Annotated in this window: 53 protein-coding genes (2 of these 53 cut by a window edge); 28 read left to right on the top strand and 25 right to left on the bottom strand. The window is 63.4% G+C overall.

The window, feature by feature from the left end; genetic code table 11:
* On the top strand, window positions 1-760 hold the 3' portion of the coding sequence (locus tag EB231_RS07700; protein WP_172348288.1) for a metallophosphoesterase family protein. The gene continues 86 nt to the left of window position 1, outside the view; only the last 760 of its 846 coding nucleotides appear in the window; its start codon lies beyond the left edge, outside the window; the stop codon is at window positions 758-760.
* 96 nt (window positions 761-856) lie between these two features.
* Here EB231_RS07700 and EB231_RS07695 read toward each other — a convergent pair whose 3' ends face one another.
* Window positions 857-1,624: a 5'/3'-nucleotidase SurE gene (locus EB231_RS07695; protein WP_172348287.1), complete on the bottom strand. Its 768-nt coding sequence runs from the start codon at window positions 1,622-1,624 to the stop codon at window positions 857-859.
* A gap of 204 nt (window positions 1,625-1,828) precedes the next feature.
* Here EB231_RS07695 and EB231_RS07690 point away from each other — a divergent pair, with 204 nt between their 5' ends.
* On the top strand, window positions 1,829-2,824 hold the full coding sequence (locus EB231_RS07690; RefSeq protein ID WP_172348286.1) for a sugar-binding transcriptional regulator: 996 nt from the start codon (window positions 1,829-1,831) through the stop codon (window positions 2,822-2,824).
* Window positions 2,825-2,934: 110 nt separating this feature from the next.
* Here EB231_RS07690 and EB231_RS07685 read toward each other — a convergent pair whose 3' ends face one another.
* Window positions 2,935-3,723 carry a 3-hydroxybutyrate dehydrogenase gene (locus tag EB231_RS07685; RefSeq protein ID WP_172348285.1) on the bottom strand — a complete coding sequence of 263 codons (789 nt, stop codon included), beginning with the start codon at window positions 3,721-3,723 and terminating at the stop codon, window positions 2,935-2,937.
* A gap of 261 nt (window positions 3,724-3,984) precedes the next feature.
* Between EB231_RS07685 and EB231_RS07680 the strand changes: the two genes are divergently transcribed.
* A complete protein-coding gene (locus EB231_RS07680) occupies window positions 3,985-4,773 on the top strand; it encodes an acetoacetate decarboxylase (RefSeq protein WP_172348284.1) in 789 nt (262 codons plus the stop codon).
* Complete coding sequence (locus tag EB231_RS07675) at window positions 4,766-5,926, top strand: patatin-like phospholipase family protein (protein ID WP_172348283.1); 1,161 nt, start codon at window positions 4,766-4,768, stop codon at window positions 5,924-5,926. The genes EB231_RS07680 and EB231_RS07675 overlap by 8 nt, the downstream gene beginning before the upstream one ends.
* A 345-nt stretch (window positions 5,927-6,271) precedes the next feature.
* Here the strand turns inward: EB231_RS07675 and EB231_RS07670 are convergent, their stop codons facing one another.
* A complete protein-coding gene (locus tag EB231_RS07670; protein ID WP_172348282.1) occupies window positions 6,272-7,873 on the bottom strand; it encodes an inorganic phosphate transporter in 1,602 nt (533 codons plus the stop codon).
* A 107-nt stretch (window positions 7,874-7,980) separates the two neighbouring features.
* Window positions 7,981-9,195 (bottom strand): ROK family transcriptional regulator, encoded by a 1,215-nt coding sequence (locus tag EB231_RS07665; protein ID WP_172348281.1) that lies wholly within the window; start codon window positions 9,193-9,195, stop codon window positions 7,981-7,983.
* A 219-nt stretch (window positions 9,196-9,414) separates the two neighbouring features.
* Here EB231_RS07665 and EB231_RS07660 point away from each other — a divergent pair, with 219 nt between their 5' ends.
* The 6 genes from EB231_RS07660 (at window position 9,415) to EB231_RS07635 (ending at window position 15,587) form a co-directional block, all read left to right on the top strand.
* Complete coding sequence (locus EB231_RS07660; protein WP_172348280.1) at window positions 9,415-10,653, top strand: extracellular solute-binding protein; 1,239 nt, start codon at window positions 9,415-9,417, stop codon at window positions 10,651-10,653.
* Between the two features lie 187 nt (window positions 10,654-10,840).
* Window positions 10,841-11,725 carry a carbohydrate ABC transporter permease gene (locus EB231_RS07655; RefSeq protein WP_172348279.1) on the top strand — a complete coding sequence of 295 codons (885 nt, stop codon included), beginning with the start codon at window positions 10,841-10,843 and terminating at the stop codon, window positions 11,723-11,725.
* Window positions 11,725-12,570, top strand: a complete 846-nt coding sequence (locus EB231_RS07650; RefSeq protein WP_172348278.1) for a carbohydrate ABC transporter permease — start codon at window positions 11,725-11,727, stop codon at window positions 12,568-12,570. The genes EB231_RS07655 and EB231_RS07650 overlap by 1 nt, the downstream gene beginning before the upstream one ends.
* Window positions 12,567-13,589, top strand: coding sequence for an SIS domain-containing protein (locus EB231_RS07645; protein WP_172348277.1), 1,023 nt, complete (start codon window positions 12,567-12,569; stop codon window positions 13,587-13,589). The genes EB231_RS07650 and EB231_RS07645 overlap by 4 nt, the downstream gene beginning before the upstream one ends.
* Complete coding sequence (locus EB231_RS07640) at window positions 13,589-14,527, top strand: PfkB family carbohydrate kinase (protein WP_172348276.1); 939 nt, start codon at window positions 13,589-13,591, stop codon at window positions 14,525-14,527. The genes EB231_RS07645 and EB231_RS07640 overlap by 1 nt, the downstream gene beginning before the upstream one ends.
* A complete protein-coding gene (locus EB231_RS07635) occupies window positions 14,514-15,587 on the top strand; it encodes an ABC transporter ATP-binding protein (protein WP_172348275.1) in 1,074 nt (357 codons plus the stop codon). The genes EB231_RS07640 and EB231_RS07635 overlap by 14 nt, the downstream gene beginning before the upstream one ends.
* A gap of 43 nt (window positions 15,588-15,630) precedes the next feature.
* On the opposite strand, the gene EB231_RS07630 is transcribed toward EB231_RS07635, so the two are convergent.
* Complete coding sequence (locus EB231_RS07630) at window positions 15,631-16,200, bottom strand: TetR/AcrR family transcriptional regulator (protein WP_172348274.1); 570 nt, start codon at window positions 16,198-16,200, stop codon at window positions 15,631-15,633.
* 145 nt (window positions 16,201-16,345) lie between these two features.
* Between EB231_RS07630 and EB231_RS07625 the strand changes: the two genes are divergently transcribed.
* Together EB231_RS07625 and EB231_RS07620 are read left to right on the top strand one after the other, a co-directional pair.
* Entirely contained in the window at window positions 16,346-17,677 is a 1,332-nt protein-coding gene (locus tag EB231_RS07625; protein WP_172348273.1) for an efflux RND transporter periplasmic adaptor subunit, read from the top strand.
* Complete coding sequence (locus tag EB231_RS07620; RefSeq protein WP_172348272.1) at window positions 17,674-20,757, top strand: efflux RND transporter permease subunit; 3,084 nt, start codon at window positions 17,674-17,676, stop codon at window positions 20,755-20,757. Before EB231_RS07625 ends, EB231_RS07620 begins: the two co-directional genes overlap by 4 nt.
* A 132-nt stretch (window positions 20,758-20,889) precedes the next feature.
* On the opposite strand, the gene EB231_RS07615 is transcribed toward EB231_RS07620, so the two are convergent.
* Together EB231_RS07615 and EB231_RS07610 are read right to left on the bottom strand one after the other, a co-directional pair.
* Window positions 20,890-21,345 carry a L,D-transpeptidase gene (locus EB231_RS07615; RefSeq protein ID WP_172348271.1) on the bottom strand — a complete coding sequence of 152 codons (456 nt, stop codon included), beginning with the start codon at window positions 21,343-21,345 and terminating at the stop codon, window positions 20,890-20,892.
* A 238-nt stretch (window positions 21,346-21,583) separates the two neighbouring features.
* Window positions 21,584-22,000 carry a hypothetical protein gene (locus tag EB231_RS07610; RefSeq protein ID WP_172348270.1) on the bottom strand — a complete coding sequence of 139 codons (417 nt, stop codon included), beginning with the start codon at window positions 21,998-22,000 and terminating at the stop codon, window positions 21,584-21,586.
* Between the two features lie 72 nt (window positions 22,001-22,072).
* Here EB231_RS07610 and EB231_RS07605 point away from each other — a divergent pair, with 72 nt between their 5' ends.
* Window positions 22,073-22,240 carry a hypothetical protein gene (locus tag EB231_RS07605; protein WP_140772640.1) on the top strand — a complete coding sequence of 56 codons (168 nt, stop codon included), beginning with the start codon at window positions 22,073-22,075 and terminating at the stop codon, window positions 22,238-22,240.
* A 71-nt stretch (window positions 22,241-22,311) separates the two neighbouring features.
* Here the strand turns inward: EB231_RS07605 and EB231_RS07600 are convergent, their stop codons facing one another.
* Window positions 22,312-23,013 carry a response regulator transcription factor gene (locus tag EB231_RS07600; protein WP_172348269.1) on the bottom strand — a complete coding sequence of 234 codons (702 nt, stop codon included), beginning with the start codon at window positions 23,011-23,013 and terminating at the stop codon, window positions 22,312-22,314.
* 45 nt (window positions 23,014-23,058) lie between these two features.
* Between EB231_RS07600 and EB231_RS07595 the strand changes: the two genes are divergently transcribed.
* Together EB231_RS07595 and EB231_RS07590 are read left to right on the top strand one after the other, a co-directional pair.
* Window positions 23,059-23,832, top strand: coding sequence for a response regulator (locus tag EB231_RS07595; protein ID WP_171883347.1), 774 nt, complete (start codon window positions 23,059-23,061; stop codon window positions 23,830-23,832).
* A gap of 94 nt (window positions 23,833-23,926) precedes the next feature.
* Entirely contained in the window at window positions 23,927-26,014 is a 2,088-nt protein-coding gene (locus tag EB231_RS07590; RefSeq protein ID WP_172348268.1) for an ATP-binding protein, read from the top strand.
* Between the two features lie 122 nt (window positions 26,015-26,136).
* Here the strand turns inward: EB231_RS07590 and EB231_RS07585 are convergent, their stop codons facing one another.
* On the bottom strand, window positions 26,137-26,547 hold the full coding sequence (locus EB231_RS07585; protein WP_172352835.1) for a hypothetical protein: 411 nt from the start codon (window positions 26,545-26,547) through the stop codon (window positions 26,137-26,139).
* 490 nt (window positions 26,548-27,037) lie between these two features.
* On the opposite strand from EB231_RS07585, the gene EB231_RS07580 reads away from it, so the two are divergent.
* Window positions 27,038-28,240 carry an aromatic ring-hydroxylating oxygenase subunit alpha gene (locus tag EB231_RS07580; RefSeq protein ID WP_056575872.1) on the top strand — a complete coding sequence of 401 codons (1,203 nt, stop codon included), beginning with the start codon at window positions 27,038-27,040 and terminating at the stop codon, window positions 28,238-28,240.
* Between the two features lie 21 nt (window positions 28,241-28,261).
* Here the strand turns inward: EB231_RS07580 and EB231_RS07575 are convergent, their stop codons facing one another.
* Window positions 28,262-28,906 (bottom strand): TetR/AcrR family transcriptional regulator, encoded by a 645-nt coding sequence (locus tag EB231_RS07575; RefSeq protein ID WP_172348267.1) that lies wholly within the window; start codon window positions 28,904-28,906, stop codon window positions 28,262-28,264.
* 89 nt (window positions 28,907-28,995) lie between these two features.
* On the opposite strand from EB231_RS07575, the gene EB231_RS07570 reads away from it, so the two are divergent.
* A complete protein-coding gene (locus EB231_RS07570) occupies window positions 28,996-30,027 on the top strand; it encodes an aldo/keto reductase (protein WP_172348266.1) in 1,032 nt (343 codons plus the stop codon).
* A 218-nt stretch (window positions 30,028-30,245) separates the two neighbouring features.
* Here EB231_RS07570 and EB231_RS07565 read toward each other — a convergent pair whose 3' ends face one another.
* Entirely contained in the window at window positions 30,246-31,664 is a 1,419-nt protein-coding gene (locus EB231_RS07565; RefSeq protein ID WP_172348265.1) for an aminotransferase, read from the bottom strand.
* Window positions 31,665-31,938: 274 nt separating this feature from the next.
* Between EB231_RS07565 and EB231_RS07560 the strand changes: the two genes are divergently transcribed.
* Genes EB231_RS07560 through EB231_RS07550 form a run of 3 tightly spaced genes read left to right on the top strand, consistent with a single transcriptional unit; the run spans window position 31,939 to window position 34,800 of the window.
* Window positions 31,939-32,856 carry an ABC transporter permease gene (locus EB231_RS07560; RefSeq protein ID WP_172348264.1) on the top strand — a complete coding sequence of 306 codons (918 nt, stop codon included), beginning with the start codon at window positions 31,939-31,941 and terminating at the stop codon, window positions 32,854-32,856.
* Complete coding sequence (locus EB231_RS07555; protein ID WP_140772657.1) at window positions 32,853-33,674, top strand: ABC transporter permease; 822 nt, start codon at window positions 32,853-32,855, stop codon at window positions 33,672-33,674. Before EB231_RS07560 ends, EB231_RS07555 begins: the two co-directional genes overlap by 4 nt.
* A gap of 52 nt (window positions 33,675-33,726) precedes the next feature.
* Window positions 33,727-34,800 (top strand): ABC transporter ATP-binding protein, encoded by a 1,074-nt coding sequence (locus EB231_RS07550; RefSeq protein ID WP_172352834.1) that lies wholly within the window; start codon window positions 33,727-33,729, stop codon window positions 34,798-34,800.
* A gap of 32 nt (window positions 34,801-34,832) precedes the next feature.
* Here EB231_RS07550 and EB231_RS07545 read toward each other — a convergent pair whose 3' ends face one another.
* The 5 genes from EB231_RS07545 to EB231_RS07525 form a co-directional block, all read right to left on the bottom strand.
* On the bottom strand, window positions 34,833-36,116 hold the full coding sequence (locus EB231_RS07545; RefSeq protein WP_172348263.1) for a flavin monoamine oxidase family protein: 1,284 nt from the start codon (window positions 36,114-36,116) through the stop codon (window positions 34,833-34,835).
* Window positions 36,113-37,189 (bottom strand): extracellular solute-binding protein, encoded by a 1,077-nt coding sequence (locus EB231_RS07540; protein WP_172348262.1) that lies wholly within the window; start codon window positions 37,187-37,189, stop codon window positions 36,113-36,115. Before EB231_RS07540 ends, EB231_RS07545 begins: the two co-directional genes overlap by 4 nt.
* 110 nt (window positions 37,190-37,299) lie before the next feature.
* Complete coding sequence (locus EB231_RS07535) at window positions 37,300-38,382, bottom strand: ABC transporter substrate-binding protein (protein ID WP_172348261.1); 1,083 nt, start codon at window positions 38,380-38,382, stop codon at window positions 37,300-37,302.
* Window positions 38,383-38,430: 48 nt separating this feature from the next.
* A complete protein-coding gene (betI, locus tag EB231_RS07530) occupies window positions 38,431-39,117 on the bottom strand; it encodes a transcriptional regulator BetI (protein ID WP_056575858.1) in 687 nt (228 codons plus the stop codon).
* 6 nt (window positions 39,118-39,123) lie between these two features.
* Window positions 39,124-39,918: a class I SAM-dependent methyltransferase gene (locus EB231_RS07525; RefSeq protein WP_172348260.1), complete on the bottom strand. Its 795-nt coding sequence runs from the start codon at window positions 39,916-39,918 to the stop codon at window positions 39,124-39,126.
* A 274-nt stretch (window positions 39,919-40,192) separates the two neighbouring features.
* Between EB231_RS07525 and EB231_RS07520 the strand changes: the two genes are divergently transcribed.
* From EB231_RS07520 to EB231_RS07505, 4 genes are read left to right on the top strand one after another with little or no spacing between them, the layout of a single operon-like run.
* Window positions 40,193-41,812, top strand: a complete 1,620-nt coding sequence (locus EB231_RS07520) for a phytoene desaturase family protein (protein ID WP_172348259.1) — start codon at window positions 40,193-40,195, stop codon at window positions 41,810-41,812.
* A complete protein-coding gene (locus EB231_RS07515) occupies window positions 41,799-43,379 on the top strand; it encodes a phytoene desaturase family protein (protein WP_172348258.1) in 1,581 nt (526 codons plus the stop codon). Before EB231_RS07520 ends, EB231_RS07515 begins: the two co-directional genes overlap by 14 nt.
* Window positions 43,380-43,382: 3 nt before the next feature.
* Window positions 43,383-44,642: an aminomethyltransferase family protein gene (locus EB231_RS07510; protein WP_172348257.1), complete on the top strand. Its 1,260-nt coding sequence runs from the start codon at window positions 43,383-43,385 to the stop codon at window positions 44,640-44,642.
* A 2-nt stretch (window positions 44,643-44,644) separates the two neighbouring features.
* Complete coding sequence (locus tag EB231_RS07505) at window positions 44,645-44,908, top strand: hypothetical protein (protein WP_172348256.1); 264 nt, start codon at window positions 44,645-44,647, stop codon at window positions 44,906-44,908.
* Here the strand turns inward: EB231_RS07505 and EB231_RS07500 are convergent.
* The 4 genes from EB231_RS07500 to EB231_RS07485 all read right to left on the bottom strand — a co-directional run bounded on the left by EB231_RS07500 (window position 44,905) and on the right by EB231_RS07485 (window position 47,969).
* Window positions 44,905-45,963, bottom strand: coding sequence for a dipeptidase (locus EB231_RS07500; RefSeq protein WP_172348255.1), 1,059 nt, complete (start codon window positions 45,961-45,963; stop codon window positions 44,905-44,907). The genes EB231_RS07505 and EB231_RS07500 overlap by 4 nt on opposite strands.
* A gap of 146 nt (window positions 45,964-46,109) precedes the next feature.
* Window positions 46,110-46,409 (bottom strand): GNAT family N-acetyltransferase, encoded by a 300-nt coding sequence (locus tag EB231_RS07495; protein WP_140772677.1) that lies wholly within the window; start codon window positions 46,407-46,409, stop codon window positions 46,110-46,112.
* A gap of 2 nt (window positions 46,410-46,411) precedes the next feature.
* Window positions 46,412-47,032 (bottom strand): alpha/beta hydrolase, encoded by a 621-nt coding sequence (locus tag EB231_RS07490; RefSeq protein WP_172348254.1) that lies wholly within the window; start codon window positions 47,030-47,032, stop codon window positions 46,412-46,414.
* 4 nt (window positions 47,033-47,036) lie between these two features.
* Window positions 47,037-47,969, bottom strand: coding sequence for a VOC family protein (locus EB231_RS07485; RefSeq protein WP_172348253.1), 933 nt, complete (start codon window positions 47,967-47,969; stop codon window positions 47,037-47,039).
* A 224-nt stretch (window positions 47,970-48,193) separates the two neighbouring features.
* Here EB231_RS07485 and EB231_RS07480 point away from each other — a divergent pair, with 224 nt between their 5' ends.
* Window positions 48,194-49,759 carry an alkaline phosphatase family protein gene (locus EB231_RS07480; RefSeq protein WP_246740891.1) on the top strand — a complete coding sequence of 522 codons (1,566 nt, stop codon included), beginning with the start codon at window positions 48,194-48,196 and terminating at the stop codon, window positions 49,757-49,759.
* Between the two features lie 76 nt (window positions 49,760-49,835).
* Here the strand turns inward: EB231_RS07480 and EB231_RS07475 are convergent, their stop codons facing one another.
* Window positions 49,836-51,152, bottom strand: coding sequence for a PRC-barrel domain-containing protein (locus tag EB231_RS07475; protein WP_172348251.1), 1,317 nt, complete (start codon window positions 51,150-51,152; stop codon window positions 49,836-49,838).
* 267 nt (window positions 51,153-51,419) lie between these two features.
* On the opposite strand from EB231_RS07475, the gene EB231_RS07470 reads away from it, so the two are divergent.
* Window positions 51,420-52,340 (top strand): diacylglycerol/lipid kinase family protein, encoded by a 921-nt coding sequence (locus EB231_RS07470; protein ID WP_172348250.1) that lies wholly within the window; start codon window positions 51,420-51,422, stop codon window positions 52,338-52,340.
* A 92-nt stretch (window positions 52,341-52,432) separates the two neighbouring features.
* On the opposite strand, the gene EB231_RS07465 is transcribed toward EB231_RS07470, so the two are convergent.
* Window positions 52,433-52,606, bottom strand: coding sequence for a hypothetical protein (locus EB231_RS07465; RefSeq protein ID WP_081295025.1), 174 nt, complete (start codon window positions 52,604-52,606; stop codon window positions 52,433-52,435).
* A gap of 154 nt (window positions 52,607-52,760) precedes the next feature.
* Here EB231_RS07465 and EB231_RS07460 point away from each other — a divergent pair, with 154 nt between their 5' ends.
* Window positions 52,761-54,293 carry a sensor histidine kinase gene (locus tag EB231_RS07460; RefSeq protein WP_172348249.1) on the top strand — a complete coding sequence of 511 codons (1,533 nt, stop codon included), beginning with the start codon at window positions 52,761-52,763 and terminating at the stop codon, window positions 54,291-54,293.
* A gap of 30 nt (window positions 54,294-54,323) precedes the next feature.
* Here EB231_RS07460 and EB231_RS07455 read toward each other — a convergent pair whose 3' ends face one another.
* The 3 genes from EB231_RS07455 to EB231_RS07445 all read right to left on the bottom strand — a co-directional run bounded on the left by EB231_RS07455 (window position 54,324) and on the right by EB231_RS07445 (window position 56,010).
* Window positions 54,324-54,782 carry a hypothetical protein gene (locus EB231_RS07455; protein ID WP_172348248.1) on the bottom strand — a complete coding sequence of 153 codons (459 nt, stop codon included), beginning with the start codon at window positions 54,780-54,782 and terminating at the stop codon, window positions 54,324-54,326.
* Between the two features lie 11 nt (window positions 54,783-54,793).
* Window positions 54,794-55,120 (bottom strand): DUF883 family protein, encoded by a 327-nt coding sequence (locus tag EB231_RS07450; protein ID WP_140772693.1) that lies wholly within the window; start codon window positions 55,118-55,120, stop codon window positions 54,794-54,796.
* A gap of 128 nt (window positions 55,121-55,248) precedes the next feature.
* Window positions 55,249-56,010 (bottom strand): Crp/Fnr family transcriptional regulator, encoded by a 762-nt coding sequence (locus EB231_RS07445; protein WP_172348247.1) that lies wholly within the window; start codon window positions 56,008-56,010, stop codon window positions 55,249-55,251.
* An 80-nt stretch (window positions 56,011-56,090) separates the two neighbouring features.
* On the opposite strand from EB231_RS07445, the gene EB231_RS07440 reads away from it, so the two are divergent.
* Window positions 56,091-56,375: the 5' portion of a response regulator gene (locus tag EB231_RS07440; RefSeq protein WP_140772841.1), read on the top strand. It continues 168 nt past the right edge of the window; only the first 285 of its 453 coding nucleotides appear in the window; the start codon lies at window positions 56,091-56,093; its stop codon lies off the right edge, out of view.

Below are 56,375 nucleotides of genomic sequence, written 5' to 3'. Positions count from 1 at the left end.
CGACGTGCTGAAGGCCGCCGATCACGACCTGATCGTCCATACCGGCGACATCACGCTCGACGGCATACGCTTCGAGGAAGACTACCCCTTCTGCCGCTCGTTCCTGGAGCGCGCCGGCAAGGACATCCGCTATATTCCCGGCAATCACGATGTCGGCGACAATCCACGCCTGTCGCAGCCCGAAACCGCCATGGGCAGCGCCATCAGTCCGACCAGGCTTGACCGTTACGAGCGCTATTATGGCGCCGACAGATGGTCGATCGACCGCGGCAACTGGCGGCTGCTCGGCATCAATTCGCTGCGTGTCGGTTCGGGACTGGACGGCGAGCAGCAGCAATATGACTGGATCGGCGAACAGCTGGCAACGCTTGGCCAGCGGCACCTGGCGCTGTTCTCGCATCAGCCGCTCTATGTCGACACGCCGGAAAGCACCGAGCTGACCTACTGGACAGTCGATCCGATCGGCCGTGAGAACCTGCACGAATTGATGGAGCACAAGCAGCTGAAGATGATCGCCAGCGGGCATCTTCACCAGCAGCGCTCGCGCGGCCACGATGGTGTGAGGCTCGAATGGTGCTCGTCCATCGCCTTCACCACCCGCGAGGAACTGGTGCCCGAAATGGGCGGCAACCGCGAGGTCGGCTATCTCGAGCACGTGCTGCATGACGACGGCGGCATCGAAACCCGCGCGGTGACCATTCCCGGCTTCGTCAACAGCTATCTCGACGATTGCCTGCTCGAGGTCTACCCGAAATACTGATCTCCCAATGCTCGATAACGCAAAAAGGGCGATCCGGTGATCCGGGCGCCCTTTTCAGTTCGAATCCGGTTAGTCCGATCTTTTCGAGATCAAGTCCTAGGCGACCGCCTGTTCGAGGGCCCCGTCGAGTTCCGATAAGGCGCCCGCCGGCACGACGGCATGGCCCATCCAGTTCAGGCAGGTGACCGAGGCAATGCCGGAATCGATCAGGCTGTTTTCGTCACCCGGCGTCGTGGCGTAGTTGCGGTCGGCCAGCGGCTCTATGCGGGCGCTGCGCCCATCCTCGGCATGGATGATGACCCGCGTCGCGCATTTATCGCGGCCGATGCGCGCCGAACGCATCGGCGCCGGCACATTGCGCGGCAGGTTGACGCTCAGCCAATGCCCCTCCTGGGCCCATTCCTGGCGGGTGTTCCAAAAACCTTCGATGCGCGCCGCCAGCCATGCGACCTCGCCATCGCCATAGGTCTGGCTGTCGCGCGGCATCGAGAAAGCGACGCCTGCAATGCCGCACAGGGCCGCCTCGCGCGCCACCGCCATGGTGCCGGAATAGGAGACATCCTCGGCGACGTTGCGTCCCTCATTGATGCCCGACAGAACCAGATCGGGTTTCGCGCCGTCGCGGAACACCCAGTGCATCGCCCCTATGACGCAGTCGGCCGGAGTGCCGGTGCACGAATAGCGCCGGGACGCGACCTGCTCAACTGCAAAGGCCTGCCGCAGCGTGATCGAATGGCCAAAGCCGCTGCGGTTTCCGCTCGGCGCCACGGTCCAGATGTCGTCGCTCAGCAGCGCCGCCGCCCTTTCCAGGATCGCCAGACCGGGCGCGTCGATTCCGTCGTCATTGGAGAGCAGTATTCGCATATCATATCCTTCTGGCTGCGCCCGGGCATCTTCATAATTCGTACATTTATGCCATATTGAGAATTATTGTACAATTCCGTAAGATGAACTCGGGCAGGCTTTTCGGTCTGCTGGATTTCCACGGGCGGCCGGCGCGCGAGCGGCCGCGTGATTTCCCTCCGCCGGCAAATCGTCTAATGGGGATACGTCTTGAGGGAAGTGGGCATGGCAGGTTCGGAAAAGCGACCGAGGCGGACGAAATTCCAGTCCGACCAGGACGAACTCAAGCTGAGAGCCGCCTATCTCTATTATGTCGAAGGCATGACCCAGGAACAGGTTGCCCAGCATCTCGACATCAGCCGCATCAAGGCCCTGCGCCTGCTTGCGGCGACGCGTGAGGACGGCACGGTCCAGATCACCATCAATTCGCAGGCCGAATCGCTGATCCGCCTGCAGCGGAACCTGGAAAAGCACCTCGGCCTGACCGAGGCGATCGTCGTGCCCGCGTCGAGCCAGGACGAGGAGAGTGTCGCGGCCGTCGTCGGCCACGCCACCGGACGCTACATTTCCGAACAGGTCACCAACGGACTGTCGATTGGGGTTGGCTGGGGCGCCACGCTGCAGGTCTGCATGCGGTCGCTGATCTGGCGCGAGGTCGACGACATGACCGTCATTTCACTGCTCGGCGGCCTGACCCATGCGACCGCGCACAATCCGTCGGCCGTCGCCTGGCGCTTCGCCGAATTCTACCGCACGGAACTCTACCAGATCACCGCGCCTGTCTTTGTTCCCGACCGCGAACTGGCCGACGCACTGTGGAAACAGGATGATCTCAAACAACTCTACGAGCGGGCACGTGCCGTCGACATCGCTCTGCTCAGCGTCGGCGATGTCGGCACCCAGGCTTCGATCTTCCGCCGCGGCATCCTCAACTGGTCGGACGCCAAGAGCCTCAAGGATGCCGGTGCCGTCGGCGATGTGCTCTGCCATTTCGTCGATGCAGACGGCAATGTGCTTGACCATCCCGTCAACCATCGCGCCATGGCCATCAATCCCGCCGACATCAGCAGGGTGCCGAAGGTCATCATCTCGTCGGGCGGACTGCGCAAGATCCACGCCATCCGCGCCGGCATCGCGGCGACCAACGCCAAGCTTCTCATCACCGACGTCGCCGCCGCCCAGGCGCTGCTCGAGCTTCCTCCGCTCGAACAGGCCTCCTGACCCGTCGCGACACGACAGCGGCAGCGCGCCTGTCACTTAGGCGGATGATGGGCTTGTCCCTGGACACAAGCTGTGCGGAAAAGGCAGGAATAAATGTTCCGACGGACGCGTTACTGCGCCGTCCAGCCGCCATCCATCGGCAACGTCGTGCCGGTGATCTGCCTGGCGGAATCCGAGCACAGGAACAGCGCCAACGCGGCAAGCTCCTCGACGGTGACGAATTCCTTTGTCGGCTGTGCAGCGAGCAGCACATCATGCTTGACCTGTTCCTCGGTCATGCCGCGCGCCTTCATCGTGTCGGGAATCTGTTTCTCGACCAGCGGCGTCCAGACGTAGCCCGGCGCGATGGCGTTGACGGTGACGCCGTCCTGCGCGACTTCCAGGGCGACCGTCTTGGTCAGGCCTGCAATGCCGTGCTTGGCCGAGACATAGGCCGACTTGAACGGCGAGGCGACCAGCGCATGCGCCGACGCCGTGTTGATGATGCGGCCCCATTTGCGTGCCTTCATGCCCGGCACCACCGCCTTGATGGCATAGAAGGCCGCCAGGAGATTGATGCGGATGATCGCTTCCCACTTGTCGTCGGGGAATTCCTCGATCGGCGCGACATGCTGGATACCGGCATTGTTGACCAGGATGTCGAGGCTGCCAAACGCCGCCTCGGCGTCGTGAACCATCGCCGTGACGGCAGCGCCGTCCATCATGTTGGCATCGGAATAGCGGCACTTGACGCCGAAATCCTTCTCGATGCCGGCGCGCTCCTGTTCGATGGCAGCGGCATCGCCAAGGCCGTTGATGGTGACGTTGGCGCCCTCGGCGGCAAAGGCGCGGGCGATGGCCAGGCCTATGCCGCTGGTCGAGCCGGTAACGAGGGCATTCTTCGAAGACAGGGAACCCATGGTGATCTCGCGAGAGGTGGGAGGAGAATAGGAAGATATAATTGTGCGTCGCAGCATGACAATGACAGAGCCATGTGTCGATGCGATTACAGCCAGACGACAGCCTCCGTGTGGCCTCAACCGGCTCGAGACCGTGGTCGTCTGGCTGACACGGCACTGTCATGGTGCCGTGCAACATAATCGGTAGCGCATTCGCGCGGTCATTCCTGAACGAAATTCGCCCGACAGAACTTCGCCTGACGGAACCTTGGGGGGTGCAGCTTGGAAATCGCCGATGTCGTGAAGCGCGCCTATGCGATGCCGCTGACCAATCCGTCTTTCCCGCCCGGGCCCTACCGTTTCTTCGACCGGGAATACATCATCATAACCTATCGCACGACACGCGAGGCGCTCGAGGCCGTCGTGCCGGCGCCGCTGGAAATCGACGAGCCGCTGGTCAAGTACGAATTCATCCGCATGCCTGATTCCACGGGCTTCGGCGACTACACCGAGACCGGCCAGGTCATTCCGGTGAAATACAAGGGCCGGCACGGCGGCTACGTCCATTCGATGTATCTCGACGACGACGCGCCGATCGCCGGCGGCCGTGAGCTCTGGGGTTTTCCGAAGAAACTGGCCAACCCGAAGATCGTCCATGAGGGCGAGGTGATCGTCGGCACGCTGCACTATGGCAGCGTTCTGTGCGCCACCGGCACGATGGGCTACAAGCACAGGGAAGCCGATCACGATTCCGTGCTCGCCGCGCTCGCCGCCCCCAACTTCCTGATCAAGATCATCCCGCATGTCGACGGCACGCCCCGCATTTGCGAGCTGGTGCGCTACTACCTCACGGACATCACCCTGAAGGAGGCATGGACGGCGCCTGCGGCACTCGACCTGCGGCCCCATGTCATGGCCGACGTGGCGAAGCTGCCGGTACTCGACATCGTATCCGCCGTCCACTTCAAGGCCGATCTGACACTTGGGCTGGGCGAGGTCGTCCACGACTATCTTGCCGATCACGACCGGCTCGCAACCAGCACAGCCCAGCCGGAGAAAATTCGTGCTTGAACGCAACCGAAACAAGGAAGCCGCGGCCACCATCGAGGAAATCTCGGCGCAGTATGACCGCATCGCCCTGGTGTTCCAGGGTGGCGGCGCGCTCGGCGCCTACCAGGCCGGGGTGTACCAGGCGCTGGCCGATGCCGGCTGCGAGCCGACTTGGCTGTCCGGCGTCTCGATCGGCGCCATCAATGCCTCGATCATCGCCGGCAACGAACCGAGCCGACGACTGCATCGGCTCGAACAGTTCTGGCAGACGATCTCTGGCCGCAAGATCTGGACCTATACGCCGGAAGGCGACATCTACCGCGACATCCGCAACCGCACCTCGTCATGGATGACCATGACCATGGGCCAGCCCGGCTTCTTCAAGCCGCGCAATCCCAATCCCTGGTTCGAGCATCCGGGCGCCGAGGGCGCCACCAGCTTCTACAACACCGCCGAGTTGAAGGACACGCTGGAGAGCCTGATCGACTTCGATATCCTCAACGACGGCAAGAAGCGGCTGAGCGTCGGCGCGGTCAATGTCCGCACCGGCAACTTCGTCTATTTCGATACCGAGAAGGTGCGCATCGGACCCGAGCACATCATGGCCAGCGGCGCGCTGCCACCCGCCTTTCCGTCGGTCCGCATCGAGGGCGAGTACTATTGGGACGGCGGCATCGTTTCCAACACGCCGCTGCAATATCTGCTCGATCAGGAAGAGGATCGGTCTTCCCTGGTGTTCCAGGTCGACCTGTTCAGCGCCCGCGGCGTGCTGCCACGCAGCATGCCGGACGTGCTGTCCCGCCACAAGGACATCATGTATTCCAGCCGCACGCGCCAGAACACCGACAATTTCAAGCGCATCCATGGCCTGAAGATGCGCCTGCTCGATGCGTTGAAGCGCGTGCCCAAGGAGCAGTTGACGCCGGCGGAGGAAGCGCTGATCGCGGACTATTCCGACGCCGGCATCGTCAACATCGTGCACCTGATCTACCAGCACAAAGGCTATGAGGGACACGCCAAGGACTATGAATTCTCCGGTACCTCGATGCGCGAGCACTGGGAGACAGGCCTGGAAGACACCCAGCGCACCTTGCGTCATCGCAACTGGCTGACCTTGCCGACCAATGTCGATGGCGTCGCCATCCACGACCTGCATCGCGAAGACCCGACATAGCCCCAACTTCGTCACCCTTGGGCGTAGCGACGCGAAGCGGAGCGAAGACCCAGGGATCCCAGATCGAAGGGCGCGGCAACGCAGAATTCCGCACCGCGGCAGCGCGCTTGAAGTCGTGGCATGGATCCCTTGAGCCGCGGAGCAGTTCCAGGGGTCTGCGCCGCGTCGCTTCGCTCTTTGCTCCGCGACAGGATGACGAAGCGATGTTTTGGCCAATTTCCCAGGTACGTTCCACGCCACCAGAAACGAATACGTCCTCGCCTCCTGAACACCGCACCCCCCTCAAGGAAAAAGGCAGCGCCGGCGACCGGCGCTGCCTTTTGTTTGAGAGCTCTTGCGCTCCGCTCAGAACACCTGGCGGAAGATGATGAACAGCACGAAGGCCAGCGCGATCGAGCACGGCAGGGTCAGCACCCAGGCCAGCAGCAGGTTGCGCACCGTAGACCATTGCAAGCCCGAACCGTTGGCGGCCATCGTTCCGGCGACGCCCGACGACAGGACATGGGTTGTCGACACCGGCAGGCCGAGCCGATCGGCCATGCCGATGGTCACCATGGCGACGAGTTCGGCCGCCGCACCTTGACCATAGGTCAGATGGCTCTTGCCGATCTTTTCGCCCACCGTGACGACAATACGCTTCCAGCCGACCATGGTGCCGAGGCCCAACGCCAGCGCCACCGCGACCTTCACCCAGAGCGGAATGAACTTCGTCGCGTTGTCGACGGCCTTGTGGTAGTCGGTAACCGCCTTGAGATCGGCGGCCTGCATCGGCAGCAATTGCTTCTTGTCGATCAGCTTGAGCGCCTCGCCGATCAGGTAGATGTCGTTGCGGGCGTTGCTGACCAGGTCGGTCGGAACATTGTCGACCGAGGCATAGGGCTGCAGCGAAGCCGTGGTGTTGTGGATGTAGGTCTGCAGCGCGACCGTCGTCTGGTCGCTCCAGGTCCGGGTGCGCACGGCATCCTGAACGGCAGCCTTGGCGTCGGCGACAGTGATACCGGGCTTCACATATTTGCCCAGCGCCTGCTCGACGCCGGCAGAAGCCGACTTGTAGGCCTCGAGATAGTTGATGTCGGGCGTGCGGTTCAGCGCAAAGGCCGTCGGCACGACACCGATCAGGATCAGCATGATCAGGCCCATGCCCTTCTGCCCATCATTGGAGCCATGCGCGAAGCTGACGCCGGTGCAGGTGAAGATCAGCAGGCCGCGGATCCACCATGGCGGCGGCGTGTTGCCTTTCGGCGCCTCGTAGAGTGCCGGATTGCGCACCAGCAGCTTCATCGCATAGAGCAGGATCGCGGCGGCGAAGAAGCCAATGATCGGCGACACCAGCAAGGTCACGCCAACATTGGTCGCCTGCGACCAGTCGACGCCGCTGGTGGCGCTGCCTGCCGGTGCCATGAACTGGTTGGCAAGGCCGACGCCGATGATCGAGCCGACCATCGTGTGCGAACTCGAGGCAGGCAGGCCGAGGAACCAGGTGCCGAGATTCCACACGATCGCCGCGACCAGCAGCGCGAACACCATGGCAAAACCGGAGGAGGAGCCGACCTGCAGGATGAGCTCGACCGGCAGCAGCGACAGGATGCCGAAGGCGACCGCGCCGCTGGACGTGAGAACGCCGAGGAAATTGAAGACGCCCGACCACATGACGGCGAACTCGGCCGGCAGGGAGCGTGTGTAGATGACCGTCGCCACCGCATTGGCGGTGTCGTGGAAGCCATTGACGAATTCGAAGCCCAACGCGATCAGCAAGGCGATGCCCAGCAGGATCCACGGCACGGTCTTGGCTTCGGCCAGGTCCTGGCTCAGTGCGTAGCCGACATAGATGATGCCGACCAGCACCAGCACGCCGAAAGCCGGCAGGAACCACTTCGCGCTGCCCGAACTGTCCAGCGGATGATCCGGTCTCGGAATGCCCGCCTCGCTAGAAACTATGTCCACCATGTCCCACTCCTATTGCATCGCAGCAAAGAACCGGGGGGAACGCTATGTCCGGACGATGAACCCTGTGTGACGCCGGAGAGGCGTTTGCCCTCCGGGTGGCCGCTCCTTCACGCAAGTCCGGGGCTGGTCTTCAGGATCGCCGAGAACAAGGGATCGAAGGCGCGGCTGATCGGCGCCGCGGCCGCGCCGAGCGCGATCGACCAGGGGTCCGTGGTGCCGAGCTGCAGGCGCGGCAAAGTCCTATTTGGCCGGTCGGCGATCGACGGCAACAGCGGATGCATCGCCTCGACAAGGCGGCGCGCCAGCGCTTCCGGCGCGCCGCTGGTCAGGATGACTGTCTGCGGATCGAAGATCGTTTCGATGAGATGCACGCTCCAGCGCAGATCGTGCGCCGCGCCATCGATCCAGGCCATCATCTTCGCATCCTCGGCCAGCACCAGGGCGTTCATCTGTTCGTAGATATCACTGTCAGCCGGATTGAGGCCGAGGTGCTGATAGAGCGAGGCCAGCGAGGCGCGGTGTTCGAGCGGCGTCGAGCCCGGACCGGCAGGCGCCAGCAGTGCCATGCCGATTTCACCGGCATTGCCATGGCCGCCGCTGTAGAGTTCGCCATTGAGGATCAGCCCGGTGCCGATGCCATAGCCGACATAGAGGCAGACCGCGTGATCGACGCCATGCGCCGCGCCGACGATGCGCTCGGCCGTGGCGCAGGCGGCGGAATCGTTCTGCAGGCCGACATTCAGTCCCGTCCTCGCAGCCAGCGTCTCCAGCAGCGGAAACTTCTGCCAGGCCGGCATCATCCATTTGTCATCTGAGTTCTTCAGGCCGAAAGGGCCGGGCATGGCAATGCCGAGACCGACAAGCCGTTTCTCCGATTGCGAGGAGATGCCGGCCAGGTCGCGACGCACGCCGTCGATCAGGCCGAGAATGACCTCGACGCCCTTCGACGGTTCATCGAAAGGCAGGTTCGCCTCGGCGCGCGCCAGCACGCTGCCCATCAAATTGACCGCAACCGCCCGCGTCAGGTGGCGGTCGATCTGCAGGCCGATGGCGAAGGCGCCTTCGGGCACCAGCCTGTAGGGGGTCGAGGGTTGTCCCCTGCCCTTGCGCACCGCATCGAGCGCGGCGACCAGGCCGTCGCTTTCGAGATCCTCGATGATGTTGGACACCGCCTGTTTGGTGAGCTGCGTCGCCCGCGCCAGGTCGGCCCGCGACAGGGCGCCATTGAGGCGCAGCGCCTCGATCATGACGCGGCGGTTGTGCGCGCTGGTGCCTTCCTGATTGGTGCCGCTTTTGGCGCGGATCGGGCTGATGTCGTCCATCGGCGTTTCCCCTCTTGACTCCATTAGAATATTGATCGACTAATTAAGTCAAGCGAGTTGACTTAATGCAAACGGAACGACCCAGAACAAGATGGCCAGGGCCTCCGCCTGTCGCCACTGGTCAGCCGGATAACCATCAGGTCACGCGACATGGATCCGGGAAGACGATGCGAAACGCCCGCATTGCCGGCCCGTCAACGCCGGAAATGGGAGAAGAAAATGCTTAGGACAATCACCAAGACACTAATCGGCGCGGTCTTCGCCGGAGGACTGCTTGTCCCCCACGCCTTCGCCGAAACCACGCTCAATGCGCTTTTCATGGCTCAGGCCGCCTACAGCGAGGCCGACGTGCGGGCCATGACCGACGCCTTCACCAAGGCCAACCCGGACGTCAAGGTCAATCTCGAATTCGTTCCCTATGAAGGCCTGCACGATAAGACCGTGCTCGCACAGGGTTCGGGCGGCGGCTACGACGTCGTGCTGTTCGACGTCATCTGGCCGGCCGAATACGCCACCAACAAGGTGCTGGTCGATGTGACGTCGAAGATCACCGACGACATGAAGAAGGGCGTGCTGCCCGGCGCCTGGACCACCGTCCAGTATGACGGCAAATATTACGGCATGCCATGGATCCTCGACACCAAATACCTGTTCTACAACAAGGACATCCTGGAAAAGGCCGGCATCAAGACACCCCCGAAGACCTGGGAAGAGCTCGGCGCACAGGCCAAGATCATCCAGGACAAGGGTCTGCTGAAGACGCCGATCGCGTGGAGCTGGTCGCAGGCGGAAGCCGCGATCTGCGACTACACCACGCTGGTCAGTGCCTATGGCGGCGACTTCCTGAAGGACGGCAAGCCCGACTTCCAGAACGGCGGCGGCCTCTCGGCACTGAAATACATGGTCGACAGCTACAAGTCCGGCCTCACCAACCCGAATTCCAAGGAATTCCTGGAAGAGGACGTGCGCAAGGTCTTCGAAAACGGTGATGCCGCCTTCGCGCTGAACTGGACCTACATGTACAACATGGCCAACGACCCGAAGGACTCGAAGGTGGCCGGCAAGGTCGGCGTCGTGCCGGCGCCCGGCGTCACCGGCATCAGCGAGGTGTCGGCCGTCAACGGCTCGATGGGTCTTGGCGTCACCGCGGTCTCCAAGCATCCGGACGAGGCCTGGAAGTACATCACCTTCATGACCTCGCAGGCGACACAGAACCAGTATGCCAAGCTCTCGCTGCCGATCTGGGCCTCGTCCTATGACGACCCGGCCGTGACCAAGGGCCAGGAGGAACTGATCGCCGCCGCCAAGCTCGGCCTGGCCGCCATGTATCCGCGCCCGACCACGCCCAAGTACCAGGAGCTGTCGACCGCGCTGCAGCAGGCCATCCAGGAATCGCTGCTTGGCCAGTCCTCGCCCGAGGATGCGCTGAAGACCGCCGCGCAGAACAGCGGCCTCTAGGTATTGTTCTCCGATCACGGGCGGCACTACAGCGCCGCCCGTCCACTTGGACGGGCAAAGGACGCTGTAGCGCTTTCCAAGTCTTGCGCATGATCCTTTCCGGAAGTCGGTTCCGACTTCCGGGGTCATGCGCGAGTGCCGCCCGTGCTATGTCTGAAATCACCGTGAACGAAGAGAGGCTGCTCTGATGTCGAGCACCTGGATGACGACCCGTGCCTGGTTGCTGATGCTGCCGCTGCTCGTGGTCATGGTCGCCGTCATCGGCTGGCCGCTGGTCGATACGGTCGGCCTGTCCTTCACCGACGCCAAGCTAGTCGGCACCGGTGGCAATTACGTCGGCTTCGACAATTACACCAACATGCTGTCGAGCTCGAATTTTTCGCGCACGCTGGTTACCACGACGCTGTTCGCGGTGATTTCGGTTGCCGCCGAAATGGTGATCGGCGTGCTCGCCGCCCTGCTGCTCAATCAGCAGTTTCACGGCCGCGCCGTCCTGCGCGCCCTGATGATCCTGCCCTGGGCACTGCCGACCGTGGTCAACGCCACGCTGTGGCGGCTGATCTACAACCCCGAATATGGCGCGCTGAACGCTGCCTTGACGCAACTGCATCTGATCGACGCCTATCGCTCCTGGCTCGGCGAACCCGGCACGGCACTGGCGGCCCTGATCGTCGCCGACTGCTGGAAGAACTTTCCGCTGGTGGCGCTGATCGCGCTTGCCGCGCTGCAGGCAGTACCGCGCGACATCACCGCTGCTTCGCTCGTCGATGGCGCCGGAGCTTTCAACCGCTTCCGCTTCGTCATCCTGCCCTATCTCGCCGGCCCGCTGATGGTGGCGCTGGTGCTGCGCACCATCGAGGCCTTCAAGGTCTTCGACATCATCTGGGTGATGACCCGCGGCGGCCCGGCCAACAGCACGCGCACACTGTCGATCCTTGTCTACCAGGAAGCCTTCTCCTTCCAGCGCGCCGGCTCCGGTGCGTCGCTGGCGCTGATCGTAACCCTGCTCGTCACCGTGCTCGCCGCCGCCTATGCGGCATTGGTCAGGAAAACCGCCGGGAGCGCTGCCTGATGGAACGCAGGAGCCCCGCCTTCACCGTCTTCATCCATGCCTGCGCACTGCTGCTTGCCGCCATCATCCTGGCGCCCATCGCCTGGCTGTTCATCATGAGCATTTCGCCGGCCGCCGATCTCGCCGCCAAGCCGCTGCGCTGGTGGCCGCAAACAGCCGACTTCTCGCGCTACCAGACATTGCTGTCGACAGCCGAAAACAGTGCTGGCGCGGCCTTCACCTCGTCACTGCGCAACAGCTTGGAGATATCAGGCATGGCAACGCTGGCGGCACTCGCTCTGGCGATCCCCGCCGGCTGGGCGGTGTCGCGCACGCCGGCGATCGGCTGGTCGCTGTCGATGGTCATCGCCACCTACATGCTGCCGCCAGTGGCGCTCGCCGTGCCGCTCTATATGGGCCTGTCGCATCTCGGCCTGCTCAACAATGTCTTCGGCCTGGCGCTTGTCTACCTGACCATTCTGGCGCCCTTCACCACCTGGCTGATGAAGTCCGGCTTTGACTCTATCCCGCGCGAGATCGAGGCGGCGGCGATGATCGACGGTGCCGGCCTGTTCCAGACCTTGCGCATCATCACGCTGCCGCTGGCGGCACCTGTCATGGCAACGTCAGCGCTGTTTGCCGTGCTGCTGGCCTGGGATGAATTCTTCTATGCGCTGCTGTTCACCTCCGACCAGCGGGCCAAGACCTTGACCGTCGCCATCGCAGATCTGGCCGGCGGCCGTGTCTCCGACTACGGATTGATCGCGACGGCCGGCGTACTGGCCGCGCTGCCGCCGGTTCTGATCGGCCTGGTCATGCAGCGTGCGCTGATCTCGGGCCTGACCAGTGGCGGCGTGAAAGGATGATGATGACTGCAACAAAAATTCGGCCGGCGGGACTGCTCGCCATCGACCGCGAAATGGCGCGCCAGCACACGGACGCGCGTGCTTCGTTCGAGAGCAATGCCGCCATGGCGGCAAACGTTGCCGCCTCGATCAGGAAGACCGGGCGTCTGCTGCTGCTCGGCATGGGCGGCTCGCATGCGGTCGGGCGCGCCGTCGAGCCGCTCTACCGCGCGCTTGGCATCGATGCGCTGGCGCTGCCGCTCTCCGAACAGCTCGGCCAGCCTCTGCCGCTGGCGGGTCGGACGGTACTCGTCACTTCCCAGTCGGGCGAGAGCGCCGAAGTCGTCAGGTGGTTTGCGGAGGCCGGCAACACTGCCGATATTTTCGGCCTGACGCTTGAGGGCGGCTCTTTCCTCGCCCGCACCGCGCCTTGCCTGGTTGGCGCCGGCGGAACGGAACTCGCCTTCGCCGCGACCCGCAGCCTGACCGTGACCTTCGCCTTGCATCTGGCCATTCTTGCCGCACTTGGGGAGGATCCGACTGCCGCGCTCGGCGCACTGGATCAGGGGCAGGGCAACGACATCACACAGGCACTCGCAGCGCTGGAAAAGGTGACCACCATCGTCACCTCGGGACGCCGGCTGCAAGGCGTTGCCGAGGCGTTGGCGCTCGGTCTTACCGAGCTATCGCGCCTGCCCTGCTTTTCGCTCGAAGGCGGCCAGTTGCGGCATGGACCTATGGAGATGCTCGGGCCGAAGGTCGGCGTCATCCTGTTTCGCGGCAACGACCCAACGGCGGAGCTGGTGACGGCGATGGCTCTTTCCGTGGTCGAGGCCGGCGCGCCGCTGGTGATCTTCGACGCCTCCGGGCAACCACCCATCGAGGGCGCCGCCACGCTCTCCTTCAAGCCGGCTTCGGGTCTCGCCGCGGTCTTCGCCATGCTGCCGGTGGCGCAGCGCCTGATGATCGCCTTCGCCGATAGCCGTGTCGACAATGCCGGCACGCCCGTGCGCTCCACCAAGATCACCAGGAGCGAGTGATGCGTCCGCTCGCGGTGATCGGCAACGTCAATGTCGACCTGATCGTCGGTCCCGTCGAGCCATGGCCGAAGGCGGGAACGGAAACCGTCGTCGACCATGACGAATTGCGCGTCGGCGGCCAGGCCGGCAACAGCGCGCTCGCCTGGGAAGCGCTGGGCGTCGACTTCACCATTGCCGCCAATGTCGGCGACGACCAGTTCGGCCGCTGGCTTCGCGAGGCTTTTGGCCATCGCGCCGAGATCTGGCCGGTCCGTCCCGAAGGCACGACGCTGTCCGTGGGCATGACCCACCCGGATGGCGAACGGACCTTCTTCACCACGCGCGGACACCTGCCGCGTTTCAGCCTTGCCGACGTCTTTTCTGTCCTTGACGGCAGTGCGCTCTCCGGCGGGTACGCGCTGTTGTGCGGCTCTTTCCTGACCGACGACCTTACCCGCGAATACGATGCGTTCTTCGACTGGGCGGACAGCCACGGCATCGCCGTCGCGCTCGACACCGGCTGGCCGATGGATGGCTGGACCGAGGCCAATTGCGCTGCCACCCGCGCATGGCTCTCGCGCTGCGCGCTGGCGCTGTTCAATGAAGTCGAGACGGTGACCCTGGCGGGAATGTCGAGCCCAACGGACGCCGCGCGCCAGATCCGCTCCAGCATGCGGCACGGCGCAACCTTCGTCGTCAAGCGCGGACCGCGAGGCGCCATCGCCGTCGGTCCCGACGGCACGCTTGTCGAAGCAACGGCGCCCGATGTCCGCGTGGTCGACACGATCGGCGCCGGCGATGTCTTCAACGCCGCTTTCCTGGCGGCCATGGCGCGGGACCAGCCACTGTCCGCTTGCCTTTCAGCCGCGACGCATGTCGCCTCGCGCGCCATCTCCACCTTGCCCCGCAACTATGGCGGGCCGATGCACCTCGAGGACGCCACGCATGAGCGCGCTTGAAATCCGTAACGTTCGCAAGAACTACGGCAATGTCGAAACGCTCAAGGGCATCGACATTGCGCTGCAGAGCGGGGAATTCCTGGTGCTGCTCGGCTCCTCGGGCTGCGGAAAGTCGACGCTCCTCAACATCATCGCGGGCCTCGCAGAAGCGACAAGCGGCGATGTGCTGATCGGCGGCCGCTCGATCCTTGGCGTTCACCCCAAGAATCGCGACATCGCCATGGTCTTCCAGTCCTACGCGCTCTATCCGAACCTGACTGTCCGCCGCAACATCGGCTTTGGCCTGGAGATGCGCGGCGTCGCCGCCGATGAGCGCGAAAAGGCGGTGAACGAGGCGGCAAGGCTGCTGCAGATAGAGGCCTTGCTCGACCGCAAGCCGAGCCAGCTTTCCGGGGGCCAGCGCCAGCGCGTCGCCATCGGCAGGGCGCTGGTGCGCAAGCCCCAGGTCTTCCTCTTCGACGAGCCGTTGTCCAACCTCGACGCCAAGCTGCGGCTGGAAATGCGCACCGAGTTGAAGCGCCTGCATCAGATGCTGCAGACCACCGTCGTCTACGTTACCCACGACCAGATCGAGGCGATGACGCTGGCGAGCCGCATCGCTGTCATGCGCGACGGCAGGATCGAGCAACTCGGCACACCCGAGGAGATCTACAACGAGCCGGCCTCGCTCTACGTCGCCGGCTTCGTCGGCGCGCCGTCGATGAACATGCTGCAGGCGACCGTCAAGGGAGCCGCGCTGGCAATCGATGGCTCGGACGCGCGGCTGCCCTTGCCGGCCCGTTTCAGCCATGCGGTTGGGGACGGCGCGCGCGTCGTGGTCGGCATAAGACCCGAGGCGCTGCGGATCGCGGCGGGGGCTGCCGAACCGTCAGTGCCGGTCGAAATAGAGGTTGTCGAATTGACCGGTCCCGAACTGGTCACGACCGCGCGGGTGGGCACGCAGCGGCTGACCGCCTGCTTGCCGCCGGCAGCCCGCGTCTCGAAGGGTCAGGCAAGCCTCTTTGCCTTAGACGAGGACGCGCTGCGGCTCTTCGACCCTGACACGGGCGGCGCTTTTTGAGCCTGACCCGAAAATGGAAGCCGTGCCTGCTCGTGAAAGCCCTTCAGGATCGCGTCCCGGAGACTTGCTCCGCTCCGGGTGATCCGGCGATCTCCAGCAACGACGCCACCAAGAACTCGCGCTCATCCTTCGACAGCACGTCGAAATCGAAGAGGTTCATGCTGCGCAGCCCCTCGATGGCGAGATAACAGATCAGCAGCGATTTGAGGTCTGATGTCTCGCCCTTCAGCCGCTCGAAAAGCTGCCGCTTGAATGTCTTTATCGGCGTCATGAAATCGGGATCCTCGGCGATCGCCGAGAAAATCCAGGAGGCCGAGGGCTGCTTTTCCTCGCACTCACTGGCCGACAGCCTGATATAGGCGGCGAGCGGGTTTTCGCCATCGTCGCCGCTGCTGGCGGCTTCCAGCGCTTGCTCGAAATCGCGCAGATAACCCTCGACCAGCCCCTGCATCAATTTGGCCTTGGTCGGGAAATTGTAGAGCAGCCCGCCTTTCGATACGCCGGCGCGGCTGGCGACGGCGTCCAGCGATAGGCTGCCGGGCCCGGATTCCCGGGCAACATCAGCCGCCGCTGCGAGGATCTTCTCGCGCGAGTTCGGTCGTGGGGCTCTCATGGCGCCTCCCATCGCAAGCTTAGGCCCAATTGACAAGACCGTCCAGACGGTACAGTAAGACCGCCACTATTTGAAATCGGGACCCGCGGTCGATATGTGTCCCGATGTCCGAGCTTCGCGCCGGATTTCGACTGAGGGGACTTCCTTGTTCAAGCGCATACTACGTATCTTTCTCATCGTTCTCGTCCTGGCCGTGCTCGTCATTGTGGTCGGCGGTATCGTCGGCTTCAACTTCCTGCGCGACAACGGCATCAAGCAGTATTTCGCCACGATGAAGCCGCCGGCGGCGACCGTTTCGACGACCATCGCCAAACCGTCGAACTGGACGCCGGGCATCGAGGCGATCGGTACGGTGCGCGCCGTGCGCGGTGTCGACCTGACCGTCGAGACCGCCGGCATCGTCAAGGAGATCCCCTTCCATGCCAACGAGAAGGTGGCGGCCAACGCGGTGCTGCTGCAACTCGACGACGCCGTCGAACGCGCCGATCTAGACGCACAGAAGGCGCAGGCCGCGCTCGATCAGGTATCGCTGACCCGCGCCATCGAACTGACCAAGCGTGGCGTCGGCTCCGACTCGACGCTGGACAGCGCGCGAGCGGCGGCGTCCGCTTCGGCATCCCAGGTCACCAGGTTGCAGGCCGTGCTCGACCAGAAGCAACTGACGGCGCCATTCGGCGGCACGGTCGGCATTCCGAGGATCGACCTGGGCCAGTACATCGCACCCGGCACCTCGGTGGTGACGCTGCAGGATCTCGACACGATGCGGGTCGACTTCTCGGTTCCCGAACAGCAATTGCCGCTGCTCAAGATCGGTCAGACGGTTCGGCTGGGCCTGAGCGGCGCGGACATGCCGTTCGCCGGCGCCATTCGCGGCATCGACCCCAAGATCGACTCGTCCAGCCGGCTGGTGAACATCAGGGCGGAAGTCGCCAATCCGGAAGGCAAGCTTACTCCTGGCCAGTTCGTGCAGGTGCGTGTCGAATTGCCCGAGGAGCAGAACGTGCTGGCGCTGCCGCAAACGGCGCTGACCACCAGCCTTTATGGCGACTACATCTTCGTGGTGCAGCAGGCGAAGCCCGCCGGGGCGGCCCCGGCCCAGACCGCCAAACCCGAGGAAAAGCCGGCGGCCGCCACCGACAAGCCGGCGGACGCGATGAAACCGGCGGCTGATGCCATGAAGCCTGCCGCCGATGCCGCCAAGCCAGTGGACAAGGCCGCTTCCGATGCCACCAACCCGGCAGCCGCCGACCCTGCCAAACCGGCGGCGGAAGGCGACAAGCCCGCGCTTGTCCTGTCGCAGGTCTTCGTCAAGCCCGGCCGCCGCAATAAAGGCATGGTCGAGATCGTCGAAGGGCTGAAGGCTGGCGACGAGGTCGTCACCGCGGGTCAGAACCGCCTCTTCAACGGCATGTCCGTCAACGTCGACAACACGATCGACCCGACCAAATCGGCGAACAAGCAGGCCGACCAGCAATGAGCTTTTCCGATCTCTTCATTCGCCGGCCCGTCCTGTCGACGGTTCTTGCCTGCATGATCCTGCTGCTCGGTTTCCAGGGCATCTTCAACCTGTCGATCCGGCAGTATCCGAAGGTTGACGAAACCGCGATCACGATCACGACGGCCTATCCGGGCGCCAGCGCCGACCTGATCCAGGGCTTCATTTCAGCCCCGATCGCGCGCGCCGTCGCCTCGACCGAGAACATCGACTACGTCACCTCGTCCAGCCGTCCATCCTCCAGCACCGTGACGGTGCAGATGAAGCTCGGCTCCGACCCGGACGTCGCGCTCACCGAAGTGCTGTCCAAGGTCCAGGGCGTGCGCGGCACCTTGCCGGACGCCTCCAAGGATCCGGTCATCGTCAAGGGCACCGGCCAGCAGTTCGCGATGATGTACATCTCGATGCAGAATCCGAACATGACGAAGGAGCAGTTGACGGAATATATCGAGCGCGTCATCAGGCCCCGCATGTCGACGGTCGAAGGCGTCGCCGACGTGCAGATTTTCGGCGCCCAGGAATACTCGATGCGCGTCTGGATCGATCCGGTCAGGCTCGCGGCGCGTGGCGTGACGGCGGCGGAAGTGCTGGCGGCGATTAACAACTCAAACTTCCTGTCGGCCCCCGGTAACACCCAGAACGAGTACGTCGTTTCGTCGATCACCGTGCGCTCGACGCTGCAGACGCCGGGGGCCTTCGCCGAACTGCCGCTGCGCTCGACCGACGGCAATGTCGTGCGGCTGCGCGACGTGGCCCGCGTTGAACTCGGCGCTGAGAACACCGACACCAGGGTCTCGTTCAACGGCAAGCCCGGCACCTTCCTCGCCATCTTCCCGACCCCGGCGGCCAATCCGCTGACCACCGCGGCAGCGCTGACCAAGCTCGTACCGCAGATCCAGGAGACGCTGCCGAAAGGCATGACGATCGAGGTCGTTTACGACGCGACCGGACAGATAAGCGCCTCGATCGACGAAGTGTTCAAGACCATCGGCGAGGCGGTTGCCATCGTCGTCGTCGTCATCCTCCTGTTCCTTGGCTCCTTCCGTTCGGTGATGATGCCGATCATCACCATCCCGCTGTCGCTGATCGGCGTCTGTTTCCTTTTGTTCGCGGTCGGCTACTCGATCAATCTTCTGTCGCTGCTGGCCATGGTGCTGGCGATCGGCCTTGTCGTCGACGACGCCATCGTGGTGGTGGAGAACATCCACCGCCACATGGAAGAGGACCACATGTCGCCGATGCAGGCCGCCTTCAACGGCATGCGCGAAATCGCCAGTGCCATCGTCGCCATGACCATGACACTGGCTGCCGTGTTCGCACCGCTGGCCTTTACGGGCGGCCTGACCGGCGCGCTGTTCCGTGAATTCGCGGTGACGCTCGCCGGCTCGGTGGTGCTGTCGGGCATCATCGCCATCACCATCACCCCGATGATGTCGGCACGCCTCTTGAAGCCCGGCAAAGCAGGCCGTTTCCAGCGCATTGTCGACGGCACGTTCGCGCGGGTGGAGCACGTCTATGAGCGAGCCGTCACCGGTTCGTTGAACTACCGCCCGCTGACGCTGCTCATCGTGCTGGCGCTTGTCGGCGTGACCGGCTTCATGTTCACCAAGACCTCGAGCGAACTGGCACCGGAAGAGGATCAGGGCTTCCTGCTCTCGCTGGTGACCGCGCCGCGTTATGCGACATCCGATTACACCGAGACCTACGTCAACCAGATTCTCGGTCTGGTGAGGGATATTCCGGAAACGCGGGCGCAGTTCTCGGCCGTTGCCTTCGGCGGTACGACGAACAGCGCCTTCGTCGGTTTTGCTTTCAAGGATTGGGCGGAGCGCAAGCGCAATTCGAAAGAGCTTCAGGCCGACATTACCGCTCGTATCGCCAAGGTGGCGGGCGTCCAGGCCTTCGTCTTCGCCCCGCCGACGCTGCCGGGGTCCGGCGGCGGGTTGCCCATCTCCCTGGTGGTACGCTCGACCGGCGATTCCGCTGAAGTGTACGAGGCGGCCGAGCAGATCAAGAACAAGGCGCAGGCCTCCGGCCGCTTTATCGTCGTGCAGAATTCGATGGCCTATGACGCGCCGCAGGTGACGGTAACCATCGACCGCGACCGCGCAGCGGCGCTCAACCTGCCGATCGCCGATATCGGTCGCACGCTCACCTTGCTGGTCGGCGGCGCCGAAGTGGCGCAGTTCGACCGCGACTCCAACAGTTACGACATCATCCCCCAGGTGCCGCAGGAATTCCGCGACAACCCCGAAAGGCTCGGCGAGTATTTCGTGCGCAGCGTGACGGGCGAGATGGTGCCGCTGTCAGCCGTGGTAAAGATTTCGAACAATGCCTCCCCGGCGGCAATCGAGCAGTTCAACCAGCTGAATTCGTCGACGATTTCCGCGCTGCCGCTGCCCGGCGTCACCACCGGCGACGGTTTGAAGGTCCTGGAGGACATTGCCAAGGAGAGCCTGCCCGATACCTTCTTCATCGACTATTCCGGCCAGTCCCGGCAGGAGAAGGAACAGGGCAACACGATCCTGATCGCTTTCGGCGCGGCAGTCATCGTCATCTACCTGGTGCTGGCGGCGCAGTTTGAGAGCTTCCGCGACCCGCTGATCATCATGATGGCGGTGCCGCTGTCGATTTTCGGCGCTATCGTGCCGCTCAATCTGGGCCTTGGCACGCTCAACATCTACACGCAGGTCGGCCTGATCACGCTGATCGGCCTGATCACCAAGCACGGCATCCTGCTGGTCGAGTTTGCCAACCAGCAGCGCGAGGCCCATGGCATGCGGCGTCGCGACGCCATCATCGCCTCGGCCAAGGTGCGCCTGCGGCCGATCCTGATGACGACGGCGGCGATGGCGCTTGGCGTTGTGCCGCTGATCACGTCGAGCGGCGCTGGTGCCGCGGCCCGCTACTCGATGGGCCTGGTCATCTTCACCGGCATCCTGGTCGGCACCATGTTCACGCTCTTTGTCGTGCCCATGTTCTACACCTTCATCGCCAGCAAGGACTTGCCGCATCACGCGGAAAAGCCGGATCCGAAATTGATGCCGGCGCTGCCGGATTGATAGAAAGCCGAAGAACAAAAAAGAGGCCGGGAAATTCCCGGCCTCTTTTTTGGCTGCGCTCAACCGCGTGAAATGATCCCGCGGGAGTCCTGAACGGGCACCGCGGTCCGCCGCCGGCCCGCTCCCAGCCTACTACTTGACGATGACGATGCTGGTGTTGGCCGGCCCGAAGGTCTCGACAAGCTGGTAGAAATCGGCCGCATTGTCGGGATGCAGCCGAACGCAGCCATGCGAGGCCGGCTGGCCGAGGCGCTTGATCGCATAGGTGGCATGCACCGCGTAGCCGCCGCTGAAGAACACCGAGTGTGGCATCGGGGCGTTGTCGTACTTCTTCGAATACCACATCTCATGCATGCGCGTCGGCTTGAACGAGCCCGTCGGCGTCACATGCGCCCGGTCGCCGGTGGAAACCTTCCAGGCGAAGGTCGGCCGGCCATCGACCGAGACTTCCATGATCTGTTGTGAAAGCGAGACCCGCGCAACGATCTTGTTGGCGGCGTGCGCTGCGTCGGCGCCGAACAGAAGCGCGGCACCCGTGAACGCGGCGGCGGTGATGTTGATGAGCTTGGCGGAAATGGTGGTGTGCATGATATCCCCTCTCTCTGCCGGTCCGGCCGGCTCCAATTCGATGAGCGGCTTATCGCTGCGGCATGTTTCGGACAGATTTCGCGAAATGCTCGTTTGTGTTTCGAATCTGTTTCCTCTGGTTAACAAATTAAGCGATCGCGGCGCCTGCGTTCGCTCGCGCAAACCGGAGCGGGATGCGGCACATAGGTATTTCCCTCGAAACGAAAGTTCGCATCACCTTATATGAAAGGCCTGTGGCCTATCTCGAAACCAATCTGCAACAAAACTCGGGTCCGGCGGCATGATCCGGATACGGGCCGGAAGCAAAGTTGACGTAACGAAAGCAGACGGCAACGACCAGGGGAACGAAAACGAACACGCGGTCCTGGCTTTTCAGGATCAGCATCGCGGCGGCGGTCATCGGCGGTGTCGGCACGGTTGCCGGCGGTTCCGTGGCAAGGTTGGCGGCGATGAGTTCGAACGAGATCTCTCCACTGCACGCCGCCCTGTTTTCCGCCACGGTCTGGATTGTGTCCAGCCTGCGCATCGCCCGGCTCAAGGCCCTCTGGCGGGTTGGCCTTCGGTTGCTGGCATTGCGCGGCCCCTCCGGCATCTTGCTGCCGAGAGGACCGAAGGCCCGCGCCGCGACGGGGGGCTCCGTGGGCGGCGCGGGCACTTCGGGAGTTTCCTGAAGCGACCCGCGTCACATTGATTTTTGAAGAATTGGCATTTCTGGGGAGTTGGAACGATGAAAACGAAATTCGCGGCCTCGGTGCTTTCCGCATTGCTTTATGCACAGGGCCTGCTCGGCTTTGCCGCCCTTGCCACCGTCCTCCTGAGGGATCGTGCCCAGGCCAATGAACTCGTCATGAGCAACGATATGCCATCGGGGCCGTCGCTGCTGGTGGTACGCTGAGCTTCGGGAGCATCGGTGCGAGGGGGGGGAATCCGATGCTCAGCCAGAAAGACCTTCCGGGCACCCTGCCATCAGTCCGCGAATTGCTGCGGCGGATCGAACCGGTAACCGGCGCCGCGTATGGTGGTGATGGTCTCGGTGTCGAGCTTGCGGCGCAGCCGCACGATGCGCGAATCGATCGAGCGATCGAAGGCGTCGGCATTCTCGGCCGGTGCCGCGGCGATGATGTCGTCACGCGTCAGCACTTTGCGGGGGCTCGCCAGGAACAGCCTGAGCAGCGCCACCTGACCGGGCGAAAGCTGTTCCTCCGTGCCGGAGCGGTGCATGACGATGGCCGACCTCAAATCGACGGTCGCATTCTCCAGCACGATCAGTTCCTGGGAGCCCCTGCCGCGCCGCGACAGCAGACCCCCGACACGGGCGGCGAGTTCCCTGACATTGAGCGGGCTTTCGACAACGTCGGCCGCACCCAGTTCGAGCGCCAGCACCTTGTCGACCAGATCGGCAGGCCGGCAGATCAGAATGAAGTCGGGCCCATCCCCGCCGCCCTCGCCTTGGCCGCCATAACGCCTGAGCAGATCCCGCCCTTCCGCCTGGCTGAGACTGTCACCGACGACAACGACATCGATGCCCCTGCCCGCCAGCAGCGATTCCGCCTCCCAGGGCTGTCGCGCTTGGCGCACGTCATGGCCACGCCGCTCGAGATGGTCTGCAAGTTCGGTCGCGACCACCTCGGCGACGGAAACAAGCGCGATGACGGCTCGTGCGGCCATGTTTTCCAACCATTCCCTTGCAACCGGATATGAGTGCTGGACATGATGTTTATACCCAATCTACTTTCCACTGAAAGTGGGAGCGAGTGCATCGTGCGGGCAAGAATTGTTATCGTCGAGGACGAGCCCGACCTGAGGGACGCGGTTGCCGAATATCTCGGCGCCGCCGGCTATGACGTGGCGACCGCGGAAACCGCGGCCGCCGCGCGCAGCCTGATCGAGACGCAACCCTTCCATCTGGCCATCCTCGACATCGCCATGCCGGGCGAGGATGGGCTGTCGCTTGGCCGCTGGCTGCGCTCGAAAATGCCGATCGGCATCATCTACGCGACCGCCGCCGGCACCGCGCTCGACCGCATCGTCGGGCTGGAACTCGGCGCCGACGACTACATCGTCAAGCCATACGAATTGCGCGAAGTGCTGGCGAGGGTCCGCAGCGTGCTGCGCCGCGTTCCGCAGCCGACCGAGCTGCTCGACAGGAAAGCGAAGACAGATCGCCGCTCGGTCGCCTTCGGCCCGTTCCAGGCCGATCTCGACGGCAGGCTGGTCACCGGTGCCAATGGCGCCGTGATCGACATGGCCAAGAGCGAATTCGACGTGCTGGAGGTCTTTCTGACCCGCGCCAACCGGCTGCTGACGCGCGCCGCGATCTCGGAGGCCATCGGCTTCACCGAGGATCCGGAATCGTCGCGCGCCGTCGACATCCGCATCATGCGCCTGAGGAAGAAGATCGAGATGGACCCGGCCAACCCGAAATTCCTGCGCACGGTGCGCGGCGAAGGCTATATCTTCTCGCTGCCGACCGGCGACGGCAACTGAGCGTCAGGCCCACAGGGTTCAGGTTCGCAGCCGTTGCTCGCCGATCGAATTTGGGCCGATCGAATTGGCAATGACCTTGGAATAACGGCTGACAATGACGGGCGAAGCAACAAGCACGGATATGCAGGGATTCAGGCAGGGCGCGGCGATGGCGGCCGTGCGCGTCGTTCGTCGGCTACGCGAGGCCGGCGACTGGCAGCGCGAAATGGTCGGGATATTGGAAACGCTGTGCCGGGCCATCGAATGCCAGCGCGGCATCCTGTTCCGCTTGCGTGAGCTGCCTGGACAGGGTTTTGCCCAGTCGGTGTCCGCCTATTGGATCGACCCCGACTTCGGTGGAGAACTGGCCTCGCCGACCGTCATCATGCAGTCGATCGTCAACTCCGATCCGCTGTTGGAGCGGGTAGCCGAGGACGAACGGCAAGGCAAGATCTTCGCCGGGCACACGCGCAATCTCGAAGGCTTCCTGAGAACCGATTTCGAAAAGCAGAGCATCAAGTCGTTCCTGTCGGTGTCGGTCTTCGCGCATGGTCATCTGTGGGGCACGCTGGCCGTCAATGACTGCGTCGGCGAGCGCGAGTGGACCGATGAGGAAGAGGCGACGCTGCACATCATCGCGCTCGCCATCGGCGACGCCATCGAACACTCGCCCTCCGACGCCCATGCCAGCGAAGTCATCCGGCGAACCATGCTACAGGCCTCGCTCGACGCCATCATCGTCATCGACGAGGCCGGATCGATCATCGAATTCAATCCTGCCGCCGAAAAGATGTTCGGCTTCCGGCGCAGCGACATCCTCGGCAAGGACCTGCTCGACACCGTCGTGCCCGTATACTACCGCAAGGGCTATTCCTCGGGCGCCGATTACATGTCGGGCCGCGGCGCCCCCATGGTTGGCCAGCGGCTCGAGACCGTGACGCAGAATGCCGCGGGCGAGGTGTTTCCGATCGAACTGACGGCGACCGAGATGCGGGTGGCCGACCGCCGCCTGATCTTCGGCTCGATCCGCGATTTGCGCGACCGGCTACGCGCCGAGGAAGAGATCAACCGGCAGCGCGAGAAACTGCACCAGAACGAGAAGATGGCGGCGATGGGCTCGCTGCTCGCGGGTGTTTCGCACGAGCTGAACAACCCACTGGCCGTGGTGGTCGCGCAATCGACACTGCTGCATGAATTCGCCACCGATCCACAGACCAAGGTCCGTGCCGAGAAGGTCCGCGCCGCCGCCGAGCGCTGCGGCCGCATCGTCAAGAGCTTCCTCTCCATGGTGCGCCTGCATCCGGCGGCGCAGACCGAGACCGATCTCAACCAGGTGATCCGCGCCGCCCTGGAGGTGACAGCCTATGGCGCCCGCTCGAGCGGCATCATCATCGATACCGATTTCGCGCCCGGCCCGCTGCTGGCCATGGCGGACGCCGACCACGTGACGCAGGTGGCCGCCAACTTCTTGATCAACAGCCAGCATGCGCTTGCCGGCATTGCCGGCGACCGGCTGATCAAGGTGCGGACATTCCGTACCGATCGCGGCAATCCCGGCTTTTCGGTCGAGGACAACGGGCCCGGCATTCCCGAGGCGATCCGCAACCGCATCTTCGAATCCTATTTCACCACCAAGCCCGTCGGCGTGGGCACCGGCATTGGCCTGTCGATCTCGAAATCGATCATCGAACGGCACAATGGCAATGTCTGGTTCGAGGAAGTTGTGCCCAGAGGCGCGCGTTTCGTCGTCCATCTACCGGCCATCTCGACGGGCATCGCCGCCGCCGGCGAGACGCAGCCACGCTCGAGCGGCCTGCGCCATGCCTTGATCATCGACGACGAACCTGATGTCGCCGGCTCGCTGTCGGACATTCTCGAACTGATGGGCATCAAGTCGCGGATCGCGCCTGTCTGGGTATCGGGCACCGCCACCTTGAGCGGCCATATGCCGCCGGACATCGTCTTTTCGGACCTGCGCATGCCCGGCACATCAGGCATTGCGATCTACCGCGAACTGCTTGCCGAGAGGCCTGACCTCGCACGACGTTTCGTGCTGGTCACCGGCGATCTGATCGGCGCCAAGGCGGAAATCGAGGCCTTGCCGGCGCAGCAGCGGCCGCAGATCCTGGAAAAGCCGTTCAGCACGCTGGACGTGCGCAGCGTGCTTTCAACGATTGCCGAGCAGGCGGCGGCGAAAGGGTAAAAAAAGAGGCTCCCGGCCGACTGCGCGGCGGGAGCCGAAGAGAGCGCTGGAGGGAGCGCTCGGGGAGGTCAGAGCGTGATCCCGAAATGGGAACCGGTTTCGGGATCACGCTTCGACGGAAATCAGAAAATGTTTGGCGTGTTGGTCAGCGGTGCAGCATTGGCGATCATGCGGATCGCGCGAGCCTTGTGCGTGCCGGACTGCTCGGCGATAGCACGCAGGCAATCCACGCTCTCGGCGCCCCAGGCCTGTCCCTTGCAGGCGAAATCGAGCGTCGGCATCGGCAGGCGCGCGGTCTTGATTGTCGTCGGCGCGCCGTCAACGACGTTGGCCGGCGGGTTCAACGAAGCGAAGGCCGGCCCGACTGTCGGCGTAAGCGCCATGCCGACGAAGGCGCAAGCAGCCAGCCCCATGAACATAGCCATCGGGTGGTCGCTGGCGCGTTGGCGCAGCGCCAGTTTCGGGCGGCAGTCAGCGCGCTCTGGAGCCTGGAGGCGGTGCTCGCCGCTGACGATCTTGACTTTCGCATGCATTGCCTTCCCCTTCGTTGCGTTTCTTTTTGATGATGAAACGAACTTACTCGCGCTTTGTAACAGCATGAACGTGGTGTAGACCTGGAAATGTAACCAGGCCGAAACAGAAATTTCGGGCAAAATCGGGCAAAATCGGTCATCTCAACTCGAATTTGGCCGAGGCAAGCGAACCTCAAGTCCCACACGCGATCCCGGCCCCAAGCGCCTGCCGAACAGCAGATCGGCCGGGGCGCGGCGCGCTTTTTGCCTCCGGCCAGGCGTCTTGCCCTTCGGTTTCCGCGCCTCGGGAAATCGTGCTGAAACGGCGTCTCGGAACCGAGGCTAACACCCGGATTCTCCGCGATTTTCCTGGGCAGCAGCCATATCGAATTCAGCCGAAGGCGACGCCCAGGTCTCGCCTCAGAATCCTTCGTATTTTCACAAGCCATTGCATTTCAATGAAAAATATGATTTTATTGAATGATTATTCAACAAAAAGAAGAGACGTTTTATGAACCCGCACCTCCGTGACGTGGCGATCCCCAACGATTGGGACCGGCGGGGACTACCGGGCTGGAGTTACCATTCCGATGCCCTTCTCGAACTCGAGAAGGAGCATGTTTTCCGCAACCACTGGCAGATCGTCGGCCATGTTTCCGACATCCCGAACGCCGGCGATTACCTGACCATGGACGTGGTCGGCGAACGCGCCCTCATCGTGCGCGGCAAGGACGGCGTCGTGCGCGGCTTCAACAACATGTGCCGCCATCGCGGCAGCCGCGTCGTCGCTGACAGCCAGGGCAATTGCAAGAACGCGCTGGTGTGCCCGTTCCATGGCTGGGTCTACAATCTCGACGGCACACTACGCGGCGCCGCGCGCCCGCGCTCCTTCCCCGACCTCGACAAGACCGAGTTCGGCCTGATGCAGCTCGATCTCGAAATCTGGATGGGCTTCATTTTCATCCGCTTCCGCAATGGCGGCCCGCAGCCTTCGGTCGCCGAACTGATGAAGCCGATCGAACCCGAGTTCGCGCACTACAATGCCGCCGACATGGTGCCGTCCTGGGGCATCTGGACCCAGAAGACCCCGGTCAACTGGAAGTCGGTGCGCGATGTCGACAATGAGGGCTATCACGTCGCCATGGCGCATCCCGCCTTGCAGGATCTCTATGGCGCGACCTATTTCGATGAGCCCTTCATCAACGGCGTGTCGCGATCCTTCGCCACCTACAACCCGCATGCCGGCCGCCGCTGGAGCGTCAGGAACTACGTCAAGATCGCGCCTGAGCCGACGCACTTGCCTGACTATCTGAAGAAGGCATGGGTCTACTACGGCATTTTCCCCAATGCGGTCATTTCGGTGATGCCGGAATCCGTGCAGTTCTATCAGGAGTTTCCGCTGTCGACGGGTCAGACCCTGCTGCGCGGCGCCATCTACCGTTACCGTGACGAAAGCCGCGAGCAGGCCGCCGCCAGGTACCTGTCCTTCCGCATCGACCGCGACACCATGTCGGAAGATGTGCAACTGTCCGTGTGGTCGAACGAATCCATGCTCTCCGAAGCCTTTGAGGGCTTTTATCTCTCAGACCTCGAATACGGTGTGCGGACCCACCACGACCATCTGCGCAAGATGCTGCCGGTGCTGGGCCTCGAGACCGCGCCCGAGGAGAAGGACATGTGGAATCTGAACGACGCGCTCAGGTCGCGGTCCTAGAGCAGTGCAGGTTTGGCCCCGCTACGACGATTTCGCGCCGTGGCGCAGCCCATCGACGAGGAGAGCGACCATGCGCTCCGCGCGGCCGCTTCCGGCATTGTGGGCTGACATGCACAGGCTCGCCACCGCGCCAAGAAGCTCGTCGGCATCGACATCGGCGCGGATTTCGCCGGCGTCGGTCGCGGCCTTCAGAAGCGTGCGCAGGGCAGGCCGCAGCCTCTGATCGAAGTAACCCGGCAGACTGTCGAACGCCGGATCTCCTGAGTGCAGGGCCTTGGCGAGCCCACGCTTGGCCGCGACGAAGGCCGCGTATCGCTGCATCCAGTTCGCCAGCGCGTCGAAGGGTCCAAGCCCGGCCGACAGGGTCGATGCTGCGTCCGCGCAGGCATCGATCTCGCGGCGGAAGACGGCGGCGATCAGGTCGGAGCGCTGCGGAAAGTGCCGATAGACGGTGCCGATGCCGACGCCCGCCCTTTCCGCGATCTCGCGCACCGGCGCATCCACGCCGGAGCTCGCAAACACCGCCATGGCCGTCTGTAGCAGCGTGTCGAGATTGCGCCGCGCATCGGCGCGCACGCGCCGGTCGCCGCGAGCCCGAGGCTCCAGGCCATCATCCGAATCGTCTTTCCGGTCGTTCACGACACACCCGCTTGCAAAACGGAACATCGTTCCGTATAAAACGGAATACTGTTCCGCTTAGGCTGAATAGCACAGCAAGGCAGTGCTAGCCACAACCCTGCACCAAGGAGAACGTTATGCACTACCGCACACTGGGACGGACCGGCATCAAGGTCAGCCCTTACTGCCTGGGCGCGATGATGTTCGGCGGACTGGGCAATCCCGACCACGACGATTGCATCCGCATAATCCACAAGGCCCTGGATCACGGCATCAACTTTATCGACACCGCCGACCGGTATAGCCGCGGCGAGTCGGAGGAGATCGTCGGCAAGGCGCTGAAGGGCCGGCGCGACAACATCGTGCTGACCACCAAGGTGAATGGGCCCATGGGGGAAGACGCGAACAGCCAGGGCAATTCACGACGCTGGATCATGCAGGCTGTGGAGGCGTCGCTGCGCCGTCTGCAAACGGACCATATCGATCTCTACCTTATCCATCGGCCAGCACCGGACACAGACATCGAGGAAACGCTTTCCGCGCTCACCGATCTGATGCGCGCCGGCAAGGTGCGGGCGATCGGATCCTCGACCTTCCCGGCCTCCGAGATCGTCGAGGCCCAATGGGTCGCCGAGCGGCACGGGCTAGCCCGTTTCCGCACGGAACAGCCGCCCTATTCGATCCTCGATCGCGGCATAGAGCGCGACGTGCTTCCCACCTGCGAGCGACATGGAATGGGAGCGATGGTCTGGAGTCCATTGTCGAAAGGCATGCTCACCGGGCGTTACCGCAAAGGACAGAAGATGCCCGACAGCCTGCGGGTGAAATACATGCCCAGGCAAATGTCGGATGAGCGCAGCCTGGATGCGGTCGAGCGACTCATCCCGTTAGCGAACGAAACCGGACTGTCACTCACCCACATGGCGATGGCTTTCGTGATGGCTCATCGGAGCGTGACATCGGCCATTCTTGGACCGCGCACAATGCAGCATCTCGACGATCTGCTCGCCGGCGCCGAGGTTCGCCTCGGCGACGACGTTCTGGATCGGATCGATCAGATCGTCCCGCCGGGAACCGATGTCGGACTGAATGAGGCCAACTACAACCCGCCGGCGATCCTGCAAGCCGATCTGCGCCGCCGGCCTGCCGGCGAACGCGCTGCTGCATAGATCCGGAAGACCGGAGGAGATCGCCATGCAGGACAAACCCGTCGCCCCGGTCACCGGGGCCAACCAGGGCATCGGCCTTCAGATCGGGAAGGACCTGGTTACGCACGGCTTCACCGTGCCGGTCGGGTCGCGCAATTTGGAGCTCGGGACGCGTTGCACTGCTGGGCTCGGATGGCCCAACAGACGTTCACGCCCGTGAAACGGGGAGAAGGTCAGCCTTACCCCTGCCACACGCCTTCCCGACGCAAGTCATCCATCGTGCGTGAAATGCCTTCGCGCAGGATTCCGACCATATCGTCGATCTGCTCGCGCGTGATGATCAGCGGCGGCGACATCACGCACATGTTGATCAGCGGACGCACCAGCAGGCCAAGCTCATGGCAATGGGCGTCGATGCGTTTGCCGACATCCTTGTCAAGTTGCAGCGGGTCCTTGCTGTCGCGGTCGGCGACGCATTCGACGCAGCCCATCAGCCCCACGCCGCGCACCTCGCCGACCAACGGCAATTCTTCCAGCGTCTTCAGCTGCGCCTGGAAATAGGGGGCGACCGCCTGCGTGTGCGCAAGCACGCCTTCTTCCAGCAGGTCGAGGTTCTTCAGCGCCACGGCGCAACCGACGGGATGGCTGGTGTAGGTCAGGCCGTGGCCGAACATCGCATCGGGATGGTTCGAGCGGCGCAGTTCTTCAAGCAGCCGTTCCGAGATGATGACGCCACCGAGCGGAAAATAGCCCGAGGTGACGCCCTTGGCGAAGGTGATCATGTCGGGGTCGATGCCGAACACGTCGCCCGAGGCGAAGACATGGCCAAGCCGGCCAAAGCCCGTCACCACCTCGTCGGAGACATAGAGGATGTCGTTGTCGCGGCAGATCTCGCGGATGCGTCCGAGATAGCCATCGGGCGGCACGACGACGCCGCCGGAGGCCTGCACCGGCTCGCCGACGAAGGCGCCTATTCTGTCGGCGCAGACACGGGCGACCGTGTCGCGGAACTGGTCGACGAGGAAATCGGTGAAGGCGGCAAGGCTCATGCCTTGCGGACGGCGGAACGGATCGGGCGAGGACAGCTTGATCACCAGCTCGTCGGCACCATCCATCCAGTCGCGGTCGCGCGGGCGGCCGTTGAGCGAGGCCGACAGATAGGTCGAGCCGTGATAGGCACCGCCGCGCGAGAGGATCAGCTTCTTTTCCGGGCGACCGCGCACATTGTTATAGAACTGCATGAAGCGCAGTGCCGTCTCCACGGCCGAAGAGCCGCCAGTGGTGTAGAAGACATGGCTGAGATCGCCCGGCGCATGGCCGGCGATGCGCATGGCAAGCTCCGCCGATGGCGCGTTCATCGTGTACCAGGGCGTGTTGTAGGACAACGCCATCGCCTGGTCGTACATCACCTTCGCCAGTTCCTCGCGGCGGTGGCCGACATTGACGCACCACATGCCGGCCGGACCGTCGATCAGCCGCTTGCCGGTGTTGTCGGTGATGTAGATGCCGTCGCCCTCGCCGATCAGCGCGCGTGCTTCCGCACCGACGGAACCGGCATAAGGCCAGGGCTGGATGAGATGGTGCTTGGCCAGTTCGATGGCATCGTCGCCGCCGGCCTCGGCCGTCTCGGTCGCCCTTAGATCTCTCGCTGCCGCCATGATCGCCTCCACATCATCTCGTCGATTTCTTCTCGGGCATGCAATTCAGCGTCAAATGCCGAAAATCCTGGCTTTCTTGGCTTCATTCTGAATGTCCGTTCAATCAATATTGCAGAAATAGCGCTTGATTTCAATCCGCGGATACGGGCATGATGAAAGAAAGCCGGCAAGGGGAACAACAAGTCGGCGCCAGCACAATGGGATGCCGCATGGCGGAACAGTCCAGGCCAGCAACCGAAATCACGCCCGGAACCCTGCCCCCGGGAGCCTGGCAATGACGGCGGCTGCGGAAGGGTCGCCCCCGCTGCGCATGACGCGGGCCAGACGAAATGCCCTTCTGCAGTCCGAGCCGGTACAGGGCTTTGCCTTGATCAGCCCGACCTTTCTCTACGCGCTCATCCTGCTGGTCCTACCGATCCTGGTGGTCATCGCCCATTCCTTCTGGACCCAGCATTACCTGACCATCGACCGCACCTTCACGCTGGAAAACTATCGCGTCGCGCTGACCGAACCGATCTACCGGGATCTGTTGTTGCGCTCGCTCTACATCTCGCTGACGGTGAGCCTGTTCACCGTCATCCTCGCCTACCCGATCGCCTATTTCATTTCCTTCCATGGCGGCCGTCACAAGAGCCTGTGGCTGTTTCTCATCACCATCCCGTTCTGGACCAGCTATCTCCTGCGCGTCATGTCCTGGAAGGTCATCCTCGGCTACAATGGGGTCCTGAATTCCGGCCTGATGGGCCTCGGCATCATCGACGAGCCTTCGACGGCCCTGCTCTACAATTCGAGCGCCGTCATCATCACGCTTACCCACGCCTGGGCGGCCTTCGCCATCCTGCCGATCTTCGTCTCGCTGGAGAAGGTCGACCGCACGCTGGTCGAAGCGGCCACCGATCTTGGCGATGGCCCCTTGCGTTCGTTCCTGCGCGTGACCTTGCCGCTGTCGGCACCAGGCGTCATCTCGGCGGCGCTGATCGTCATGATCCCGACCGTTGGCGACTACGTCACGCCGAAGCTCGTCGGCGGCAAGGACGGCGTCATGATCGCCAATGCCATTCAGGCGCAGTTCGGCAAGGCCGCCAACTGGCCGCTTGGTGCCGCCCTTTCCGTCACCACCATGCTGATCGTCACCTTGATGGCCGGCGCCACGGTGCTGATCATCCGCGCCTTGCAGAGGCTGGCACGATGAGGGCACGGCGTTTCCTTTCGGGCGGCTGGCTGTCCGTCTATGCGTTCCTCTATATCGTCTTCCTCTATCTGCCCGTCATCTTCCTGCCGATCTTCTCGATCAACACCGCACCTACGCCGAAATTCCCGCTCACCGGCTTCACCCTGCAATGGTATGCGGACCTGCCGCACACGCCGGCCCTGCTCGACGCCGCCTGGAACAGCCTCAAAGTCGGTGTCTGCGCATCGGTTCTCGCCACGGTGCTCGGCATCCTCGCCGCCCGCTCGATCACCCGCTACCGCTATCCCGGTCGCCGCACCATCAACGGCCTGATCATGGCGCCGCTGGTGCTGCCCGAGGTGATCGTCGCCATCTCCATGCTGCTGGTGATGCTGCAACTGGGCTTGAGCCTGTCGCTGTTCACCGTCGTGCTCGGCCATGTGCTGGTCTGCATCCCCTATTCGATGACGGTGCTGACCTCCGGTTTCGAAGGCTTTGACCGCAGCCTGGAGGAAGCCTCCGCCGACCTCGGCGAAAGCGCCTTCGGCACCTTCCGGCGGGTGACGCTGCCGATGGTGGCGCCGGCCATCATCTCGAGCCTGCTCGTCTGCTTCACCATCTCGCTCGACGAATTCATCATCGCCTTCTTCCTGACCGGCACCGAGGCGACGCTGCCGATCTACATCTGGGGCCAGTTGCGCTTCGCCTCGAAACTGCCAGGCGTGCTGGCGCTGGGCACGCTGCTGCTCGTTGCTTCTTTCCTGTTGATGACAGTTGCCGAAATCCTGCGCCGCCGCGCGGCCAGACGCACCCAGAACGAGGGAGGCCTCTATGCCTGAACAGCCGCAGATCGAGCGCCTCCAATCCGATCGGGCCCAGTCCGATCGGGCAATGATCGAGATCCGCAACGTCACCCGCAGCTATGGATCGTTCAAGGCGCTGGACGATGCCTCCCTGACCATCCGGGAGGGCGAATTCTTCTCGCTGCTCGGGCCGTCCGGCTGCGGCAAGACCACGCTTTTGCGCATGATCGCCGGCTTCGACAATCCGACCAGCGGTTCGATCGCGGTCGGCGGCCAGCCGATGGAAGGCATCCCGGCCAACCGACGGCCGACCAACATGGTGTTCCAGAGCTATGCGATCTTCCCGCACCTCAATGTCGAGCAGAATGTCGCCTATGGGCTGAAGCGGCTGAAATTGCAGGGCGGCGAAGAGAAGCGCCGCGTCGAGGAGGCATTGGCGCAGGTTTCGCTGACCGGCCTTGGCAAGCGGCTGGCCACCGAACTGTCAGGCGGCCAGCGCCAGCGCGTGGCGCTTGCCCGCGCACTGGTGATGCGGCCCAAGGTGCTGCTGCTCGACGAGCCGCTGTCGGCGCTCGACAAGAAGCTGCGCGAGCAGATGCAGGTTGAACTGCGCCGGCTGCAGCAGGCAGTCGGCATCACCTTCGTGCTGGTCACCCACGACCAGTACGAAGCGCTCGCCATGTCCGACCGCATCGCCGTCATGTTCGGCGGCAGGATCGCGCAGGTCGCCTCGCCCAAGGAAATCTACCAGCGGCCGGTCAACCGCCAGGTCGCCGACTTCCTCGGCGGCATGAACTTCGTCAAGGCCGAGATCGTCGAGGAGAACGGTGCCTCGCTGGTCGTCGACACGCTGGGCTTCGGTCGCGTCAAGACTGACAAGCCGAAGACTTTCGTGCGCAACGGCGGCGCCGCTACGCTCGGCATAAGGCCCGAGCGCCTGCGTGTTTTGTGGGACAATGCGACGGCAAAATTCGAGGTCGCCGGCAAGGTGGTCGAACGCCACTATTTCGGCGAGATCACCCATCTGATCGTCGAGATACCCGGACTGGAAAAGCCGCTATCGGTGACCGAGACCAACGATTTCGGTGCCGACGACATTCCCGTCGGCACCCCGATCCGTCTCGCCTACGATCCGGAAGCGCTGGTGGCGATGGGGGATTGAAGTATCATCCCCAAGAGCGGAAAGGATCATGCTCAGCCAACAAGCTCGGCGATTATCTTTCCGGCCGCGAGGCGCCCGGCGACGATCCCGCCTTCGACATAGCCGGGGAATGACGGCGACAGTTCCGAAGCGGCGAAATGCACCGGCGGCGCACCCGCAAGAATCGTCCGCTCGGCATCCCTGGCCATCACGTCGACGATGAGGTCGCTATAGGCGCCGCCACTCCAGCGATCGTGTATCCAATCGCGCGAACTGAAATCAAGGATGTCGCCGGCATCCGGACCGAGCGCTTCCTGCAATCGTGCCGTCACTTCCGCACGAAGTGCCGTTTCGCTCAGCCCCCGCCAGCGCAGCGCGAGAGGTCCGCCGATGAAGACGACGAGCGCGGCATGCTCCGCATCCTTGCTGGCATCGCAGGCGAACAGCCCGGGCAGGTCGCGCCACATCACCATGCCGCTCAAACCCTGCTCGCGCCAGAATGGTTTGGGATAGCGCACCAGGATCTTGATCACCGCGCCGCTTTCCCAGACGCCAAGCGCCGTCGCGAGTCTCGTCGGCAAGGGTGGTGCGAAATCGAGCTTCGCGGACCTCGCCGGCGGGAACGCGACCAGCACGTGTCGCGCTTCGATCGAGCCATTGCCCGTGACGACACGAACGCCTTGCGGCCCATGCTCGATGCGCGTGACCGGTTCGTTCAGCCGCACCCGGTCGCCGAGATCGCCAGAAAGATCCTCGGCCAGCGACTGCATGGTCTCGCGCAGGGAATACTGCAGTTCGGGCACTTCGTTGGTGATGCGCCGGTCATTGTCGATCAGGTACCAGAGCGGCACCTTGTCCATCGGCAGGCACCACAGGCCTTCGATCATCGAGCGGAAGGCCGTCTTGGCATCGGTGGGATCACGCTGGCGTTCCAGCCAGGTCGCGACACTCATGCCTTCTATCGAAGGATCGCCCGGCTCGATGCCGTTCATGCGCTCGCGGATCGCCATCGCACCATGATAGGTCTGCTTGGCCTCCTTGGCCGGCATCGACGGATGGGTGATGAAATCGCCCTCGACATAGGTGGTGACGAATGTCTTGCCGCGTGCCTTCGCGAGCGCCATCACTTCCGGCATGTCCTCGCACAGGAACTGGCCGCCGCTGTCGATGCGCTCGCCAAGTCCGTTGCGGACCGCCTCGACCCGTCCACCGGCACGGTCGCGCGCTTCGAGCAGCAGGAAGCCTATGCCGGCCTGCTTCAACTCAAGCGCAGCCGACAGGCCGGTGAAGCCGGCACCGACGACAACGACGTCGGTTCTTTCCAGTTCGCTCGTCAATAGCCCGCCTTGATCTTCTCGAATTCGTCGACCATGCGCTTCTTCAGATCAGGCGCGACCGGCTGCTGGAACAGCGTCTTGTCGAGGAACTTGTCGATGTCGTCGAAGCCGCGCTCGGCCAGCACCTTGTGGTCGATCGCGGCCATGCCGGCGCTGTTGCCATGGCCGTAGCCGAATGTCGTGACCATGTATTTCGAAATATCGGGCGCGTTGACCGCATTCAGGAAATCATAGGCCTGGTCGAGCTTGCCCGGCGCGTCCTTCATCAGCACGTAGCCGCACACCCAGGTCGACATGCCTTCCTTGGTATCGCGGTTCATGGCGACGGGAACGCCTTGCCCGTTCATGGCGATCAGTGTCTGGCCCCAGCCCCAGGCGAGGTCGACCTCATTGCCGGAAAAGGCCTGGTCGATATCGCTCGAGTCGGTCCAGTAGAGACGGATGTTCTTGTGCACCTGGCGCAGGAAATCGGATGCCTCCTTGAATTGCGCGTCGGTCATCTTGGTCCAGTCCTTGAGGCCGATCACCAGGCTCGCCAGCGCGTAAGCGTCGTCGACATTGTCGCCGATGGTGACGCGGCCCTTGAATTTCGGGTCGGCCAGGATCCGCAGCGACTGCGCCTGCTCGGCCGTCACATTGTCTGTGCGGTAGAGCAATGCCGTATTGCCCCAGTCGAACGGCATGAACCAGGCCTTGCCGTCCTCGGTGGTGGCGAGGTTCTTCATCGCCATGATGCCGGGATTGAGGTCCTTCCAGCCGGCAATCCGGGAGGTATCGAGCGGCTGCAACAGCCCCGCATCGCGCCACTTCGCCACGCTTTGCGAACAGGGATGCGCGATATCGGCCTTGAAGCCTGCCCGCATCTTCTCGAAGGCTTCATCCTCGTCGCCAAAGAAGGCGAAGGTAGGCTCGGCGCCGTGTTTGGCGGTGTAGGCCGGATGCAGCAGCGGGTCCTCGTAGCCGGACCAGTCGAACACCACGAGATCGCCGCCGCCTTCCGCCCAGGCATAGACCCCGCCGGCGCCGATCATGCAGGCGGCGGCAAGTGCAAGGCGGCGTAGCATTGGCGTCATGTGAAACTCCCCCTTGGCGAAAAAGCTGCCGCGAGGTTAGGAGAAATCATCTGCTTTGGCGAGGGTCGTCCGCTGCACCGAGGCGGCAGCGGACGGACCGTGGAACGAGATCAGTACCCGGCTTTGATCTTCTCGAATTCAGCGATCATCTTCAGCTTGAGATCGGACGGCAGCGGCGACTGGAACAGCGTCTTGTCGACGAATTTCTGCACGTCATCATAGCCCTTTTCCTTCAGGATCGCCTGGTCGACGCCGGCCATGCCCTTGGCATTGGCCTGGCCGTAGCCCCAGTCCTTGACCAGCACCTTGGCGGTCTCCGGATCGTTGACGGCATTCAGGTAATCATAGGCCTTGTCGATATTGCCGGGCGCGTCCTTGAACAGCACGTAGCCGCAAACCCAGGTCGAGATGCCTTCGTTGGTGTCCTTTACGGACTTGATCGGCACGCCTGCCTTGACGGACTGCACGGTCGCATCGTTCCAGGCCCAGGCGAGGTCGACCTCACCGCCCGACAGCAACTGGACGATATCGGTGGTGTCGGTCCAGTAGGAACGGACGTTCTTGTGCACCTGGCGCAGGAAGTCGGACGCCTGCTTGAACTGGTCGTCCGTCATCTTGGTCCAGTCCCGCAGGCCGATGGCAAGGCTCGCCAGCGCATAGGCGTCGTCGACATTGTCGCCGATCGACACCCGGCCCTTGAACTTCGGATCGGCGAATGCCTTCAGCGACTGCACGTCCTTGGCGTCGATCTTGGAGGAATTGTAGGTGAGCTGCGTGTTGCCCCAGTCCCAGGGCATGAACCACGCCTTGCCATCGTCGGTCGTGGCGAGGTTTTTCATCGCCATGATGCCGGGATTGAGGTCTTTCCAGCCCGTGATCTTCGAGGTATCGAGCGGTTGCAGCAGCCCGGCTTCGCGCCACTTCGTCACGCTCTGCGAGCAGGGGTGACCGAGATCGGCCTTGAAGCCGGAACGGACCTTCTCGAAAGCCTCGTCCTCGTCGCCGAAGAAGGCGAAGGTCGGCGAATCGCCGTTCTTCTCGACATATTTCGGGTGGAAGCTCGGGTCCTCGTAACCGGACCAGTCGAACACGATCAGGTCCTTGTCCGCGGCGACGGCGAACGCTGCCGCCGAAGCCGCAAGCGCGCCGCCCAGCGCCAATGTCAATGTCAGGCGTCGGCTAAGTTTCTTCATGCTGTTCCATCCTCTTTTGGTCTTGCCGGTCTTGGCGGCCGGCTGTTGCTAACCGTAATGCTTCGGGAAGGCAGCGGCCAAAAAAGCATTGGCCGCCTGCAAGGCTGTTTCGCGCGTTGTGTCCTCGGTGCCCATCATCAGCCGCAGCCACAGCCCTTCCAGCATGGCCGACAGCGCCAGCGCCATCACCTGGGGCTCATAGGCATACGCCCCGCTCTGCTTGAGCGCCGTGCAGAGATCGATGAAGACCTGCTGGTAATAATTATCGCGCGAACTGCTCAGCGCCTGATAGGTGGGCCGCGACTTGGCCTCGCCCCAAAAGGCCAGCCAGGCGGCGAGCTTGCGCTTGTTGCAAATCGAGCGATCGAAGTCGGCCCACACCAGTTGCTGCAGCTGCCGTGCCGGATCGTCGCCTGCCTTCTGCAGCGCGGCGCGCCAATGCGCAGAGTACTCGTCATACATATGCTGCAGCGTCGCGATCAGCAGCTTTTCCTTGCTCTCGAAATGGAAGTTGACGATGCCACGCGAGAGGCCGGCGCCATCGGCGACATCGGCCATCGTCGTCTCGGCGTAGCCGCGCCTGGCCAGCGAATCGATCGTTGCCTCGATCAGCTGCAATTGACGGACCTCCTTCGAAGCCTTGCGGCCGCGCTTTTCGGCGTCGCTCTTTCGCGTCGTTTCGGCGAGAACGTCCCTGGCCTCGGAAGTCTTCATGGATGTGACGGTCTCCAGCATTGCCGGCTACCCAACCGGCTTCCAACCGCGCAGATGAGTGGGGCGGTGCTCGCCACTGTCAAGCACCTTCTGCATTGCCTCCCAGGTCCTGATGTTCTTGTCGACATAGGCCGCGCCGACCGCGGCCGCGGCTCGGGCGTAGAGCGGTCCCTTGAGCCGTGCGAGTTCCCCGCGCGCGACCTCGCGGTACCAGGGGTTGCGGTCCCTGACGGTGACATCGGTAAAGCCCGCCTTGCGCATCGCCCGCGCGTAGCGCGCCGGGGAAGCCATGGCGAAGGACAGACCTTCGGCCGCGACATAGGCCTTCATCTCGGGCGAGGGTTCGCCGTCATGCCCGATCATCCAATTGGAAGCCGCAAAGATGCCGCCCGGCTTCAGCACGCGAAAAATCTCGGCGAACAACGCGTCCTTGTCAGGCACGTGCAGCAGCGCATCCTTGGAGAAGACGACATCGAAGGAGCGATCGGCAAAAGGCAGCGGTCCAGGAGGCGATTGAACAAAGCTGGCGCGATTTGCGAAGCCACGCGTCGCGGCTCGCTGTCTGGCCGCTTCGATCACCGGCTGTTCGACATCGAAGCCGGTGGCATGGGCGGCGCCGTGGCGCTCGACCAGATGCAAGGTGATGCCGCCGGAGCCGCAGCCGATATCGAGGACCGTCTTGCCCTTGAGCGAAAGCCCTTCGACCACCCGGTCGACCTCATCGGGACCGCCCGGCGACAGATATCCCTCGCCCCACAGCGCCTCGAGGAAGCGGATCGCGGTGTCGTCATACTCCGGCTCGGCATCTGCCGTTTCGATCATCAGCCCTCGATCCCCAATCGATGATTGCCCAGTTCGAACGCCGGCAAAGCCTAGCGCATGCCCGAGAAAACGCAACATCATTTGTTGAACATTCATTCAGAATGGCTGGACAGAATGGCCGATGCCATGCCAAATTCCGCATATTCGGGAAAAGATCACGCAAAAATGAACAGCGGGTCGCACTGGGCATTTCCAGGAAAAGTATGAGCGTTTTCCCGGGAAACCGCACAGCGCACGCCTTGGGAATTGCGCAGAAACAAAGAGACTGGCCACAATGAAAGCTTGGGACGCGATCGTTATCGGCGGCGGACACAACGGCCTGGTCAACGCCTGCTATCTGCAGCGCGCCGGGCTCGACGTGCTGGTGGTGGAGAAGAACGACTGGGTCGGCGGTGCCGCCACCAGCCGCGAGCTGACACCCGGTTTCCTCTATTCCAACTGCTCCTATGTCTGCTCGCTGTTCCGTCCCGAAATCATGCGTGACCTCGAACTGCCGCGCTTCGGCCTGCAGGTCATCTCCTATGAGGGCGGCGCGGTATTCACCCGCGACGGCGACTACCTCGCCAACTACCGCGACCATGATGCGCACCGGCGCGAATTCGCCCGCTTCTCGAAGCGAGACGCCGAAGCCTATGACCGCTACGCCCGCGACGTGACGCGGCAGTGCCGTTTCATTCAGCCGCTCTTGATGCGCACCGCGCCCGACCCGACCAGCCTCAAGCCGCGCGACCTCGGCGAGTTGCTCTATCTCGGCAGGAAGTTTGCCGGCCTGTCGGCGGAAGAAATGGCGCTGACGCTACGCTTCTGGACCATGTCGATCTCGGAATTCCTCGACGAGTATTTCGAGACCGATGTCATCAAGGCCAACTTCGCTCTGTCCGGCATCATCGGCACCGCGCTCGGGCCGATGTCGCCCGGCACAGCCTACGTGCTCTTGCATCACTATATGGGCGAGGTCGACGGCTCGGTCGGCGCCTGGGGCTATGCGCGCGGCGGCATGGGCGCGGTCACCAAGGCGCTGGCCGCGTCGTTCAAGGCCTCGGGCGGCACCATCCGCACCGGCGCCGAGGTCGACCATGTGCTGGTCCAACGCGGCAAAGCCAAGGGCGTGGTGCTGGCTGGCGGCGAGGAGATCTACGGCAAGCTCGTCGTCTCCAATGCCGATGTGAAGCGCACCTTCCTGAAGCTGGTCGAGGAAAAGGAACTGCCCGACATTTTCCTGCGCCGGGTCAGGAACTTCAAGATCCGCGGCTCCTCCGGCAAGGTCAACATCGCGCTCGATTCGCTGCCGGAATTCCCGGCGCTGCCGAAGGATTCGCCGGTCTATCGCGGCGACATGCATTTCACCGATTCGATGGAACGCATGGAGCGCGCCTATGACGACTGGAAGGCCGGGCGCTGGTCGGCCGATCCTTTCCTCGACATGGTGATCCCGACGACGCTCGACCCGACCATGGCGCCGCCGGGCAAGCATTTCATGAGCTGCTTCGTGCAATACGCGCCGCCCAAGGTGAACGGCCGCGAATGGACCGATGCCGATCGCGACGGCTTCGCCGAGAGCGTGATTGCGCAGATATCAGAGTATTCGCCAGGCTTCCGCGACCGCATCATCCACATGGAGGTGCGCACGCCGCGCGAGATCGAAGCCGAGGTCGGCCTCACCGAAGGCAACATTTTCCAGGGCGAACTGACCTTCGACCAGCTTCTGTTCAATCGCCCGGTGCCGGGCTACGCGCAATACCGCTCGCCGGTCGGCGGTCTCTATATGTGCGGCTCCTCCACCCATCCGGGCGGCGGCGTCATGGGCGCGCCCGGCCGCAATGCCGCTGCCGAAATCCTGCGCGATCTCGCCAAATCCACCTCGCATATGAGCCCGGCCCATGACGTCATTTGATGCACCAAGATGGGATGTGCTTGTCATCGGCGGCGGCCACAACGGTCTCGTCGCCGCGGCGACGCTTGGCAAGGCCGGCCGCAAGGTGCTCCTGCTGGAAGCGGGCAGCGAAACCGGCGGCGCCGCGCGCACCGAGGAACTCGCGCCGGGCTTTCGCGTCTCATCGATCGCCCATGTGCTGAACCGTCTGCACCCCGACGTGGTGAGGACGCTGGAGCTGGAGAAGCAGGGACTGCAATTTGCCCGCACGGACTTCCTGCCTTCGATCGCGCTGTCCAGGGACGGTCCAGCGCTGATGCTGCATGGTGCCTATGGCGAGGTGCTGACCGGCGCCAGTTCCTCCGAGCAGACCGCCTGGAAGGAACTGCGTGCGCAGCTGTTGCGCTATGCCGGCATCCTGAAACCCTTCCTCTCCCGCCGCGCGCCCGATCTCGCCGGCATGTCGCTGCTCGATACCGCGTCACTCGGCCAGACCGCGCTGGCGCTGAAAAAGCTCGGCAAGGAAGACATGCGCGACTTCCTGCGCGTGCTGCTCATGAACGTCGCCGACCTGCTCGACGAACAGCTCAAGGACGACAGGCTGAAAGGCCTGCTCGCCTTCGATGCGACGCTTGGCAGCCATCTCGGCCCGCGCTCGCCAACCTCGCTGCTCGGCCTCTACTATCGACTGGCGGGTGAGACCGGCGGTGCATCCGGTGCACAGATGCTGCCGCAAGGCGGTATGGGCGCCGTTGTCGCCGCCATCCGCGCCGCGGCGGAGATGGCCGGCGTCACCGTCCGGACATCGGCTTCCGTTGGAAAGATCATCGTCGAGAAAGGCCGCGCCATAGGCGTCACGCTCGACACCGGCGAGGAGCTGCGCGCCAGGACGGTCATCTCCGCCATCAATCCAGCGACAACCTTCCTCGATCTTGTCGGGCCGCGCGAGCTCGACACGGGCTTCGTGCGCAAGGTGAAGAACATTCGGATGAAGGGCGACGCGGCGAAACTCAATCTGGCGCTCGATCGGCCGCCGCAATTCGCCGGCGTCGATGCCGCCGGCCACAAGGGCAGGCTGGTCATCGCGCCTTCGCCCGATCATGTCGAACGCGCCTTCAATCCATCCAAATATGGCGAGTTCTCAGCCGAGCCGGTGATGGAGATCACCCTGCCCAGCCTCGCCGATCCGTCGCTCGCGCCTGATGGAGCCTGTGTGCTGTCGGCTGTGGTGCAATACGCCCCCTACGCACTGAAGGAAGGCTGGGAAACCGGCAAGCCGAAATTCCTCAAGGCAGTCATGGCTCAGCTCGAGGCTTACGCGCCGGGCATCGGCAAGAGCGTTGTCCATGCCGAGTTGCTGACGCCGGCCGATATCGACACGCGTTACCGCATGCCGGGAGGCCATTGGCACCACGGCGAATTGCAGGCCGACCAGATGCTGATCTCGCGTCCCGTCTCGGGTTGGTCCGGCTACGACACGCCGCTTGAAGGATTGTTCCTGGCCGGTGCCGGCTCGCATCCCGGTGGCGGTGTCTCCGGTGCACCCGGGCTCAACGCCGCGCGGCGTATCATCGCGATGAAGAGGTAGGTCATGGCCCAGGCAACCAGGAAGAAGCCCGTTGCAAAGACCGCCAGTGCGGCTGTTTCCGCGCGCATCGCCGCGCAAGGCCATTTCCGCACGCTGCGCCTCGGCACCCCGTTCCAGCCGCGCCTCGATACGCTGGCCAGGACTCAGGACTGGTATAACTGGGCGGGCTACCGCGCGCCACATTCGCTGTGGGACGAGGAGCTGGAATATTTCGCCATCCGCAGCCAGGCGGCGCTGTTCGACATCTCGCCGATGACCAAATACCGGATCGAAGGACCGGATGCCGAGGCCTTCCTCGACCGAGTGACCTTGCGCGACGTGACCAAGCTGAGACCTGGCCGTGTCCACTATACCGCCTGGTGTGACGACGAAGGCTTTGTGCTCGACGACGGCACGCTGTTTCGCCTGTCGCCGACGCGCTTTCGCCTGTGTTCGCAGGAGCGGCATCTGCCCTGGTTGCTGGACAGCGCCATTGGATTCGACGTCACCGTCGAGGAAGAAACCGAGGGCGTCGCCGGGCTCGCCCTGCAGGGGCCAACTTCCTTCGCCGTGCTGCGCGATGCCGGCTTCACCGGTGTCGAGAGACTGAAGATCTTCGACCTCGCCGAATTCGCCCATGACGGCGGCACCGTCACCATCTCGCGCACCGGCTTCACCGGCGATCTCGGCTACGAGTTGTTCGTGACCTCCGACAAGGCGCTGAGCCTGTGGGACCGGCTGATGAAAGCGGGCGAACTGCGCGGCATCCGTGCCATCGGCTACACGGCGCTGAATCGCGCGCGGCTCGAGGCCGGGCTGATCGTTGCCAATGCCGACTTCACCACCGCCGAACATGCCATCCGCGCCGATCGCCTGCGCATGCCCGACGAGATCGGGCTCGGCTTCATGATCGATCCGGAGAAAGGCCACTTCAACGGCCGCCGCGCCATCCTCGAAGCGCGCGCCAAACGCAGGCTGCGCCATGTGCTGGTCGGGCTGGAGATCGAAGGCAACATCCCCGCCGAACACGCCATCGTCTACCACAAGAAAAGCCAGGAGGTTGGCCTGGTCAGCGCCGCCATGTGGTCGCCGATGGCCAAGCGCAACATCGCCATCGCCTCGCTGGCGCGGCCCTATGGTGATACCATGGTGGACGACCTCTGGGTCGAGATCTACGCCATGCGCGAGCTGCAATATCAGAAGCTGATGAAGCGGGCCAAGGTGGTGGCACGGCCCTTCATAAAACTCGACCGCCGCACCGCCAATCCGCCGGCGGATTTCTGACCATGGCCGACGAAGCGGACAAGCAGCAAGAAGATGGGGAAGCCGCCGAGCAGTGGGACCTGGTCAACACGCCGCTCGGTGAAAAATGGTCCGGCCGCACGCGCTATGCCGCTGCCATGTTCTTCTACAAGCGCGACGAAATGAGCGCCGAGACACTCGAGGTCTACCGCATCTGCGCGCGGCTTGATTCCGAAGATCCACTGCCGATCATCCGCGATCGCGGCGTCGGCAGGGACTGGCTGAAGCGCATGGGCTTCGAATTCTAACCTATCGTTCTTTCGAGCATGCTTAGCCAGTTGCGATAGGCGATCTTTTCGATCAAGGCGCGGCCGAAACCGCGCGCTGCCAGCGCATCGATCAACTTCGGCAGGCCGGCGACGTCGCCGATGACCGCCGGGACCATGGCACCGTCGAAATCCGAGCCGAGGCCCACGCCATCCTCGCCCAGCGCCTGCAGCAGGGAATCGACATGGCGCACCATGATGTCGAGGCTGGTATCGGCATTCATGCGGCCGTCCTCGCGCAGGAACCCGGTGGCGAAGTTCAGCCCGACCATGCCGCCTGACTCGCGGATCGCGCCGAGCTGCCAGTCGGTCAGATTGCGCGAGTGGCCGCATATCGCATGCACGTTGGAGTGCGTGGCGACCAGCGGCGCATCGCTGAGCCCGGCGACATCGCGAAAGCCTTTTTCGTTGAGATGCGAAAGATCGATCATGATCTTCAGCTCGTTGCAGGCCTTGACCAGCGCCTTGCCGGCATCGGTCAGACCCGGACCCGTGTCCGGCGAGGACGGAAAGCGGAACGGTACGCCGTGGCCAAAGGCATTTGGACGGCTCCAGACGATGCCGAGCGAACGCAGGCCGGCGGCATGCAGCACATCGAGCATGGTGAGTTCGGGATCGATCGCCTCGACGCCCTCGATGTGAAAGACTGCGGCAACCGTGCCTTGCGCCATGGCGTTGCGCACGTCGCCGGCACTGCGGCAGACGGCAAGCGCCCCGGCCCTTTCCAGCCGGAACAGGATCGAAGCCATCGCAATCGTCGAATTGAGCGCATCGGCGCGCGGCACCTCCGGCGGCAGCGGCTCGCTGTCGCTGGGCGCCAATGGCACGGCACTTCGCCTGGCCTTCTCGACCGGCGGCGGGAAAATCGCGAACATGCCGCCGGCAAAGCCGCCGGCTTTCGCGCGCGGCAGGTCGATATGACCGCCCGATTTCCCCTCGATGAACAGCTTTTCGACGTCCGCGTCCTTGGACTGATAAAGGCGCAGCAACGTATCGTTGTGGCCGTCGAAGACGGGGACGAGGTCTGTTTCGGTCATCAGGGGATCATTCAGTTCGTTTGTCGGCACGGCGAGATATCATATCTAGGCAAGATATCCGGTCGCGGCAAATGACAAAGCCGACCGGCAGCGGGAGTTGCCCCTTTATCCCCCCGCTGCCGCCTGTGAACGAAGTGCCGCGCTCCCTACTGCTTCAGCACGTCGGCCCATTCCGGATGGCGGCGGAACTGGGCGTTGGCGAACGGGCAAAGCGGAATGATCTTCTTGCCCGCCGCGCGCGCATCCTCGACGGCGCGGGTGACCAGCCGAAGTCCGGCACCCTGGCCGCGAAACGCGTCCGGCACTTCGGTATGGTCGATGATGATCTGGTGCTCGCCAATCTTGGTGAAGGTCATCTCGGCCTCGGCGCCACCGGGGCCGCGCAGGACATAGCGGCCCTTGGAGCCGCGGTCTTCCAGTTCGATCTCAGGCAGTTGGTCGGGCATTTCTAGACTCCTTGCGCGACACCGGCAAAGAGCCGCCGCGCCGCTTCGATTTCATTTGGCCGCACCTCGTGCCCGCCTTCGTGCCACTCCACTGTGACATCGGCACCGTCGGCACGCAAATAGGCTTCGAGCCGCGTCGTCAGGTTCGGCGGGCAGATCGGATCGCGCTTGCCGGCGGTCAGCAGGATGTGTCGGCCGGCGAGGCTGCCCTCCACCTTTGGTTCGAACGGGATCAGCGGATGCATCAGCACCGTGGCGTCGAACAGACTTGGCTCGGCGAACACCACCGACGCCAGTATGTTGGCGCCGTTGGAATAGCCGAGGCCCAGCACCGCCGACGGCTTGGCCGCCTCGACATGCGCCTTGACGAATTCAGCCATCTTGCTCGTCCCCCGCGCCAGGTCGTCCATGTCGTAGACGCCCTCACCGGTGCGGCGGAAGAAGCGCGCCGCGCCGTGTTCCGACACATCGCCGCGCGGCGAGATGATGGTGGCCTGGGGCACGAGATCGCGCCCCGGCGACAGAAGCTGGCTCTCGTCGCCGCCAGTGCCGTGGAAGACGAAAAGCATGGGACCGCCCGCCGAACCGGGCAGCACCTTGTGGATGTAAGCGTCCTTGCTCATGATCTCAGCCTTCCAGCTTCTGCAGATGCTGCTCGAGATAGGGCCGCAGATGGTGATGCTGCGTCGGCAGCTTCAGCGCTTCGCCCAGATGCGCGGTGTCCTCGTCGCGGTCGAAACCGGGCTCGTTGGTGGCGACTTCGAACAACACGCCACCCGGCGTGCGGAAATAGATCGCCCAGAAGTAATCGCGATCGATCACCGGTGTCACCCCATAACCCGTATCCATCAACGCCTTGCGCACTTCGAGCTGCTTGGCGCGGTTCTCGACGGCGAAGGCGACATGGTGGACGGAGCCGGCGCCGAGATCGGCGAAGGCCGCGGTCGGCAGCGATTCGATATCGACGACATCGGCGCCATTGCCGTTCTTCACGGCCAGCCGCCTGACATTGCCTGATTTCTCGATCTCCTCGTAGCCCATGAACTTCAAGAGCTCTTCGGTGGCGCCGCCATCCTTCAGCCGAAGCGCAACCGAGTGGAAGCCACGGATCGCTTCGTCGGCCGGAACACCGCCCTTCACCCAAGGCGCACGGCTGTCTGCCTTGGCCTCGACGAGCGCGAAACCGTCTCCGTCGGGACCCGCAAATCTGAGCCGTTTCTCACCAAAGCTCTCCTCGCGGGAGACATCCGCCACGCCTTCGTCGGCGAAGCGCTTTTCCCAATAGGCGAGCGTGCCTTGCGGCACGGAGTAGACCGTGGTGCCGACTTCGCCGACGCCGCGGCGGCCCTTGCCGATGTTGGGAAACGGAAAATAGGTCATCACCGAACCGGGCGTGCCGACCTCGTCTCCATAATAGAGGTGGTAGACGTCGGGCGCATCGAAATTGACTGTCTTCTTGACCCGGCGCAGGCCGAGCTTGTGGGTGAAGAAATCATTGTTCCGGCGCGCATCCCCAGCCATGGAGGTGACGTGATGGAGGCCCTTGATCTGGTCGAGCATTGTCTTGCTCCTTCCCTTGTGTTTGTGCGGCCCTCGCCGCTGTCCACGCCAATATGAGGACACCACCACTTGCGGCAAAGGCGGCAAACGCAGAATGGACTGTGCTGTAAAAGTGAACAATCAAAAGAGATTTGTTCACCAATTAGGCAACGGAAGCGGCCTTGCGCCGTTGCCGGAAATCGTTTCCATGAGCGGCGTCGAACATGCAGCGAAAGGTATCGCGAGTGACAGGAAAAGCCAGGCGCCCCAACGTTCTCCTGATCACTTGCGACCAGTGGCGCGGTGATTGCCTGTCGGCCGCCGGCCACGCCGTGGTCAAGACGCCGAACGCAGATGCGCTGGCCGCCGAGGGCGTATTGTTCAAGCGTCACTATGGCGGCGCGGCGCCCTGTTCGCCCGCCCGTGCCTGCCTTTACACCGGCCTCTACCAGATGAACAACCGGGTCTGCCGCAACGGCTCGCCACTTGACGCCCGCCACGGCAACATCGCACTGCACGCGCGCGGCCTCGGCTACGATCCGACCCTGTTCGGTTACACCGACGTGTCGCTCGATCCTCGCTTGCTGGCTTCAGGCGATCCAAGGCTGAAAAGCTATGAAGGCGTCCTGCCTGGATTCACGGTGCGGCAACTGTTGCCCGAGGACCAGAAGCAATGGCTGTCCTGGCTGAAGCTGCGTGGCATCGATGCCAGCGCCGGATCTCCCGACATCCATCGTCCCGTGGACGAGGAAGGCGACGCCGACGCGGTGACCGAGACGCCGCCAATCTATTCCAAAGACCATACGCCGACGGCTTTCCTTGCTGGCGAGTTCATCCGCTGGCTCGGCGAGCAGGAGCAGGCCACGCCCTGGTTCGCGCATCTCTCCTTCATCAGCCCGCATCCACCCTTCATCGTCCCGGAGCCCTACAACACGCTATATGATCCGGCCGATGGCCCGGCGTTTCACCGCGCGGAGAGTTGGCGGGCTGAAGCGCAGAGCCATCCCTATCTCGCCTATGATCTTGGCCGCCAGAAACGCGCTAAGTTCCGTCCCGGCACGACAGGCAGGGTGCACGACTGGAGCGAGGACGATTTCCGCCGCATCCGGGCGATTTACTACGGCATGATTTCGGAGGTCGACGCACAGCTTGGCCGCATCTGGCAGGCAGTCAAGGTTTCAGGCGCCTGGGACGATACCATCATCATTCTCACCTCGGACCACGCCGAAATGATGGGCGATCATTTCATGCTGGGCAAGGGCGGCTATTTCGACGGCAGCTACCACATTCCGCTGATCATTCGCGACCCGCGACATCGCAAGGCTGCCGGCACCAGCATCGATCGCTTCACCGAAGCGGTGGACATCTTGCCCACGCTTGTGGACCTGCTTGGCGAGCCGCCCAAACCGCATCTCGACGGATGTTCGCTGAAACCATTCCTGAGCGGCGGAACCCCGGCTAGCTGGCGCGATGCCGCGCACTGGGAATTCGACTTCCGCTCGATAGCGGGCGGCGAGGCTGAAGCGCATTTCGGCATTGGCTCACGCCAGTGCAACCTGGCGGTCATCCGGACCAAGAAATTCAAATACGTGCATTTTGGCGGCGGCCTGCCGCCGTTGCTTTTCAATATCGAGGCGGACCCGGGCGAACTGACCAACCTCGCCACCAGCCCCGCACATCTGTCCACTCGCCTGGAATTCGCCGAGCGGCTTCTCGCCTGGCGGGCCGAGCATCTCGACCAGTCACTGGCGCTGGCGGAATTGACGGAAAATGGCGTGGTTGGCCATGTGAGCAAGGCAACAAGGGAATAGGACAGCAAGGCGATATGTTTGGGCCACCGGCACCGACGCCGACCCTACTGCCCTACTGCCCTACTGCCCTACTGCCCTACCTCACAATCATCCGCTGCTGGTCGCGCTTCTCGGCATAGCTGCCCTTGTCATAGGCAGTCTGCGCCTGCAGCTGTTCCTTGGTGAAGGTCGTATAGAGATACTTCTTGCCGTCCTTGTCGGTCATGAATTTGAGATTATCCAGGCCAACCGCGACCTCCTTCCCGCCGATGCCGAGGAAGCCGCCGACGTCGACGATCACGGCATCGGTTTTGTTGTCCGGCGTCAGCACGACATCGCCGATCTCGCCGACCTTGGCATCATTGGCGCCGTAGACCGTGGTGCCCTTGAGGTCGTCGGCCCTGATCTCGCCGACCGGCATCGCGGTCAGCGTGGACTTGTCGATGGCAGCCGTCTGCGTCTGGTCGGGAGCCGTCGCGGCCGGAGCCTCGGCTGTCTTGTCCGCCGGAGCGGCGGCGGAAGCCGTGGTCGCGGCCGGTGCAGTCGTCGAGGGTTCATTGGAAGCGGTCGTCGCCGGCGCCGGATCATAAGCCTTGCGGTTGAAATCCGGCTGCGCCTGCAGCTCTTCCTTTGTCGTCTGCGCCACCAGCCAGCGGTCGCCATTCTTCTCGGCCCACTGTGCCTTGCCGAAATCATAGGTGACATTCTTGGCGCCTAGACCAAGAAACCCACCCACGCCGATAACCAGGGATTCGGCCTTGCCTTCCTTGGAAAGCACGATGTCGTTGACGCTGCCGATATTCTGCGCGTCGTCACCGGTACCGTTGTAGACGGTCTCACCAATGATATTGGTGGCAAGGTTGCCGTCGGCGCGCTTCACCGGCTCGGCCGGGGTAGCATTCATGTCGACAGGTTTCTGCGCGGTATCGGTCGTGGCGGGCGCTGCGGGAGCTGTCGCATCCGTGGAAGCGGCTGGCGCTGGTGCGGGTCCATAGGGCTTGCTGTCGAACTCCGGATGCGCCGTCAGTTCTTCCTTGGTTGTCTGGGCAACCAGCCAGCGGTCGCCATTCTTCTCGGCCCACTGCAGCTTGTCGTAGTCGAAGGCGACATTTTTCGCGCCTACGCCCAGAAAGCCGCCGACGCCGATGACGACGGATTTCGCCATGCCATCCTTGTCGAAGACGACATCGCTGACCTTGCCGATGTTCTCGGCATCGTCGCCCGTGCCGTTATAGACGGATTCGCCGATGATGTTGGTGACGATGCTGCCTTCGGCGCGCGGCACCGGTGCAACTGCGGCCGGCTCCTGAACGGCAGGTGCGTCCGCTGGAGCCGGGGTCGTCGCGCTCTGTGCGAAGGCACCGGTCGCGATCAGCGTTGCGAGTGCGGTCGTGGCTAAAAGGGTGCGGATCATGTTAGTCTCTCCTCGTGCGTCATTTCGTGCACGCCGCGCCCGATTGAACCGTCGCTGGGAAGATCGGGCGTGGCATCTCCACGGGTTCACAACGTCGTGACCATGCTGTTGTTCCGACAAAATTGGCCAGGATTCGAGCGGTTGCGCGGCGGCTTGAGAACATGCGCAGAATTGCACCGCTCCAATGGAACCTTTCCCGGACCGCCACGTTGCAGCCTGCGGCTGGGCTTCGCCCCGGCACGTTTTGACTGACAAACGGAGCGGGGCATGAAATTTGCGGCGGTGCTGAACCGGGACGGCGGCACCTTGCGCACCACCGACCTCGCCGCCCTTTCCGACAAGATGCGCCAGACGCTGGAGACGGCAGGCCATTCTCTCAGCATCGATGTCGTTGCCGGCAAGGACGTTGTGGAAGCCCTCGACAGCGCCGCCTCGCGCCGCACCATCGATGTCGTGCTCGCCGGTGGCGGCGACGGAACCATTTCAGCCGCGGCCGCCAGGCTGATGGGCAAGAAGAAGGCGCTGGCCATATTGCCGGCCGGCACCATGAACCTGTTCGCACGCGGTCTCGGCATTCCGCAGTCGCTAAATGCCGCGCTGGACTCCTTCGCCGACGGCGAGATCATCGCGGTCGACATGGCCACGGCCAATGGCCAACCCTTCGTCCATCAGTTCTCGATCGGCATGCATGCCAAGATGGTTCAACTGCGCCAAGGCATGGAATTTGGGTCGCGCCTGGGCAAGATCGGAGCTTCGGCCAAGGCGGCATGGGCGACGATCAAGAATCCGCCTGCGATGAACGTGACGCTCGCCATCGGCGACGCCGAGATGACGGCGCGCATAACAGGCATCGGCGTCACCAACAACCTGTTCGGCGAGGGCCACCTCCCCTATGCGGACAACCCTTCGGGCGGCGTGCTCGGCATCTATGTCACCGTGGCGCAGCAGCGCGCCGAACTGGTGAAGTTCTTCTTCAACGTGGCGCGCGGCAAATGGCGGGACAATGAACATGTGGAAATCCATCAGTCCGACCGCACTGTCCTGAAAATCCATTCCGGCAGCAGGAGGTTCCGCGCCGTCATGGATGGCGAACTCGTCCGGCTCGATCGTGAAACGACCATCGAGATCAAGCCTCGTGCGTTGAACGTCCTGGTGCCCGCCAGCATCGCCGAGGCAAAGGCCGCCTGATGCTATCCCGAACCATGACGGCCGTGAATCCAGAGCATTGTTCCGACGCCATTCCGGACGGAAAGCCGCTTCAAGCTTTTCCTGGAATTGCGCTATCCGCTCGGCGCACTTCCCTGCTCCGTCGCCGGTGTCTTGGCCACCTCACCATAGATTTCGGCGATGCCCCAGGCAGCGATAGCCAGGAGCAGCGCGGCGATCAGGATGCGCAGGCCGTGCCAGCCCCATCGGCCCTGTCGCGCCTTGTCTTCGGGAATGATCTTGGTCATGGCCGATCCTTGTTACGTTCTGCGCTTGTTGGCGCACTCGGCAAAACATGGTCGGGTAACGGTTCCCTGCTAGGATGGTTCCGGGAAAGCGAGCCCGTGGCGGGCCGGTTGGTTGGCAAGTCGGCGAATACCGGCATGGGCATTGGGGATTGGGGTGAATAGCAAGGCGGAAATAGGGTCGAGCCTGCCGGCCGAGGTCGCGCGCTCGATAGAGGACGAAGACCGGCTGGCCGTGCTGCACGGGCTGGAGATGCTGGATACGGCGGCCGACCCGGATTTCGACCGCATCACCGGCCTTGCCGCATCCGTGATGCAGGTGCCTGTCGCCCTGGTGACGCTCGTCGATGTCGATCGGCAATGGTTCAAGTCCTGCTTTGGTCTCGACGAGACCGAAACCTCGACCGACATCTCCTTCTGTGCCCACGCCATCGCCGCCGGCGACGATCCCATGGTGGTGACCGACGCGGCGACAGATCCGCGCTTCAAGGCCAATCCGCTGGTCACCGGCAGGCACCATTTGCGTTTCTACGCCGGCGCGCCGATGCTCGTGGCAGGCGCCAGGATCGGCACGCTGTGTGTGCTCGACCGCAAGCCACATGCCTTTCCGTCACAGGCCAAGCTCGACCAGTTGAAGACGCTGGCAGGCCTTGCCGCCAGCCTGTTTACCTTGAAGGATGCGACCCGCAGCGGCGCCATCGCCGAGGCAGCACTTGCGCGCGAGGAGAAGCGGCGTGCCATCGCGCTCGACGCTGCATCGCTGGCCAGCTGGGCATGGGATGTCCGCACGGACATCATCGAATGCGATGTCCGATTGTCGGAATTGTTCAACCTGCCGCGTTCGACCCGGCTGCGGGCACGTGACATCCTGACCGCCATCGATCCGCGCGACGTCTATCAGACCGAAACCCGCTTTCGAGACGCCTTGACCGGCAGCGACGATTATTTCGGCGAATACCGGGTGAAAGACTTTCATCCGCCGCGCTGGGTGGCCACGCGCGGCAGCGTCATCGAGCGCGACGGCGACGGCAAGCCGACGCTGATCTTCGGCGTCAACTACGACATTTCCGAACGCAAGCTCGGCGAAGAGCGGCAGCGGCTCCTGCTGCGCGAACTCAACCACCGCGTCAAGAACACGCTGGCGACCGTCCAGGCGCTGGCGACGCAGACCGTTCGCCATGCCCGCCAGCCGAGTGAATTCCTCGAGGCGTTCAGCGCCCGGCTTCAGGCATTGGGCATCGCCCACAATCTCTTGTCCGACCGCGAGTGGCGCGGCATCGGCATCCGCGAACTCGTCCAGATCGAGATCAGGCCCTTTGACACCGACGACCAGCCGCGTATCACCATCTCCGGCGCCGACCTTTTGCTGTCACCCGATCAGGCCGTCGGCCTCGGGCTCATCCTGCACGAACTGGCCAGCAATGCGCTGCAATATGGATCCCTGTCGGTTGCATCGGGCAAGGTTGATCTCGACTGGAAGACACAAGGCAGGAAGGGCGACCGGCGCCTGGTGCTGACCTGGCGCGAAAGCGGCGGCCCTGAAGTCGCCCCGCCGCAGCGCCATGGCTTCGGCTCGATTCTCATCCGCCGCAGCCTGGCCAAGGTCATTTCAAGCGAAGTCACCCATGAATTCCGGCCCGAGGGCGTCTTCGCCGAAATATCGATGCCGCTGGAAGATCTGTCCAAGTGACGGATCTGATCCAGGGCAGGAGCGGCGGCGTCATGTCCCGTGCCCTGCATCCGGATCGTCGGGCTTCGTATTCTCGCGGTATATGGCATAGGCGGCGAGTGCCACGGCCGGACCCAGAATAATGCCGAGGCCGCCCTTTCCCTTGAGCAAGGCCGGCAGCACGGCAAGTGCGGCCGTGATGCCGATCGCCTTCATATCGGCGTTGCGCCGCCGAGCCTCGCGGCGAGCACGGGCGCCAGACATCAAGCGATGGACGAGAAGAACGAGGCCGGCGACCACCAGGAAGCCGATACCGAAGCCAAGCGCCGCCGCGAACGATCCATAGCGGGCCGCGGCCCAGATATAGGCTGCCCCAACCAGAAAGCCGAGACCGCACAAAGCTGCCAACGCGGCAAGCGCATAGATGATGGCCGCCGTGCGCGCGCGGCGTATGGCGGCCACGGTCTCACCCGAGGCGAAACCCGAAAGCAGGGATGCCAGCAGTCCCATCTGGGGCGGATCTAGCGACGCGCGAGCAGCGCGAAGAGGAAGCCGACGCCCGCTGCGATCGCCAGCGACGTCACCGGCTTTTCGCGCACGCTCGCCACCATCTGTGCTTCGATATCCCTGGCATTGCCGCGCAGGCTGTCGAAGGCCGCTTCCCCTTGGGCACGCAACTGCTCGACGCCCTCGGCAGCTGCACGGCGCGCCGTGCCATAGCCGTGTTCGCCGGTCTTGGCCAACTGCTTGGTAAGCTTGTCGATATCAGCCTTCAGCTGCTTGATGTCGGCTTCGAGGTCCGAATTCGTCCGCGCTTCGTTGGCGGTCTTTCCTGCGGCGGTTGCCATTGCTTAACTCCTTGTGATTGCTCGATTTCAAACGCGCCTTGCGTCTCAAGGTTCCGGCATCGGGCTAAACTAGCCGAAAACGCGCGCGTACGCACCAGTCACCAAACCATGACGAGAGGCGCGCGTCGTCAGATCAGTGGGCGACGCCCCTCGCCCAACCCTTCCCAGCCGGCGAGTTGCTTGAGCCCTTCAGTGTCGACCACCTCGCAACCGCCATCCCGCCAAAAGATCAGCTTGCGGTCCATCAGTTTGCGGATCGTCTTGTTGGTGTGAACCAGCGACAGGCCAAGCGTATCGGCGATGTGCTGCTGCGTGATCGGAATCTGGATGGATTGCTTGCCGTTCAGCCCGACGACCTTGGCGCGGCTGGCTATGAAGGCAATCAGATAAGCGGCGCGCTCGATCGCGCTGCGGCGGCCGACGCTGAGCAGGTTCTCGTCCAGCATGCGTTCTTCGCGCGACGCGATCCAGGTGATGTCGTAGCCGAGGCCCGGATGGTTGCGGTAGAGTTCGTGCAGATTGTCGCGTTCAAAAACGCAAAGCAGCATCGGCGACAAGGCCTCGACGGAATGCTGCATCTCGCCCATGACGCTGCCTTGCAGGCCGATGAGATCGCCGGGCATGAGATAGTTGAGGATCTGTCGTCTGCCGTCCGGCAATAGCTTGTAGCGGAACGCCCAGCCGGACAGTACGGTGTAGAGATGGGCGCTATGGCTCCCCTCCACGAGCACCGTGGCGCCCTTGTCGACCGCGAGTTCGCCCTTCTTGAACTTGCTGATGAAGGCCAGTTCCTGATTTTCGAACTCGCGGAAAACCGGCAATGGCCGTAGAGGACATTTCTCGCAAGGATATTGTCGGCTCGATGAAGCACGCCCGTTCTGCCCTGGCATTTCGACCCCTCTTCGAAAGCCTGCCGGTCAGCAGGTATCCTTAAACGTTTTGCCGGAACCGGAGTTCCGGGTTGAAAGGCATGTCTTTTTTAAATGACAACACACCCAATTGCGATCATGACTCCCGGCGTTTCAAGGAGCCTTCACCTGTGATGCCCACATTGCTTGACGGATTGCGGATTCTTGTCCTGGAGGACGAATTCCTCATCGCCATGGATGTCGAGCAGCTTTGCCGCGACCACGGTGCGCGGGAGGTGGTGATAGCCCGAGACCTGGCCGAGGTCGACGGCGGAAAGGTCGCGATGCAGTTTGACGCGGCCATTGTCGATCTGATGCTGGGCGGCACGTCGACGCTCGAATTCGCC

This window comes from Mesorhizobium sp. NZP2298 (assembly GCF_013170825.1).
Classification (GTDB): Bacteria; Pseudomonadota; Alphaproteobacteria; order Rhizobiales; family Rhizobiaceae; genus Mesorhizobium.
This window is presented reverse-complemented; position numbering and strand designations above follow the sequence as displayed.

What these genes read in the sequence shown, in the direction of transcription:
- EB231_RS07695 (WP_172348287.1), bottom strand. Translation starts at nt 1,624, where the DNA reads ATGCGAATACTGCTCTCCAATGACGACGGAATCGACGCGCCCGGTCTG.
- EB231_RS07690 (WP_172348286.1), top strand. Translation starts at nt 1,829, where the DNA reads ATGGCAGGTTCGGAAAAGCGACCGAGGCGGACGAAATTCCAGTCCGAC.
- EB231_RS07685 (WP_172348285.1), bottom strand. Translation starts at nt 3,723, where the DNA reads ATGGGTTCCCTGTCTTCGAAGAATGCCCTCGTTACCGGCTCGACCAGC.
- EB231_RS07670 (WP_172348282.1), bottom strand. Translation starts at nt 7,873, where the DNA reads ATGGTGGACATAGTTTCTAGCGAGGCGGGCATTCCGAGACCGGATCAT.
- EB231_RS07665 (WP_172348281.1), bottom strand. Translation starts at nt 9,195, where the DNA reads ATGGACGACATCAGCCCGATCCGCGCCAAAAGCGGCACCAATCAGGAA.
- EB231_RS07660 (WP_172348280.1), top strand. Translation starts at nt 9,415, where the DNA reads ATGCTTAGGACAATCACCAAGACACTAATCGGCGCGGTCTTCGCCGGA.
- EB231_RS07655 (WP_172348279.1), top strand. Translation starts at nt 10,841, where the DNA reads ATGTCGAGCACCTGGATGACGACCCGTGCCTGGTTGCTGATGCTGCCG.
- EB231_RS07650 (WP_172348278.1), top strand. Translation starts at nt 11,725, where the DNA reads ATGGAACGCAGGAGCCCCGCCTTCACCGTCTTCATCCATGCCTGCGCA.
- EB231_RS07645 (WP_172348277.1), top strand. Translation starts at nt 12,567, where the DNA reads ATGATGATGACTGCAACAAAAATTCGGCCGGCGGGACTGCTCGCCATC.
- EB231_RS07640 (WP_172348276.1), top strand. Translation starts at nt 13,589, where the DNA reads ATGCGTCCGCTCGCGGTGATCGGCAACGTCAATGTCGACCTGATCGTC.
- EB231_RS07635 (WP_172348275.1), top strand. Translation starts at nt 14,514, where the DNA reads ATGAGCGCGCTTGAAATCCGTAACGTTCGCAAGAACTACGGCAATGTC.
- EB231_RS07630 (WP_172348274.1), bottom strand. Translation starts at nt 16,200, where the DNA reads ATGAGAGCCCCACGACCGAACTCGCGCGAGAAGATCCTCGCAGCGGCG.
- EB231_RS07620 (WP_172348272.1), top strand. Translation starts at nt 17,674, where the DNA reads ATGAGCTTTTCCGATCTCTTCATTCGCCGGCCCGTCCTGTCGACGGTT.
- EB231_RS07615 (WP_172348271.1), bottom strand. Translation starts at nt 21,345, where the DNA reads ATGCACACCACCATTTCCGCCAAGCTCATCAACATCACCGCCGCCGCG.
- EB231_RS07605 (WP_140772640.1), top strand. Translation starts at nt 22,073, where the DNA reads ATGAAAACGAAATTCGCGGCCTCGGTGCTTTCCGCATTGCTTTATGCA.
- EB231_RS07600 (WP_172348269.1), bottom strand. Translation starts at nt 23,013, where the DNA reads ATGGCCGCACGAGCCGTCATCGCGCTTGTTTCCGTCGCCGAGGTGGTC.
- EB231_RS07595 (WP_171883347.1), top strand. Translation starts at nt 23,059, where the DNA reads ATGTTTATACCCAATCTACTTTCCACTGAAAGTGGGAGCGAGTGCATC.
- EB231_RS07590 (WP_172348268.1), top strand. Translation starts at nt 23,927, where the DNA reads ATGACGGGCGAAGCAACAAGCACGGATATGCAGGGATTCAGGCAGGGC.
- EB231_RS07585 (WP_172352835.1), bottom strand. Translation starts at nt 26,547, where the DNA reads ATGCATGCGAAAGTCAAGATCGTCAGCGGCGAGCACCGCCTCCAGGCT.
- EB231_RS07580 (WP_056575872.1), top strand. Translation starts at nt 27,038, where the DNA reads ATGAACCCGCACCTCCGTGACGTGGCGATCCCCAACGATTGGGACCGG.
- EB231_RS07575 (WP_172348267.1), bottom strand. Translation starts at nt 28,906, where the DNA reads ATGTTCCGTTTTGCAAGCGGGTGTGTCGTGAACGACCGGAAAGACGAT.
- EB231_RS07570 (WP_172348266.1), top strand. Translation starts at nt 28,996, where the DNA reads ATGCACTACCGCACACTGGGACGGACCGGCATCAAGGTCAGCCCTTAC.
- EB231_RS07565 (WP_172348265.1), bottom strand. Translation starts at nt 31,664, where the DNA reads ATGGCGGCAGCGAGAGATCTAAGGGCGACCGAGACGGCCGAGGCCGGC.
- EB231_RS07560 (WP_172348264.1), top strand. Translation starts at nt 31,939, where the DNA reads ATGACGGCGGCTGCGGAAGGGTCGCCCCCGCTGCGCATGACGCGGGCC.
- EB231_RS07555 (WP_140772657.1), top strand. Translation starts at nt 32,853, where the DNA reads ATGAGGGCACGGCGTTTCCTTTCGGGCGGCTGGCTGTCCGTCTATGCG.
- EB231_RS07550 (WP_172352834.1), top strand. Translation starts at nt 33,727, where the DNA reads ATGATCGAGATCCGCAACGTCACCCGCAGCTATGGATCGTTCAAGGCG.
- EB231_RS07540 (WP_172348262.1), bottom strand. Translation starts at nt 37,189, where the DNA reads ATGACGCCAATGCTACGCCGCCTTGCACTTGCCGCCGCCTGCATGATC.
- EB231_RS07535 (WP_172348261.1), bottom strand. Translation starts at nt 38,382, where the DNA reads ATGAAGAAACTTAGCCGACGCCTGACATTGACATTGGCGCTGGGCGGC.
- betI (WP_056575858.1), bottom strand. Translation starts at nt 39,117, where the DNA reads ATGCTGGAGACCGTCACATCCATGAAGACTTCCGAGGCCAGGGACGTT.
- EB231_RS07525 (WP_172348260.1), bottom strand. Translation starts at nt 39,918, where the DNA reads ATGATCGAAACGGCAGATGCCGAGCCGGAGTATGACGACACCGCGATC.
- EB231_RS07520 (WP_172348259.1), top strand. Translation starts at nt 40,193, where the DNA reads ATGAAAGCTTGGGACGCGATCGTTATCGGCGGCGGACACAACGGCCTG.
- EB231_RS07515 (WP_172348258.1), top strand. Translation starts at nt 41,799, where the DNA reads ATGACGTCATTTGATGCACCAAGATGGGATGTGCTTGTCATCGGCGGC.
- EB231_RS07510 (WP_172348257.1), top strand. Translation starts at nt 43,383, where the DNA reads ATGGCCCAGGCAACCAGGAAGAAGCCCGTTGCAAAGACCGCCAGTGCG.
- EB231_RS07505 (WP_172348256.1), top strand. Translation starts at nt 44,645, where the DNA reads ATGGCCGACGAAGCGGACAAGCAGCAAGAAGATGGGGAAGCCGCCGAG.
- EB231_RS07500 (WP_172348255.1), bottom strand. Translation starts at nt 45,963, where the DNA reads ATGACCGAAACAGACCTCGTCCCCGTCTTCGACGGCCACAACGATACG.
- EB231_RS07495 (WP_140772677.1), bottom strand. Translation starts at nt 46,409, where the DNA reads ATGCCCGACCAACTGCCTGAGATCGAACTGGAAGACCGCGGCTCCAAG.
- EB231_RS07490 (WP_172348254.1), bottom strand. Translation starts at nt 47,032, where the DNA reads ATGAGCAAGGACGCTTACATCCACAAGGTGCTGCCCGGTTCGGCGGGC.
- EB231_RS07485 (WP_172348253.1), bottom strand. Translation starts at nt 47,969, where the DNA reads ATGCTCGACCAGATCAAGGGCCTCCATCACGTCACCTCCATGGCTGGG.
- EB231_RS07475 (WP_172348251.1), bottom strand. Translation starts at nt 51,152, where the DNA reads ATGATCCGCACCCTTTTAGCCACGACCGCACTCGCAACGCTGATCGCG.
- EB231_RS07470 (WP_172348250.1), top strand. Translation starts at nt 51,420, where the DNA reads ATGAAATTTGCGGCGGTGCTGAACCGGGACGGCGGCACCTTGCGCACC.
- EB231_RS07465 (WP_081295025.1), bottom strand. Translation starts at nt 52,606, where the DNA reads ATGACCAAGATCATTCCCGAAGACAAGGCGCGACAGGGCCGATGGGGC.
- EB231_RS07455 (WP_172348248.1), bottom strand. Translation starts at nt 54,782, where the DNA reads ATGGGACTGCTGGCATCCCTGCTTTCGGGTTTCGCCTCGGGTGAGACC.
- EB231_RS07450 (WP_140772693.1), bottom strand. Translation starts at nt 55,120, where the DNA reads ATGGCAACCGCCGCAGGAAAGACCGCCAACGAAGCGCGGACGAATTCG.
- EB231_RS07445 (WP_172348247.1), bottom strand. Translation starts at nt 56,010, where the DNA reads ATGCCAGGGCAGAACGGGCGTGCTTCATCGAGCCGACAATATCCTTGC.